Raw genomic sequence first — 55,061 nt, 5'->3', positions numbered from 1 at the left:
AGAGCAAGCACGATCAATTGCCAAAGCATGCTGAAGAGCGGATTTCATACCAGCCAAGTGCCCTAAAGTTGCTACCCAAGGCTTACAGATTGTAGCCATTTGAATACCGTCAACAATCGCCAGTACTCCTGGCATCTTGCTCGCTTGTTCAGCGTGAATTTTTCCGATCTTTATGTGAGCCACTGGAGAGCGCCAAAAAAAAACGACATGCCCCATGCGCGGCAGTTGAATATCGTCGATGTAAGTTCCCTGACCCTCTAGCAGACGACGAGCACCATGTCTTGGTTCACTATGGCCGATGTAACGCTGATCGTTAGTTACAGAGTCTAAGACTCTCCCATTCCAATCACTTAGCTTATTCATATTGCGTTTTCCTTAATACCTTCAGCGTGCGTAACGACTGATTTAATTTTTTGACCCTTTGCGCGGGTATCTAGCACATCCACAATGGCATCCACTATTGAGTGATAGTCTGTGCAACGACAGTAATTACCGAAAATCCATTCGCGCACTTCTTCACGCGTTGCCTTTGGTTGCTTTTCAATCAATTCGGCTGCTGCTAATAGCATTCCAGAAGAGCAAAATCCACACTGCATCGCGTTGTGACGCATGACTGACTCTTACAGAGCAGTGAAAACGCCATTTTTTTAAGACCCTCAACTGTCTCAACTACGCTACCATCAGCCTGTACAGTCAAGAAGAGGCATCCACAAATGATTTGGCCATCGACCTCCTTTACACAGGCACCACATGCGCCCTGCTCACAACCCAAATGAGCCCCCTTCAAATGCAAGTCCTCACGCAAGTAGTCCACTAGGTGTCTACGTGGCTCAATCTCTGCATTTACTAGCTGACCATTCACAGTCATCGAAATTTTTTTCTTCAAAGTCATTCTGATCTCCAAGCTTTCTGCTGATATTTTTTGATTCAGCTTCAGGCAATCATGTGTTTAAGAGATGTTGTTTTGCCTCAGCACTCTTGGTGATATCAGTGATAGCTTCAATTTCATTCCGCGCAGCAGAAACAGCTTGCGCAATAAGCTCATCGTTTAATTTTTTTACCAGCCGCAATTATTTGGGCCTCTGTTGTCATCACTGGTGTCGCACCCACCGAGAAAAAAGTAAATGCGCAGTTGGTGAGAAGATCGCCCTGTTTTCTTGCAACCGCTGCAAGCCCTGCAACAGCGTAATCTCCATGACGTCTGGCAAGCTCATGAAAATAGAGGGCCTCATCCTTGCTTGCAAGTGGGATCTCTGTGGCGACTAAAATTTCATCTGGCTCCAAGGAAGTGGTGTACAGGTCGATGAAAAAATCATTTGCAGAAATACGGCGCTCGCGCCAGCTGGCCCCTGAATAATCATGGTCGCACGCAATGTCAAACTACAGGCAGGCCATTCAGCGGTTGGATCTCCATAAGCCAACGAACCACCCCAAGTACCAAGATTACAAATCGCGCGATGCGCAATGTGAGGGGCGGCGGCCTTAAGCAATGGAGCATGTTTAATGTTACTAGTAAAGTTTGACCACCTGCGATTAAACGAGCATCCTCGCCAGCTATCTTGAAGTAAAGAGAGCGCCTCTTCCACCACTAATTTATTAAGCTTCTTCAGCTTTTATTTTTTACTTTTATAAAATTTTTCTTCTCTAACTGTGCAGTTTATAGCCTGATTTTTATTTATCACCAGCGTCCGATTCCAACGCTACCGTCTCCCCGCCTAATTCCTTGGCGAACCTTTGAAAAAGGTCATCAGCGATCTTCTGGAATGATGTCGCTCAGCAGCAATTTCCCAGCAAAGCGTGCCCTTACCGGCCCAATTTTGAACATAACCTTGGCATGAACCTCCTCTGTCCACATTTGGATAAACCCTGAGAACCCATGCGTTTTACTGAAGAAAACGTTTCTAGTCCAATTAAAGCTGAAATTTCAGCGGGAGAAATTACGCCCACTAGAAAACGAATGGGCACTGCAGAACGAAAACGACAAATTTTAGACAGCGCTATTCAATTTTTTGCCAGAAATGGCATTGATGGTCAATTAAGAAATTTATCAAAAGAACTGAGCATCACCCATACCCTGCTTTATCACTACTTCCCAACAAAAGATGCCTTGATTCAAGAGGTCTATAAAGAAGTATTTGAATCTCGCTGGAAACCCGAATGGGAAGAGTTGCTTGATGATGAATCCCTGACGCCCGAAGACAAACTAAATGCATTCTATTTAGATTACTCAAACACAGTCCTAACTTATAACTTTGTACGCATCTTAATTTTCTCCGGCTTGAGCGATCACTCTATCAGCGATCGCTTCTTTGAACTTTTGCGTACGCGCTTATTGCCAAAACTCATTCGCGAAACACGTAAGTATTGCGGCAGAGCAAACACATCCAAACCCACTCAGCGCGAGCTTGAATTTTTAATGGGCTTACATGGCGGCGTTTTCTATATTGGTAGGCGACGCTGGATCTATGGTCAGGCTATTTATGCTGCTGAAAGTCCTAATACAGAACAAGAAATCATTCGCGATCGTGTACAGTCATACCTTCAATCCGCCAAATCTCTCTTTGCATAATTCATAAGGTCATCATGTCTAACCTCAGCCTGAATCACTTTTCTATTCGCAGTCTCGAAATTGAAAAAACCACTGAGTGTTATAGCAAGCTCCTTGGCTTAACAATCAGACCAAGACAAAAGTTTCCTTTCTCTGGAGTCTGGCTTTATAACGGCGATGATGGGAGCTGGGCCAATGCTGTATGACACCTCATTGCTATAGATAAGAATGATCCAAACGGGCTAAAAAATATTTAGGGGAGCGTGACCCAAGTGCACTTCATGGTTCAGGCGCTGTTGATCACATTGCTTTTTTTGTAACGGGTTTAGAAGAAAAAATTGCTTTATTCAAAACGTTCAAAGTTTCTTATCGCGAGCGCACTGTGCCGGTAATAGGACTTCATCAAATATTTTTAGATGATCCTAATGGCATCGTCATTGAACCGAACTATCCAGTATCAGAAAAAGCCGCCCTGGATGCCAAGGCAGCATAGGATTCTTGAATGGCAAAAATCCTCGTCATCGGCGGATCTCTCGGCGGCTTATTTATAGCTAACATTTTGCTGCGCCAGGAACATGACATAACCCTGCTAGAAAAAGCTACCGGCTCACTTGATGGCCGCGGAGCCGGCATAGTGACGCACGATTCCTTGGCACAAGCCTTGCGAGCCGCCGGTGTAACTGCTGATGAAACACTGGGTGTAGCCGTTACAAAAAGAGTGACTTTGGGGGCGGATGGTCAAAGTCTTGGAGAAATCGAATTGCCTCAGGCGCCGACCTCATGGAGTCGCCTCTCTCACATGCTCAAAGAGAGTTTTCCAAGTCAACGCTACGTACAAGACAAGACAAGACAGTTAAAACTGTTAGTCAAAATAAGGTCGCAGTTCAAGTCTTATGTGAAGATGGCAGCCATTATGAAGCTGAACTGCTAATCGCATCTGATGGAATTCGCTCAGCAGTAAGGTCACCAGTTACCCCGCAGATTCAGCCCGAATATACTGGCTACATCGCTTGGCGTGGCATATGTGATGAAGCTTGTTTGTCTAATCACACTCTTGAAACCCTTTTTAACCGCTTTGGCTTTTGCCTGCCCAATAGGGAACAAATGTTAGGTTAACCTGTAGCAGCCTCTGACAACGACACACGCCCAGGCAAACGGCGCTATAACTTTGTTTGGTATCGCCCCTCATTCTGAGAATGAAGAGTTAGCAAGTCTTTTGACAGATGACTCGTTATGGTCTGATTATTAAGGCTGGCGCGGCCGATCAAGAGGTTGTCACAGTATTGGGCGTCGATATCACCAAGGTATGGTTTTTAGTTTTTGGCTTGGGTTGTGCTATTGCAGGTCTATCTGGAATTCTTGCCTCATCTACACGATCGGTCAATCCCGAGATGGGCATTCCAATTTTGGCGGAATCTTTTGTAGTTACTGTGGTTGGTGGAATGGGCTCTCCAGTAGGCGCAGCTATTGCCGGCTTACTAGTCGGAGTAATTTATAGCATGACCTCCCTCTTCTTCCCCGATCTAGCAGAGCTCTCCTTTTTTTGATGGCGGTGGTGTTGCTAATTCGTCCACAAGGTTTATTTGGTAAAGCGGGAGCGATGCGCTAAGGCTCCACATAAATATGAATTCTTTTTGCCAACTTATTGCACGTCATCGTGTACTAGCCAGTACGCCGTTCTTGGCAATCTTTCCATTCATCATACCGTATGAGGCATTAGCGATCAATATCTTGATTTTTGGTTTATTCGCTATGGGCTTTAACTTGCTATTTGGCTACATGGGTCTCCTCTCTTTTGGACACGCTGCATTTTTGGGCATCGGCAGCTATCTCACCGGTATTGGAATCGTTTACTACGGTATGCCCTGGGGAAGGGCTATTTTGGCAGATATTATTGGCGCTACTATTGGAGGCCTCATCATGGGCGACCTGGCAATCCGTACTCGCGGAATTTATTTCTCAATGGTGACCCTCGCACTCGATCAAATTGTGTATTGCATCTTTTATAAGGCCGAAAGCCTCACTGGTGGAGCAAATGGTTTGCGTGGTGTCCGAGTTGAGAATTTCAAGATTCTAGGTAGACCAGTAGATTTTTTAAATCCCCTGACAAAGTATTACGTCATTCTCTTTTTTGTGGTGATCGCCATTTGGTTAATTTCACGTATTCTTCACTCACCTTTAGGTGCAGTAATGGAAGCCATGCGTGAGAATGAAAAACGTGCTGCAGCCTGCGGATTTGATGTAGCACGCACTAAGCTGTTGGTATTTGTACTATCAGCTGCAATCTGTGGGTTGGCTGGATCCCTTCGTGCCTGGCACCTTCTTTGGCCCTTTTATTGGCGCCGCAGTCATGCTCTATTTGGGAAGACGTAGTCACTACCTTTACCACGCACTGGATGGCTGTTGTCGGCTTAGTCTTTATGTTCTTTGTATTGTTCTTCCCCAAGGGAATCTGGGTAACCATTCTGAGTAAGCTACAAATTAATCAGGATAGAAAATGATGAATAGCACATCGACCACTCCTATTCTCGAAGCACGCAATGTCAGCAAGACCTTTGGCAAGTTCAAAACCATCAATGATGTGTCAACCAGTTTCACGCCAGAAACACTGACTGCAATTATTGGCCCTAATGGTGCTGGCAAAAGCACCTTCTTCAATGTCTTGAGTGGGGCTCCCCCCATCAAGCGGTCAAATACTCTTTAATGGCAAAGACATTACGGGGATGCAACAACATGAATTTGCGCGTATTGGAATCTCCAAAAGCTTTCAGATTACTAATATCTTTAAACAACTTAGTGTCTACGAAAATGTTCGTGTCGCGGCGCAAATGGAAACTGTGCGTTACAACTTCCTTCGCAATGCGCAAAATTACCCGAAGCCGATCGAAATCGCCGCTCAATTATTAGAGCGGGTTAATCTAGGGCACTTGCGTAACAAAAAAACGGGCGATCTAGCCCATGGACAGCAACGTGCACTTAAAATTGCCATGGCCTTAGCTTGCTCTTGTTAGATGAACCTACTGCAGGTATGTCCCCAGAAGCAACTTTAGTGATGATGGAGCTTATACGAACGCTCGCTCGTGAACGTACAGTAATTTTGGTAGAACATAAGATGAAATTAATAATAGGCTTATACAAGCACATTATTGTTTTACACCATGGCGAGTTTCTAGCTGAAGGCACACCAGAAGAAATCCAAAATAATGCCGAGGTCCACCGTGTGCACCTTGAGCAAAGTTAAAAGACAGTAAATATATTGCGTGTAGAAAATTTAAACGCTTGGTATGACCGCAGTCACGTCCTGCAAGGACTTTCCCTAGAAGTGAATAAGAGCGAGATTGTTACCTTAATGGGTCGTAACAGAGCAGGCAAGACCACTACCTTACGCTCTTTGATGGATTTTCTATCTAAGCGTCAAGGTAAAGCTGATAGCGATGGCACTTCATTTTTAGACCTGCCTGCGCATGAACGTTTTCATCTGGAGTTAGCCTATGTTACCGAGGATAGAAGGATTGTCCCTAGATTAACTGTCAAGGAAAATCTTGAGCTTGGGGGGTAATCTCCAAGAAAAATAGAGGCGACATGGCTGCTCTAGTTGATGCAATTGCCGAAACTTTCCCACGACTTAAAGAGCGCTTACATCAGGATGGTAACTCGATGTCTGGGGGTGAGCAGCAAATGCTAACGATTGCCAAGGCGATGATCGGTAAGAAGCCTAAGGTGATTTTGCTTGATGAGCCCTCTGAAGGCATCATGCCAGTCTTGGTTGATGAAATGTTTGAGTTGTTTGCAAAGTTAAAACCACAAGGCTTAACCATATTATTGGTAGAGCAAAACGTTCAACAGACTCTAAAGATTTCTGATCGAGCATACAATATTGGATCAAGGCGAGATTGTGTTTCACGATACCGCTCAGAATCTTTTAAATAATGACGAAATCCAACAAAAGTATTGTGCGGTTTAAATTAAATGCAACCAGTGGCCTAATTGATCCCAAAAGCTCTCAGGTACTAGCATCAATAGCCAGGTAATCATGATGAAGCGGATGAGCTTGCCAATAAATATGTAAATCAGGCAAAGCTTCCACGGAAGCTGCAACCAACCTGCCGCCAGACATAAAGGGTCTCCAACTCCAGGCAACCAAGAAAGCAGCAGGATCTTGGGGCCCCAACTTTCAAGCCAACGCTTTAGACGACTATTCCGAGGCTCGTCCATCGACTTAAAGCTATTGCGCGCAACTAAACCAAGCCACCAATCGACCATTCCACCCATAGTATTACCTACTGTAGCCACCATCACGGCCACCCAGAATAAGTGAGGATTCAAGGTGATGTAGCCAAATAGGATGGGCTCAGATCCGGCTGGTATTAGGGTTGCGGAAATAAAAGCGCTAATAAAGACTGCTGGCAGACCAACCGAAGGCATTTCGAACCAGGCAAATAAATGCTCGAAGATACTTTCCATTAGAACCCTAGTTTCAAACTAGATGCAACAGGGCAAATAACCCACTGCCAATAGCGCAGATTTATAGCAAAAAGCTCCTGATAGTGAGGTCTCATGTGGCCTATTTTGCCTTGTTTTCAAGATGATCCAAGATTGTCAAATCTTGCTTAAACTATCTGTTTGAGTAATCCACAACTATATTTAAAAGAAAATTTGAGACTTACATGAGCCACCGCATGCCCAAGCCGGACCAATATCAAGAAATGCGTGAAGCTTTACGTGATTTATGCGGCTCCTTTGATTCAGCTTATTGGCAAAAAATAGATCATGAGCGCGCCTATCCAGAGGCATTTGTAGATGCAATGACCAAAGCTGGCTGGTTAGCCGCTCTCATTCCGGAAGAATATGGTGGCTCTGGTTTAGGCTTAGCTGAAGCCTCTGTGATGATGGAGGCAATTAATTTTTCAGGTGGTAATTCTCTGGTTCATGCCATGGACAAATGTATAACATGGGCACCCTATTACGCCATGGTGCAGAAGCTCTGAAAAAGATGTATCTTCCGAAAATTGCTACTGGCGAACTCAGACTGCAAAGTATGGCAGTTACAGAGCCCACTACTAGAACGGACACTACCAAACTCAAGACTATGGCTGTAAAAAAGGGTGACAAGTATGTGGTCAATGGTCAAAAAGTATGGATCTCGCGCATCTAGCACTCAGACCTGATGATTTTGCTAGCACGTACCACTCCGATTAATGAAGTACAACGTAAATCAGAGGGTATGTCGATTTTTATCGTGAATCTTGCTGATGCGATTGGCAAGGGAATGGCAGTCAGACCTATTGCAAACATGGTGAATCACGAAACGAACGAGGTGTTTTTTGATAATCTTGAGATTCCTGCTGAAAACTTAATTGGTACTGAAGGGCACGGTTTTAAATATATTCTGGATGGCCTTAATGCAGAGCGTGTGCTAATTGCCGCCGAATGTATTGGTGATGCATATTGGTTTATTGATCGCGCTCGACGCTATGCCAATAATCGTGTTGTGTTTGATCGTCTGATTGGTAAGAAGCAAGGTATTCAATTTCCGATTGCGGATAGTTATATCGAAACTGAGGCAGCCAATCTCATGCGCTTTAAAGCCTGGTGGCGAACTATTTGATAATCACCAGCCCTGTGGGCCACAGAAGCCAATATGGCTAAATCTTTGGCAGCCCAAGCATTTTAGGAGTCAGCCAATGTCTGTTCTTAAAGAAAGCGGGATGGCAGATACCGAAATAGTTAATATGCGTGCGAGTGGAGCTATCTAAAGTAGCGGAGATGTCAGATGAGCCGCATTCTCGAGATAGCGCCGCCAAACCGGTCTCTTTGCCCATACTTTAGGATCAACGTAATCGGACTGCGCTAAGTAAGACTCAATTAACTTATTGAGCTTCGCACAGAAATCGACGTTGTAAACAATGAGGCTGATTTCAAAATTGAGGCGCAAGCTACGCTGATCAAAATTTACGGATCCGAAAATGGCAATCCGTTTATCAATCAAGAGACTCTTCGTATGTAGCAGTCCTCCATGAAACTCAGCAATTTTGACCCTTGAGTTCATCAAATCTTCATAGAAACTTTTGCTACTCCAAGCGACTAAGGTTGAATCATTGAGTTTGGGCACGATCAGCGTTACCCGCACCCCTCTTGCAGCTGCTGCCATCAGAGCCTGAATCAAACCATCATCGGGGCCAAAATATGGCGTAGTAATCGTAAGCTCTTCTCGGGCGTCCATAATGGCAGAGAGCAAAACCTGATAAAGGATATCGTCTCGATAAACCGGCCCCGAGGCAAACTCTTGGGCCAATACACCCCCCTCACGAGAAGAAATAGGAGGTTCGTGATCTTTAAAACTGGTGATACTGGGGTCATCAACACTCCAGTCAAAGGAAAATGTCAATTCAAATTGAGCCGCCACTGGCCCTTCAATACGAACCATTGCATCGACCCACTCACCGACCCCTGAATCTTGCTTAAATGTACGTGGATCGACCAAGTTCATGCTGCCTGTCCAAACTATGGCTCCATCAATCACAAAAATTTTTCGATGGAGCCTCAAATCGGCACGTCTAAATTGAAATCGTCTAATTTGAATCGGTAGCGCTTCAGCAACCTTGATGCCTGCACTACGAAAACGTGCCGGCCATTGAGATTTAAGCCAATCCTTACTGCCTAAGGAATCCAACAAAACTCGGCATTTAACGCCACGCTTTGCAGCAGCGATTAAAGCCTCGCCAACTCGGTCAGCGTCTCCGCCCAAAGCCCAAATATAAAACTCTAGATGCAGACTGTTTTTGGCCTGATTAATTTCGTCTATAAAATTTTGGAGAATTTTGAGGGAATCCGTATAAAGCTCAATTTTATTGCCAGCCACTACTGGGGAACCATTTTTGGATTCGGCTAACAAACTTAAAGCCCTTCCATCAACCGGCAACTTCTGTCTATCAGGCGCAAATTGCTGACGCATCGTTTCTGTAATTTTCTCGTATTCACGATTCATGCGAATGATTTTGCACGTCAACTTACGTCCAACGGACCGCTCGCCGATCAAAATATATAGAGCAACTCCGCCAATCGGAATCAGAATCACAATCAAAAACCAAGAAAATGCAACCGCTACCTGCCTTCTCACTGAGATCAAGTGAATACCAAATAAGAGCACGATGACGATATGGATAATCGGTACCCATATTAACGAGAACCCAAAAAGGGATCCGAAAATAAACGCCATCAAATTCATAAGATTTCCAGTTCAGCGGTAATACCAAGATGGTCAGACAACTTTAACCATTCATGCAAAATTGTTGCAGAATGAATTTTAAGTCCACGCACATAAATCCTATCCATTGGCAGAATAGGCTTAACGCTAGGGAAGGTTTTGGCCGGAGAACCAGTAAGCACTTCGAAGACCTCATCAAAACCAGCAGATTTCATTGGCGCACTCACGCGGTTACGCCAATCATTAAAGTCCCCCGCCACAATTGTGGGTCCACCTTGAGTTAAATCTTGAATGCGGCCAATGATTGCCTCTAACTGTTGCTCTCGCCCACGTTCAAAAAGCGCCAGATGGACGCAAAAACAATGAATAGACTTATCCATACCTCCCAATTTTGTAATGCTGTGCAATAACCCTCGATTCTCAAATCGATAGGCAGAGATATCGTAGTTATTTCCTTTTTGCTGAGGATGCGTTGACAAAATGGCATTGCCGTGATGTCCATCACGATATTCAGCGTTTTTTCCATAATGCCAATCACGCCAAAAATCTTCAGAAAGAAAGTGGGTAAGCTCAGCAAGAGGCCATTGCCCAAAACGCTGAACTCTGCCACGATGCTCCTGCTGCAATTCTTGTAAAAAAAGTAGGTCAGGATAATGACTGCGCATTTTTTGGCGCAGCTGATAAATCGTTGAGTGTCGAAGTAGGGGTGATAAACCCTTATGCACATTCATACTCAATACCGTAAAACGAGCGGAAGTACCTAGGTTTGTCAAGATTCCCCCGCTGCACGCTGATGCCTTACCCATGCCAAATAAATTTCACCTTCCACCAAATCTTGGCATTGCATACATTTATTGCATATCGAAGCTTGCTCATGCAACCCCTCAATCGAATTGAGTGGGTGAAAATCCAAATATTCACGCAGATCTACATCGAAAACCTCATTACAGAGGCAAACTACTTCAGCCATAGATCAAAAATAGGTAAATTAGTCTCATTACAGCCATTCTGCCATTGCCTTGATAGAATCGAGCACATGTTAAAAGCTTTTCAAGACGCCCTATCCCTACTATCCCATTTAGATGCAGCAGTTCTCGGGATCGTCCTGGTTTCATTCCAGGTCAGCCTTATCGCTCTTCTCATTGGAGCTATTCTGGGGCTTTCTATTGGCGCTTTACTGGCTACCGAGCAATTTGCCGGCAAAAAGACTGTTATTGTCACCCTCAATACCCTTATGGGGTCCCCACCGTGATCATTGGAGTCTTGGTATGCCTGTGTGATATTATCGCGTACCGGCCCATTAGGCGCCTGGGGATGACCCTTTACGGTGAAAGGGATGATCGTATAGCTCAAGTACCCTACTGATAACCGCCCTCAGCCGACAAATACTCGAGGATTCTTGGAAGATTCATCGTGATTCTTTCATGAGCTTGAGGCTACCACCCTTATCCAGATTTAAGTGGCTAATATGGGCCTGTCGCTTTTCGCTGACCATTGCTGTGCTAGCTGGTTTAACCCGGGCGATATCAGAGGTTGGTGCAGTTATGATTGTCGGCGGCAATATTAACCGCTCAACGAGAACTATGGCTACTGCCATTGCGCTAGAAACTAGTAAGGGAGATCTTCCCTTGGCGCTTGCCCTAGGAATTGTTTTGCTGGCAATTGTTTTACTTGCAAACTTATTTACATTCGTAGTGCGTCAAATTGCAGAGCGTCGCTATGGTTAACGCACTACACCAATTCGAGAGATACATCGAACTCAAAGACATCATTGTTAAGAGCAATGGCAGAACTATCCTCAATATCCCGCATGCTATTGTTCCAGCAGACAGAATTACTGCCTGCATTGGACCCAATGTGGAGCCGGGAAAACCACCTTTTTAAAACTATTAGATGGCCTGATCAGGCCTGATAGCGGGACGGTTAATTACTCTTTCAATACCAAGACAGCTTTGGTTTGACATCACACGCCGATGATCAAAGCCTCTACGACTACTAATCGCTATCTACATCAAGAGTTGCTAGCCGACTGATTACTGAGCCGCAGGCGCTGCAGCGGGAGCTGCAGTCGACCACTGCGGTTTTGGGCTTGGCAAAGTTGGTACGCGCCCATTCTATCGCCGTAGGCAACTTTTGCTTTGGTTAATGCAGCAGCTTCTGCCTGCTTAGGAGTTAATGGAGGTAATGCCGCCATCACCACTGAACCAGCACCGGCAAATGCGCAGAATATAAAAGCAATGATCTTTTTCATGGCCATGTCCTTATTTATTCAGTTTGTCGTACCAGAGCTCATGGTGCTCTTTAGCCCAAGTCGCATCAACATAACCAGTCTTCATGCCATCGATTGAGCCTTGCATACCAATCGTACCGATATAGATATGTCCCATCGCCAGTGCAGTCATCCAGATCGCAGCACTACTGTGAAGAATGTTGGCGATCTGCATAGTGTCACGGGTGTATTCGATAGTCATAAATGGCACGATCATGTCGAGAACAAAGCCTGAACCAGATATCACCAGACCCAAAAATGTCATACCAAACCAGAACCAGAAGTTCTCACCGAAGTTAAAGAAGCCAACTGGTACATGCTTACCATTCAAAATACCGCCAAAGTTCAATATCCAGTTCAGATCGCCTTTACCAGGGATGTTCTTACTTACAAATCACAAGAAAAAACTACTATACAAATCGTAAACAGAGGGCCCACAAAGTTATGGATATTTTTGCAAACGTCCAAGAACGAGCCATAAGCTGGACCACCCATAATTGGCATAGCAAAGTACTTGCCATACAGGATTAATAAGCCAGTAAAGGCTACGGCCAAAAAGCTAAATGCCATCAACCAGTGAACAAGACGATCACAAACACTCAAGCACTTGATTTTGACTCCCGACATTGGCTCATGCAACTTGAGTGAGCCTTTAATGGTATACATCGCAAGTACGCTGAAAAAAGCAAGTGCGAGTAACTAACCGCCATAAACAGTGATTGCACCGTTACGAATCAAACGCCATTGTTGACCAGAGCGCTGGATCAATACGCTAGCCTCTTTGTCGGGGATGCTGACGTAGTGATACGGATCACTGTTGGCAGAGGTAAAAATAGATGAATTTGCTGGCTGTGCTTGTGCCTGAGTCCCATTTGCCAAACTATTGGGATTAGCTGGCACAGAAAGAGGTGGCATATCTACTCCGCTAGGAGATGACACAGGCGCCATCGGTGCGCGCTCCGCAAAACCCATTCCACTTACCAAAAGGTCAGTGACAAACCTGCAGTCACCACCAAAGTGCGTAGAACTTTAGAAAATGATTGTTTCATACACATGTCCTTAAACGTATTCATTTTATTTATTGTTATTTAGTGGATCACTTAACGCGACTGCATTCCTTTTGACTATGAGTGCGCTTATCAACCGACTCTGTCCAGCTAGCCTGATTGCCTGGCGTCCAATTCTTAGTCATAAATCCGTTATTAGCACCCACACAAGGAGCATCACTACAGTGCATACATGCGACTGAGATTGATTTTTCTTGACCCAATAATGCCGTCATTTACCGTAACCACACGGCGACGGTTCACACCCAAAGGGACTTCGTTATCGTTCTTACAAGCGGTGACACAACCGTTGCATTCAATGCATTGCTCTGTGTCGCAAATAAATTTCATTCTTGCTATTGTGTTCTCCTGACTTTATTTTTTGACTTAGGCAAATTTCTCGATTTGACATATAGTGGTTTTGGTCTCTTGCATTATCGTTACCTGATCGTAACCATAGGTAGTCGCAGTGTTGACCGCCTCGCCCAATACAACCGGTGCCGCACCCTCTGGGTAGTAGTATTTACGCAAGTCATTACCTTGCCACTATCCTGCCAAGTGGAAAGGAATGGAGGCGGCTCCTTGCACAACGCGCTCTGTTACCTAAGCACGCACCTTGATCTTGGCTCCAATTGGAGACTTAACCCAAACGTAATCCCAGTTCTTGATGCCACGATCTGCGGCTGCCTTAGGATTGATCTCCACAAAGTTTTCTTTCTGAAGCTCGGCTAACCATGGATTAGAACGAGTGTCGTCACCGCCACCCTCGTATTCAACCAAACGACCAGAAGTCAAGATGATTGGGAACTTTCCATATAACTTCTCATTCAAGTTTTGATCTTGAACAGTCTTATAGAGAGTAGGTAAGCGCCAGAAATTCTTCTTATCTGCGGAAGTTGGATACTTGCGCATCATCGCCTCATTAGTACCATAGAGCGCTTCACGGTGAATCGGAACTGCATCGGGGGCAGTTCCAGACAATAGCGCGTGCTTTTGCATTACCAAATGGATGGCAACCGTTCTTCATCACGACCCTTTTGAATAAGAACCATCACCAGCAAGTAAACTTACACCTTCACGCTCTACTCCAAAGTTCGCACGGAAATTGCCGCCACCTTCCATCACACTCTTACTGGTGTTATAGAGATTCAGTGATCCAGGCTGCTGGATAGCAGCGGTGCCGTAGCAAGGCCAAGGCAAACCATAATAATCACCCGTGGTGTCATAACCAGTAACTAGATCAACCCCACCGCGTGACTTCAAGGTCTTTGGATCAAATGTTGCAACCATTCTCATATGCGCTTTCAGACGCTCAGGAATTTGACCTGTGTAACCAATGGTCCAAACAGAGCGGTTGATTTCACGCAAGATATCTTCAATTTGCGGCTCTCCCCACTGCTTACCAGCAAATTTTGAGCTGAGCATTTTGTAATTCTTAAACAACTCTTGACCAAAACCAAGACGGTCAGCAAATGCTTGCATGATCACATGATCAGGCATAGATTCGAACAATGGCTCAATAACTTTCGCACGCCACTGTAAGAAAGGAATATCTGTACCCGAACGGATGCGGATGTACTGATCTGACTTTGTCGCCGTACAGGTGTAACGAGGATTAACGACGATGACTTTGCAGCCATTCTCTTTAGTGTGCAACAGACTCAACATGGAAACTGGATGGGCTTCTGCCGCATTAGAGCCGATATACAAAGCGGCCTTGGCATTGATCATGTCGCGTTATAGCTATTGGTCATCGCGCCCCATAGCCCCAGGTGTTTGCAACACCTGCAACTGTGGTTGAGTGACAAATACGAGCCTGATGGTCTGTGTTGTTTGTTCCAAAGAAAGAAACTCACTTACGCATTAAACAAGCTTGTTCGTTCTTGTGCTTAGAAGATCCAATGAAGAACATCGCATCTGGAGAATATTTCTCGCGAATACTCTTCATCTGCGCGGTAATTTCATTAAGAGCCTGATCCCATGAAATGCGCTGGTATTTTCCATCGACCAATTTCATTAGATAACGTAGACGGTAGTCACCATGACCATGGTCGCATAATAAAGCGCCCATTTTGATTGGCGAATCAAATACGGAGTCTTGACGAACCCAAACGCCATTCTCAACAGTCGCGTCAGTAGCGCAACCTACTGAGCTATGAGTACAGATTGTGCGCTTGACGTCGATCTTGCCTTTTTTGCTATTTAGCATTGCCTTGCTTGGCTCAGCTACCGCCTTTTGCATTATACTGAGTTGACTAGCTGCAATACTAGCACCTATGCCAACTCCAGAGTACATTTAAGAATGTACGTCGATCCATGGTTGGAACCGCAGACTTCAAGCCACGCGAGCGGCGACCGATGAGATGAAATGCAGAACGACTGCTTTATGGGGTATTTGATTTACGAATCAGACTCATATGTTGTCCCTGAGAAAGTTTTTTATTTATTGAGTAACAAGCGAGGTCGAATAATTAAATCTTGGTAGATTCATAATGCTTGCGCATGTGCGCTGTAATTTGTTATCCATCATGATTTGGTTTAACGGTACTACCGCTTTCCTGCATCACCGCTTTACCAACTGAAATCTGAGAAGCAACAGCAACTGCACCGACTGTTGCACCTGCTCCAATAAAAAATTTACGGCGTGCCGGTTTGTTCTCTGCGCTTAAAGCAACTTTGGATTTAGTGCTCATGACTTGCTCCTATGTGTTGATTCTTGATTTCGGTCAAGTGTAGTATGTAATTGCATTTTTAGCATTGATGTAAGACTCAAATCCATAGCAGGGTTTTCCATAGGATTTAAATCGCTTCAAATCATGTCAAAGCTTTGACCTTCGATCGCTAGGAAGTCTCTGGTTAGCACGGCAATCGGATGGTAGAGGCGCATCTCTGGAATACCCTCAACTGCATCGCATAATTCATCATACCAATGGCGCATGTGTTCATTAAAAAACCCTCTGATTTGTAAGGTTAGAAACCTCGACATCATCACCTGCGATCAAATCACGCATCACACTTCACATAGGGCCGAGATATAGTCCTCCGTTTCTTTCAGTGACATCCTCTGCGGCCTCAAGACCAAAAGTCTCCAAAGCTCTACGAATGTTGACCAACGGCTTTTCATTCAGATGCCCAGCCATATAGCAGGCACCATTTAGAATAATATTGGGCTTGCCAACGCTGATGAAATTCAAATCAAACTCATCCTGCCAATCCTTAGTAGGATTGTTCTTTGCAACCTCCACCACACCCATCCACGCTTTAGCCAAAGGCGCATCATTTGCAGCCTCACCTTGATCGGCTGTTGCCGCAATTTGATCCAAAAGCGCCTGATCTGGCGGCATCTGAAAAAAAACGAGCGATCAGGCCATATACCAGGCTCGGTGCATAAAACAGAAACGTCTAAAGATGAACTGAGATTTTCAGCCCAAGGAATTGCTTGCGATCCAGCGTCAATAATCAGCAACCTACCGTGACTTTCGTAGCTCACTACCGACACAGGCTCTGCTTCAGGCATGTCAGCTAATGCCAATAACGCAGCGATCTTCGGTCCCGATAATTTGGCTTTTTTGGTGCAGGCCACCACTACTGAATCTAAACCGTCTAGGGACTTTAAAAAGGATCCTACTTCTTTGTCGACACAATGAGGTGTGCATTGGCACACCCAGCGCTTTTGCATCCAGCGGCATGGTGCCATTGCAATTACAGACTAATTTTTGACTCATACGCAATCTTCTTAAGTTTTTTCTGTTCTGGATCTGTTGATATTTCATTTGGCATTTCATCCAATGGATTAGATGTATTTTGCTGTGAGGATCTTAAATCACTTTGCATTTGAGTCTGCAATGAAGCACGGCAAAGCTTGATTCAGCATTAGCTAAAACAAGCGATTCGCTATCTACATAACGCTCTATCTCTTTCTCGAGGCGCTACATCACACAACCAGCTAGGGAGTGTCGCAGAAACATTTAGGTAGTAGCCTTCAGCTTCATCCGGAAAAAGATCAAGCTCATAACCAGTCAATAACCATAACTCACCGCCTTCGTCACGACCTAAAAACTGGCCAGTAATGGAGTTACCTGAGTTAGGATTAAATTGCCCATAGTCTGGCAACACCTCTTGAGGCGCCCAGCGGTATGAAACCTATGGGTTATCCAAGTTTTGTTTACGCATTAATACTGCAAAACGCATAAGTCCTCAGGTGTTTTGAACCACAATGTTAGGAAATTTACTGCTCATATCTTTGGATAGAGTAGCAACCCGGATAGCAACCTGTCTAGCAATGCCTTTATAGATTACGCTAATGGCTCCATCAGGATCCGCGACAACGGTTGGACGCCCAGCATCCGCTTGTTCACGAATAGAAAGATTAAGAGGAAGCGCACCTAAAAAATCCACTCCATACTCTGTACACATTTTTTCGCCGCCACCAGTACCAAATACATGTTCCTCATGTCCACATTTCGTGCAAACATAAGTACTCATATTTTCAATAGTGCCAATAATCGGTACGCCCACCTTTTCGAACATTTTCAAACCCTTACGCGCATCTAACAGGGCAATGTCTTGGGGTGTAGTCACGATGACTGAACCAGTGACGGGAACCTTCTGCGCCAAGGTTAGCTGTATATCCCCTGTCCCTGGGGGCATGTCTACGATTAAGTAATCCAAGTCGCGCCACCGAGTCTGACGAAGCAATTGCTCAAGAGCTGAAGTGACCATTGGACCACGCCAAACCATCGGCGCATCATCGTCAATCAGAAAACCAATTGAGCTCGCTTGTAGACCATGTCCCTCCATAGGCTCAATCATATTTTCTTCAATTGAGTCTGGTCTTCCGGTAATACCCAACATCATGGGCTGACTCGGTCCATAAATATCGGCATCCAAAATACCGACTTGAGCACCTTCGGCAGCAAGCGCTAATGCTAAGTTAACAGCCGTTGTTGATTTACCAACACCGCCCTTTCCGCTAGCGACAGCAATAATATTTTTGACGCCTGGTAATAGCTTCACACCTCGTTGTACAGCATGAGCAACGATTTGACTGCTCACATTAACACTGACATTTTTGACACCAGGCAATCCACGTAAGGTTGCAATAACTGATTTTCGCATCCCATCAAACTGACTTTTTGCGGGATATCCCAAAACGATATCCAAAGATATATCACCGTCTTCTACTTTAAGATTTTTAATATTTTTTGCACTAACGTAATCAATCTTAGTATTGGTATCCACTAAGTTTTTTAGAACAGCCTGCACGGACTCTGTTGTAACTGACACTACATTCTCCTGATATAAATAAACTTAGAACACTGATCTAGGTTTTGATATTTTTCTTCAATTAGAGCAAGCTTACGCGTAGCGGGCAAAACTTGCTGAGTGTGGGATTATTTTGATCCAGCTCAGTACCCTATCTTTAGCACCCCCTCGATAGAGCCTTCACACCCTATGCCGCAACTGAGAAACCTGCATCTGTGATGAGCTGACCTGCTTGCTCAGCAGATAAGATAGTTTGCAGATTTACAGTCTGTGTAGCTAAATCCGCTGTGACGATAGCCTTGAGGATCTTCCGCTTGAATTTTGCCCTAGTGACAGCGTTAATACAGCCTCCACAGGTCATACCAGATACTTTTAAACTGAACATATAGTGAATTTGGCTTGCATGGAGTAGATTATCTTCTATATGAGCGCCCAAAACGAGACTAATTCTGAGCTATTGACTCTAGATATAAGTGGCATGACTTGCGCCTCTTGCGTAGGAAGGGTTGAAAAGGCGCTAGATAAGATTCCAGGGGTGGAAGCTGCAAGTGTGAATTTAGCCACCGAACAGGCAAAAATTCGCTTAGCTAGCAACTCTCACGTCAGCATTGATGAAGTCATTGCTCGTGTACAAAAAACAGGCTATTCAGCCAAAATCAGCTCCCCTCATACGGTTCGAGAGCTAGCCCCCTTTAATTTATTTTGGGGCTCAGACGGATTAGGTCGTGTTTTATTAGGATTTGCCCTCTCTGCTCCACTGTTTTTGCCGATGCTACTCATGCCTTTTGGCATTCATTGGGCCCTCTCTGCTAAATGGCAATTACTACTTGCTACCCCGGTCCAATTCTTTTTGGGCTGGCGTTTCTATAAAGCAGGCTTCCAATCCGTGATGTCTGGAGTAGGCAATATGGATCTCTTAGTGGCTCTGGGCACTAGCGCTGCCTACGGCCTCAGCATGTATCAGATGATGATTGCCACTCATGCAACGCATGAGCTTTACTTTGAGGGATCGGCCGTCATTATTTGTATGGTCCTACTTGGCAAGTGGTTAGAAGCGAGAGCAAAACAGCAGACGAGTGAAGCAATTCGTGCATTACAAAAGCTCTGGCCCGAACACGCCAAAGTACTGCCGCGAGAGATCGTCATTAGCGAAAGCGCTCCATTGGATCAATTTCGTGACCTCCCCTTAGATCAGGTCTTTCCAAAAGATCGCGTCTTAGTTCTGCCTGGCGAACGTGTGCCCGTAGATGGTCGAATTTTGCTTGGAAACAGTCATGTGGATGAATCACTTCTCACAGGCGAGAGTAATCCAGTCAAAAAGCATATTGATCAAAATGTTATTGGTGGCTCTCTCAATGGGGAGGGCGTATTAGTAATCGAGGCACAAGCAGTCGGTATTCAGAGTGTGCTGTCGAAAATCATTTCTCTAGTAGAAAAAGCTCAAACCCAAAAAGCACCAATACAAAAATTAGTGGATCAAGTAAGCGCCATTTTTGTTCCGAGCGTGATCGTGATTGCACTCATCACTGGCTTGGCGAATTGGCTTTATTTAGACTCAGCTTCTCTTGCTATTCTCAGAGCAGTCTCAGTTCTTGTAATTGCTTGTCCTTGTGCTCTCGGTCTAGCTACCCCAGCAGCAATCATGGCTGGCACCGGGGTAGCAGCACGATTTGGCATTCTAATTAAAGATCCTCAAGTTCTTGAGTTAGCACATCGATTGCAGATAGTTGCCTTCGATAAAACAGGCACTCTCACTATCGGCAAACCAAGATTGCTGGAGATTATTCCAATCAATCCTTCTTTGTCCACAAACGATATTCTTGCTAGTGCGGCAGGCCTTCAACTTGGAAGCGAGCATCCGCTTGCAAGAGCCTTATTAGATGCCGCTAAGCAAAACGGTCTTAATCCCATCAGCCCAAGAGACAGCAAGGCTTTACCTGGCATAGGGATCAGCGGTAAACCTAGTTCAGGCATTTTGATAGGCCAAAGTCTGAGTCTACAAAGCATTGCCTCCCTAAAAGACAACCATCATCTCTCGGCAATACTGAGTAAGGCGCAAAAATGTTTTGATGCAGGGCAAACTGTTTCAGTTTTAATGAATAACGAAACAACGTCATCGCCAATCGCCATCATTGCATTTGGGGACGAGATAAAAGATTCTGCCAAAGAAGCAGTTAATAATTTGCATATCCGTGCAGTAATGCTCTCAGGAGATAATTTGGCGGCGGCCAATCGCGTTGCCAACTCGATTGGAATTGAAGAAATCTATGCACAAATCATGCCAGGCGATAAGGCAGAAGTTATTCGCTCACTAAAAGTAAACGAGGGTCAACGCCATTATGTTGCCATGGTAGGTGATGGCGTAAATGATGCTCCTGCTTTAGCAACTGCAGATGTTGGGATGGCCATGTCCACTGGTACCAATGTCGCAATGCAAGCAGCTGGTATTACCCTCATGAGAGGCGATCCTACTCTAGTGGCAAATGCAATAGATATCTCCAAACGAACATGGAAAAAAATCCAGCAAAATTTATTCTGGGCTTTTGTCTTTAATGCTACTGGTATCCCACTGGCAGCGCTAGGCTATCTCTCGCCGATGCTAGCTGGCAGCGCTATGGCACTCTCTAGTTTTTGCGTTCTTAGTAACGCACTACTACTAAAGCGCTGGCGCCCTGCACATCATTAAATAAACTTTTGTTTACTGAAGATCTTGATCTTTAAAGCCCGATTAAATCTTTGGTGTCGGGATTGATTTTCATTTTGGGTGCTTGCGAATCAATTCAATATCACCATAAAAAGCACAAGCTTCAGACTTTGTATTGTCTGTATCTGCTAATAAAGCGATCCTAATCACCTCCCCTGGCGCCTCACCATAGGGGGGCGCGCTTATAATCCTCCGCTAAGTCGCGCCACAGTCTCGGCAGAGAACTTTGGCAACTTCTCTTGAGCAAGGTAATTGCTCGGCATTAAAAGGTTGTCCAGCTTCATTCTGAACAGAATCGCCGCTCAGACCAGCGCATCCAACCAAGAATATGGACGCTCTAACTAAGAGGAACTTTAGAACGGACAGTAGAGCTTGCTTATACATACTTTAATTGTCCCAAAGATTGGCCTTTCTGAGTCTAAAATTACAACATGCGTCATCAATCACCCTCAAGCTTGGCCATCATCTGCGCTTTTATTGCGGCAGTTATTCATCTGGCCTTAGGCTTTTCTATCGAGTTTTCAGTAGATGAGGCTCACTATGCGCTGTATGCCCAAAACCTAGCCTGGAGTTACTTTGATCACCCGCCCATGGTTGGTTGGATACAGTGGCCAATAGTTGCCCTCACTTCATCCGAAGGTGTCATCCGTCTTGTCCCAGAATTATTGTGGATCATTTCTACTTACTTGGTTTATCAAGTCACCATTGAATTACATCATTTAATGCAAGGTCGTCATGCAGGTTACCTGACAAGCGCACTACCATCGGCAAATTTATGTGGACTTCTAGCAGTCCTCACCGTTATTGCTGCGCCCATGTTGCACATTTTGGCAATTGGTTTACTACCAGATACCTTACTTACTCCTTTAAGCCTTGGATTGATGTGGATGACTCTTCGTTGGCTAAGTAAAGATCAATTCAGCACAGGCGATTGGATATTCACGGGAATCTTGTTCGGCTTAGCGGGATTAAGTAAATACACTGCTGCATTTACTGCGATTGCATTTGTATTGGTATTGCTGAGTTCACCAAGAAAGGCATGGCTCACAAAAGTAGGCTTTTGGTTAGCACTGGTAATCGCCCTATTACTAATTACCCCCGTCCTTTATTGGAATTGGGTCAACGATTGGATTTCATTTAAATACCAGCTTGCCCATGGAGGCGGAGGAGAATGGCTATGGCGCAGATTGGCAGCTTACACCAGCATTCAAATTTTAGTCTTTGGCCCCCTCTTTATTTTTGGCTGTGTTGTCTTTTTAAAAGACTCTATGCATGCGAGCAAAATTTCTTTGCTTGCTCTTCTTGGTTTCTTTGCCATTCCATTTGCAGTTTTTACTGGCTTGTCTGGTGGAGGGGGACTTCCGCACTGGACTTCACCCGCATGGTTTTGTCTTGCACCTTTTGCGGGTATCGGTTTAGCTAAAGCTTGGGCCACACAACACCGCAAATGGATTCGCTTCTTCCTGATTACCCAAATCGTTCTGTGCTGCATTGGCTTTGGGTATGTGCTATCTGGAGGTATTGGCTCAGCCTCAATTAAATCAAATCCTATTGCTGATTTGTATGGCTGGAAATTAGCAGGTCAAAAATCTGCTGCATTGACGAAAGCCACAAAAGCTGATGGTATTGCCGTACAGAATTGGACATTAGGTAGTCGCGCTGCTTGGTACGCATCCCCCACCCCAGTATTTGTTTTAGACCACAGGCAAGATCAATTTGACCTCTGGTTTGGTGAACTACCAATTGGGGCAACTGTTCTTCTAATTCAATGGTCTGAGATGCCGCACGCTAAGCCAATAGGGGAGAAATCGAGCTTTGAGACATGCGAGGCCATCGATAGTCTCGAAATAAAGCGATTTGGTCGAATTTTGTCAAAATTTGACTTTAGCCTTTGTAGCAACTGGCAAGGACCCAACTGAATAGAGTAATTCCCTCAAATTCAAGACCTTATGGGTTCAAGGCATTATCCTTACGCATATGAGTTCACAAGCCCAACCCACCCCAAAAACCCAATCGGGGTGGACAACCATTCTCAAACGAACTTGGCCCACCATTCGCGTTTTACTTTCGATTGCATTGCTTTGGAAAGCAACCAGCGGAATTGATTGGTACTCGCTTTTCGACACCCATATTCAAATGCAACCGCTTTGGTTTTTAGCAGCACTAGGAAGCATGATATGCGCCTATATTTGCGGAGGATATCGCTGGGGATTATTTATGCAAGCCGTAGGATTTCCCCGTCGCATTCGCTCCTATATTGGACTCTACTTTGCAGGCGGTCTGATTAATCAGGGTCTGCCAAGCACAGTAGGTGGTGATAGCTATCGTGCTATTACAGCAACTCACCTGACAAGCACAGGTAATCCATCCGAAACCAAGGAACTTGATGAGGAATTACACCACTTAGTAGACCTTGAACATGCCACATCTAAATTACGCCTCAGTTTTTCAATGGTTTTGGTTGATCGCCTTTTAGGCTTAGCAGGAAATAATTTACTCGGTGGCATTGGCTTAGTTTTAGGCGGCGCTACTTTAGCCGCATGGGGTCAAGACCTGGGCTATGCGGTGATGTCCGTTATGTTATTGGCAGGAGGAGCAATCTCCCTGCTTTTGGCTTGGAGTCCCAGTCAAAAACTTTTACACAAGCTTTTGGATCGCTTCAATATGAATAACGCTATGCCAGGGATCAAGCTTGCATTTGCTTGGCCCAACAATATTGTTCAAGCATTTTTGGCAATTGGCATTCACTTTTTGACAATTTTGACTTTGCTCTTTTGTCTAAAAGCATATGGTGTCGATGCTCCGATAGAGGGTTTGATGATTGGCCTGCCCGCATTAAGCTTGTTACTCATGCTGCCAATCAGTATATCTGGCTGGGGACTTCGTGAAGCCACGCTTTCTTCTGTCCTGGCGCTATGGGGAGTAAATCCTTCTCTAACGGTGCTTGCTTCTATTAGCTATGGAGCAATTACTGTTTTATCCGTTTTGCCGGGCGCCTATTTTTTATTAAAACGAAAATAATTCAGTAGAGTAAAACTATGACTATTAGCGTCAACACTATGCGCGCAATTGACCATTGGGTTGGTGTTCCACTTTGTGCAGTCGTTAGCCCATTTGTCGCCTTGATAGATGGCATCAAAAATATGGTCAGTCGCGGCCCAGAGACGCCAAAAAAAATGCTCTTCATTGAACTCTCTGAAATGGGTAGTGCAATCTTGGTAGACCCAGCAATGCGTAATGCTCAAGCACGTGGAGCAGAGTTGTTTTTCTTAATCTTTAAGAACAATCGCGCCAGTCTCACTTTGCTCAATACCGTTAAGCCAGAGAATATTTTCACAATTGATGCATCAAGTTTAAGTAGGTTAGTTAAAGATACCTTGCGTTTTTTAGTGTTAGCTCGCACTCACCGTATTGATACAGTAATTGATTTAGAGTTGTTCTCCCGTTTTACAGCACTACTAACAGGTATGTGCGGAGCACGCCGACGCGTGGGTTATCACATTTTTCATGGAGAAGGGCTATGGCGTGGATTTATGCTGACCCGAAAAGTGCACTACAACCCACACATTCATATTACCAAGAATTTCCTCTCGCTGATTCATGCTGCCTTTGCGCAGAAGATTGAGGTTCCTTTCAGCAAAATTGAGATCCCAGACTCAGAAGTTCGCCTAGAGCAAGCCATCCTCAATCCAGACTCCTTAGAAAAGGTTCGTCATCGCATTGAAAAACTCGCTCATGATGCTGGAATTAATTACACCTTAGGAAAAAATCGTTTGATTTTAATTAACCCTAATGCCAGCGATCTCTTGCCGCAACGTCGCTGGGCCCAACAGCGCTTTTCCGAGCTCATTCAAGCGCTTCATCAACAGTTTTCAAGCGACCTTATCTTAATTACAGGATCTCCTAATGAAATTTCTTATGCAGAAAAAGTGCGATCTGTAGCTAATGTAAAAAATGCACTGAATTTTGCTGGACAGGTAAGTTTTACTGAGTTACCACCTCTATATACCCTGTCAGATGTAATGGTGACCAATGACTCTGGCCCAGGCCACTTCTCTGCAGCAACTCCATTACGTACGGTTGTTCTATTTGGGCCTGAAACTCCAGCTCTTTATGGCTCAGTTGGTAATTCAATTGCTATCACCGCTAACTTAGCCTGCTCTCCTTGCGTTAGTGCTGCTAATCATCGCAAGACCCCGTGTCAGGATAACGTGTGTATGCAAGCAATCACAGTTTCACAAGTGCTAGACAAAGTCATCACACAAATACAGGCTTCCGATCAAGCAAAGGCTAGTTAAGCTGAATGAATAAAAATGCAATACCGACATTTGCTTGGTTTGTTCCGCTGGTTCCACTGACTCTCGCAGGTATAATTTACTTTGGTGAATTTCAAAGTAGTAGTTTTTTGTTCATTAACCAACTAACACAGCAGTTACCCGATAACCTGTGGACCTGGCTTACTTTTTTCGGCAATGGTTGGGGTGTATTTGCATTTGCATTCCCCCTGTTACTGATAGCACCCAGAATGTTATCGGCGGGCATTTTTTCTGGAGCTCTTGCAGGCTTGATAAGCACCCCTTTAAAAACTTTTTTTAGCCTTCCCAGACCTGGCGGTGTTCTAACAGAGGGTAGCTTTTATCGGATCGGTGACATTTTGCTTCATAAGGCATTGCCTTCCGGACATACTCTTACCGCATTCGCAGTAGCTACTGGCCTCTATTTTTCTGTCAATAAAGGCAAGCGTAAACCTCTCCTTGTTTTATTTGTTCTTGCTGCCTTGGTAGGACTTTCACGCAATGCTGTTGGGGCACATTGGTTTACAGATGTATTGGCTGGCGCTGGCTTAGGTATATGGTGTGGAATGTTTGGCGCATTACTTGCCAACCTTCTCCCTGAGGCCACTCTCAAGCCAAATAAGATTTGGCCTCGCCTTATTGCTATTAGTGGCCTGGTATCCATATATGCTCATATTACTCAAGTTATGGATCTAGAGTTAAATCAACCTCTGCAATATGCTTCCATTGCAGTTTTGATAACTACGCTGATATTTTTTGGCAAAGCGCAGTTATCTAGGTCGCGAACACTGTGAGTACGCGTCGCTATGTTTAGCTATAGACCTGCATTTCATACAGGTAGTCATGCAGATATTCTCAAGCATCTCACCTTGATACATTTGGTTCAATATCTCCAAGAAAAATCGGGCGCACTTACTATCGTAGATACAGATGCAGGCGCTGGCATTTACAGTCTACAGGATAAATTTTCAACCGTTAGCAAGGAGGCGGATGGCGGCATCTTTCGCCTTAAGCAATATATTAAAACTTGCTTGCAGATACCCCCAGAGAGTATTCAAGCATATTTAAAGCAAATTGATACTGAAAAGGTGGAAGGACGGCTTGATAATTATCCCGGATCGCCATTTATGTTGGCACGCTTATTGCGTCATAACGTCAATCAATTAAAGCAATCAAAACAAATTGACGTCTATGCAGAAGATAGTTTTGCCAGCCTCAAAGGCTTACTACCTTCGCCAAGTCGGCGCGGCTTAATATTGATTGATCCTTCCTACGAAGACAAACAGGACTATCGCTATCTGGAGACTGCGATGCAAGAAGCGCTCACTCGATTTGCCACTGGCTGCTATGCCATTTGGTACCCAGCGATCTCAAGACGAGAATCTGCCGCCCTACCCGATTTTTTAAAAAAAATTGCTGCAAACCATAAACGATCTTGGCTGAATACTGAGTTGCGCGTTGAAAATGCCCCTGGTGAGCGACGCTTACAGTCTAGTGGTATGTTCATTATAAATCCACCATGGACTCTAGAAAAACACTTAGCTCAAGTACTCCCTACACTAACGAAAGTCATTGGAATTAATGGTGGTGGGTAGTTCTTACTAAAGAGCTTTGGAAGCTCAGAATGAATCGCGCAAATTAATCATCACCTCATTTCGAGGCATAAAGGGTAATATCCAAGATAGATTATAGCGTGCAAAATTCGGCGCTCCTGCGCTCTGGAGCTGACGAGTTTTCATCCACTGCTCTAGCTCCAATGTTTTTTCAGCTACTTTTTCTTCGCTATAGAAATTTGACGAAGTCGTACAAGTGGATTGATTGGCTTAGGTATTCATTCCATCGTATATTCGGCAGGCATCACAAATGATACGGTCTATTTGCCAGCATTAGGTTCAATCCCACCGGGAACAGTCATTGCAATTTTTGAACTTTTTAAGCTTTGATCAACAACAATTACTGGTGCGGTCATTGCGATCTTTTCGCTGATTTGAATTAGACGAAAGCCTTGACTAGATGCATCATCTAGATCGCCTTCAACTTGTACTTCTGCGAAAAGCATAGGCGCGTAGGAGCGAATCTCAAAAGGCGGTGCTTTATCGAGAACGGTCTATATAAGTTACCACTGTGACTGGATTTCAAAACCAGTTAGATCAAAAGTCAAACTTGCTTGAGCGCCAACCGGCAAAGTCAGTTTATTGGTTTGATATCCAAACGGTAGTCCAGTCAATATTGGAATCTCCACTGGCAAACGTTGACGAATCGCATCAATAGCACGCTCAAGAGAGTAGCCCTTATCGTTTTCGTATAGGCTGTTGCAGAAAAACCACCTAATAGTATTGCCGCTTGTTTAGCGAGAACACCAGCATCCAGAAGCTGCATCAACATTCTTTCGATACGATAAGGATGCTCATTGACATCCTCCAAGAACAATATTCCACCCTGCGCTTGCTGCGCATTTGGCAAGTGCACTGTTCCAACCAGTGTCCCGCCAGAACAGTTAAATTTCCACCCCACAAGATTCCGCTTACTGCGCCATTATTCTTTTCACCCAAATAAGATTGTGGAGCGGTCACACGGCACTCCAACTTTCGACTATCTACTGCATATTGAAAATGCTGCCACATGAAAACATCGGGGGCTACAGCACAGGAGCACTATCCTCGCCAATTCGTACAAAGTCGTAATTCAGCATTGGGCCAGCAAGAGTAATGGCACCCGTTTTAGCCAATAAGCCTAACTAAAAAACCGTGAAATCACTGTGTCCACAGACTTGTAATCCATCTTGGATTGCTTTTGCAATAGCATTCCATTGAATATAGGGCAGCAAACGATGAAGACCATACCCACCACGCATCACCATCACCACTGTGGAAGTATCTAGGTTAGGCAAATTGTTGAGTTCGGCTAAACGAACTTCATCGCTACCCGCAACACGCTCATCAACACGTTGAATACAGCCAGCATTGTGAACGAGAATACCTTGGCCCTCTAGCCAGTCGATACCGGCTAGAGGGCTTTTACCATCTACACTTGCTCCAGACGGAGCAATCAGTTGAATGGATCTCAACGTCGTCCTTTAAAAAATTCTCGTAGCAATTGGCCACACTCCTCGCTCATAACGCCACCTTCAGCGCTAGTTTGATGATTAATCCGCTTAGAGGCAAATAAATCCATAACGCCGCCAGCTGCACCAGTTTTTGGATCTGGCGCACCATAAACGATTCGACTAATCCTAGCATGAAGCATAGCGCCGGAGCACATTGCGCAGGGCTCTAAAGTGACATATAAAGTGCTGCCGGGGAGGCGGTAATTTTTCTCCATCAGCGCTGCTTCCCGCAGAGCGAGCATTTCAGCATGTGCGCTGGGGTCATGGTTTGAAATAGGCTTATTAAAAGCTTTAGAAATCACTTGCCCATCACGAACAAGTACCGCACCAACTGGCACTTCTCCAGATTGCGCGGCCAATTGAGCTTGCTCAATTGCCATGCGCATATATTGCTGGTCAAGCTCAGCTTGTGTCATTTATGCTGAATGAACATCAGCCCAACAATTAGGCGATTCGTATAGGCGAATCGAGGACAACTCCAGGCGACCGCCAAAAGCTTTACTAAAAACTGGCTGCAATATAGCAAAAGCAGCATTAGCTAGATTTTCTACAGTGGGCGCATGTTCCATAATCACAGCCTTATTGTTAGGGAGGCTAGCCAAGCAAGTCACCAAACCCTCATCCTCTTTAGCTACTAAAAATGCATGATCCCAACGATCACCAACGTACTGGTTGGTTAAGCGCTTAATATCTCCAAAGTCCAATACCATGCCATCATCGGCCTTACCAGAGTGATCAGCCACCTCCCCAGTAAAGCATCACCTCAATAGCATAGCAATGTCCATGCAGATGACGACATTGACCATCATGATTTGGAATATGGTGTCCGGAGTCAAATTCAAGTCGACGTGTAATAGAAATAGCGGGTTGTTTATTGATCATTAGGCGTTTCACTTAATATGCTTAGAGTTCACGAAATTAACGAATAATTTATGGGACTGCAAGCTTAATCTCCATAGCGGCCTCATTTGGCACAAATGAACTGCTAATTCAGTATTTGTTTTGAGATTGAGTCCAGCCCTCAGCTGTAAGAAACGATTTCGGTAATCCATCTTCTCAAAACGAGCCATCAGCTTTTCTAATTCCGAATTCTGAACTTGCGGAATGACTAACTTTAATTCTTCTGCCTGAAGAACAATTAAATCAGAGTCAGCCTTAGGAACTTTAATGGTACCATTTGTTTCTATCGCAACCTCAAAACCTTTTTGATGGAGAGCGTCAATTAATTCATCAATCTGTTGTAGAACGTTCAATCACAATCGATGAACCAATACTTGCAACCCGTTCATTGACCACCTCTAAGATCTTGCCATCAAATACATCCTTCTTCACATATGTCCATTATTGACCAACTTGTGGACCGCGAATGGTTGGCAAAGGAATTGGCTGAGCCACTGGGGTGCCGTGTTCATAAAAAAGACCACCACAAGCAACCGTCGCTAGTGCGACAGAGATAATTTCATAGTTTTTCCCGATAAAGTTGAGGGCATAGCAAAAGGATATTTAATATCTTTATTTACGCCCCTAAAAGATTTAACTTTTCAGCTGTAAAGCCTGCTTGCTTGCGTGCCTCTATATTAAATGGACCTTTTAAAATTGGCGCACGGTATTTAGCAGCTAACTCTCTATAAGCAGCAATAGGAAACACTTGCTTCTTGGCACATAAATAATTAAACCAGCGATTGCCAATGAGTACATGACCGCCTTCATCATTGAGAATAATTTCCAGAATCTCAACAGCTCTAGTCTCTTTGATTTGCTTGAAACGATCCCGCATACAGATAGCTCTGGAAAAATGGTGTTTCTTTGATAGCTTCTACCAATCCCTTTTTTGGCCAGCCTTGGCTGCGACCAACTGCTTACTTGCTTGCCTAATATTTCAATATCACCACTACTGACGGATATTTCACCCGAAAGCAAATTGATGAGAGTCGATTTTCCAGCGCCATTGGTACCAAATAACTGCATGGATCTCTCCGCGTTTCAACTCAATTTCAACCTTCTTTACCGCCACTAAACCACCCCACTGACGAACCAGGTTAGTTGCGCGCAGTAATACCTCTGAAGAATTCGTGCTATTTATCATGATTGAGCTCCATTAGTGGTCTCTTCTTTCACTACAGCAGATCCAAGACCTCCCATTAAACGGATACGCCATTGAGATGGCAAACTAATCAGACCATTGGGAAGTAATGCAACACAAAGGATGATTGCTAATAACCCAAGGCCTAAAAATGCCAATGCTTATAAAAGGCTCCAAAAAGCGCTTCGGAACGGAATATTTCCTCTAAAAGGGCAAATGCAAAGGCACCAATGATAGCGCCACGCAAATAACCAAGACCACCCAGAATGATCATGATTAAAACCGTTCCGGACTGATGCCAACTAAGTAACTCTGGATTTACATAGCCATCTTTAATGGCGTATAAAAATCCAGTTCGGCGCGCAATTCCGCCTGAGATAACAAAGACAGCTACTTGATAAAAGTAAGTTTCGTATCCTGCAGTACTCATTCTATTTTCATTAATTCTTATACCCACTAACGCGTGACCAAATCTGGAGCGCAATAGAATGCCGAGAAAAATTAATACTAATAGTAAACTTGCCACTGTAAAAAAATAGAATACAGTTGCATTTCCTAATCCATAATCAGCAAAGATCGTCGGTTTCGATGAAAGATAAATACCATCGGTTCCGCCACCTCAAGGGGTGTCATGAATGACGTAGTACACCATTTGCGCAAAGGCTAGGGTCACCATAATGAAATAAACCCCTTTAGTTCTTAGAAAGTGCTCCAACAAATAATGCCAAAACAGCCGCTGATGTAACTGAGGCCATTACCAGGAATCCAAGAGATGGATCTGAAAATTGAGCTGTCAATAGGACGGTGACGTAAGCACCAACCCTAAAAAAGGCTGCTTGGCCAAAACAGACCAATCCTGTTGTTCCTACCCGCAACTCAAGACTTAAAGCAAATATAAAAAATAATGGTTGTAACCACTCAATCATTCCTATAGTCATTTCCCACACAAGGCATGACTACAAGTAATGCAAAAAATGGGATATAAAAGTATAAGGATTTATTTTTCATGTTTCAGCCTTAAATAATCCATTTGGTTTCCAAAGCAAAATGATAGTCATTAAGACGTAGACCAATACCCCAGCAGCTTGCGGTAAGACGACCTTTCCGACAGTATCCACAAAACCAATGAGAAGTGACGCTACAAATGCGCCTTGGATTGAACCAATACCGGCAATCACAACAACTAGAAAGCAAATAATCAAAATGCCTGCCCCATGCCTGGATAAACTGAGGAAACAGGCGCCGCCTTCATGCCAGAAAATGCTGCAATAGCAACTCTTGCAGCGAAAACTACCCTGTATAAGAATTTAATATTGATGCCGATCAACTGTGTCATCTCACGATTAACACTTCCAGCCCTGATCATCATCCCCAGCTTTGTTTTGGTGAATACGAGATACATTCCAATGGCGAGAGCAATACACGCCAACCAGATGAATAATCTATAAGTGGGATAAACATTGACATCCGTCAATGGGATGCTTCCCTCAAGCCATGCCGGAGGTTTTACACCATGAACATCATCGCCAACGAGTAAGCTTCGGCATTCTTCGAATACCAAAATCAGTCCATATGTCATCATCACCTGCTGCAGATGATCTCTCGTGTATAGGTAACTAAAAAATGCCCACTCTAATAGATATCCAAGCACTGCAAAGGTAATGACTCCAAACACCAAAATCGCTATGAAGCCGCCACCAAATATATCACCAACGATAGGAGCTAATCCAAAAGCCAGATAGGCGCCGATTGATCATATAAAAGCTAAATTGATAACCCCTATGATTCCAAAAATGAGGCTCAAGCCTGAAGCTACTAGAAATAGAAGCAATCCATCCTGAATAGGATTTGGCGACTGTATCAAAAATGTCGCATAATCTATATAGATTTCCCATGGTACATAGAGCTCTGATTAGAGATTGCAACCGCGCGCAGGATCTGCCAAAGACTTAGATGCAACAGACTTGCATTTATTCTCCTTACCAATACCTTCACGTAGGTATCTTGGATTGGATTATGGGATTTTGAAACTGTAAAAGTACCGTGTGGACTATCAATTTTTGCTTTCAACATTATATCTTCAAATCACCATCTATATTGATCTGAGCGGTTAACTTTCTATGGCCAGGGGCAGTCACAAAGTCATGAACATGTGCTGGACGCTGATCATGACGACCTAACAAATCTAATAAGGCTTGAGTAGATCCATCTAGTGGACAGCCATAACCATTTGGCATGATGCTGTGCATGGCATAACGGCCATCTTCATCCGTGAAGATAGTGCGGCGCAAATTGTAAGGAGACTGAGTCTTATCAAAGAAGGAGTAGCCACCCACACAATGTGTTTGCATGCCACATCTCCACCTTGGCATTTGGCAATGGCTTGCCATCAGCACCGTAAACAGCACCTTGCATAAACAGCGTCTCTGCCTTATCTACTTCTGTGCCATCATCCATACGGGCAAATCCTTTAGACTCTGGAGCGCCAGAGCTTCTGAGAAAGATTCCAAACCTTTCCAAAATTCGGTTCCACCTGCTTGCAATGCTGCAATACCTTTAACGGCATTCAGCTCACTCCACGCTTGATTAACATCTACACGGACACTAACAGAACCCAATGCGCGCTTGATTGCTAGAACATATTCAACATCAGCCTCAACAGAGCGTAAGCCAATCTTTAGCTTACAAATGTTATGTCTGCGGAGTGAGATCATCTTCTCTGCCTCAGCAATATCTTTTTTCGTGTCGCCGCTAGCTAGAGTCCAAGCACCTGGTAACTCATCACGAACACGACCGCCGAGCAACTCACTCACAGGAACACCAAGGCGCTTACCTTGAGTATCAAACAAGGCAGTCTCAATTGCGCACTTCGCAAATCGATTCCCTTGAATTGTGTTGCGCAGTTTGTACATCACCTTGGCAACTTGATCGGCTTTCATCCCAACTACCAACCAACGGGGCCATATAAGTCTCAATATTGGTTTTGATACTTTCTGGACTCTCTTCGCCGTAATTCAAGCCGCCAATCGTAGTGGCCTCTCCCCAGCCCTCAACCCCATCTGCGCATCTAATCCGCACTAAAACGAGGGCCTGAGCGTTCATTGTGACCACAGAAAGCTTGTGGGGACATCTACAATGAAGGTTTCTACTGAGTTAATCATATCTATTTCGTATAGTGTTGCGATAAATGAACTCTAAAGATGTCTTTTTGACACGTCCAAGACTGTTTTGGTATCCTTTTGATACTTAAAAGGTATATATATGGAATTAAGGCATTTACGCTATTTCGTTGCTGTTGCAGAGAAGAAGAATTTCACTAGAGCTTCTGAAAAACTATTCATTGCATAGCCACCCTTAAGCAGGCAGATTCAACGATTCGAAGAGAAGCTAGATGTTGCTCTTTTTGTTAGGAACTCAAAGCCACTGAAATTAACCGAAGCCGGTAACTTTTTTACGAGCCTGCTAAGCAGGTATTGGCTAGAACTGGTGAGATCAAGGCTATGACACAACGCGTTGGGAATATCAACAAAACATTGAATGTTGGTTTTGGACGTGTACGTCATGAAGATGCAAATGTCAGAAGAATAGTTTTGCGTCAAGAAAAATTAATTGCTGCCGTCCCCTATGAACACCCGCTCTCGAAGTCAAATAAGCCGATTAACCTAAAAGGTTAAGCCGATGAAAACTTAATTGTTTTCCCTAAAAATCCTCGTCCGAGCTTTGCAGATCAAGTATTGAATGGCTTTCGAGAAAGAAATGTGCGCCCTAACAAAATTAGTGAAGTTAGAGAGCTGTAAATTTCTATCGGACTAGTTGCCGCAGGGGAAGGTGTAACTATTGTTCCTACCAGCTTACACGGCATGAAGAGAGATGATGTCGTCTATCTAGAATTAATGAGCACCATGCCTACTCCCCGATTACTATGAGCGCTAGAGCAATGGATAAATCAGTAGGCATTAAAGAGATGCTCGATTTAATTTATAGCCCTCTATGATCAAGAGGGGATGTCTTCTTCTCGAGAAGAGCTATAAAACTAGCTATAGCTTCTTATTCCCACTCGATCGTTGCTGGAGGTTTTCCACTGATGTCGTAAACAACTCGATTGATGCCACGCACTTCGTTGATGATACGATTGGAAACCTTCCCGAGTAATTCGTGTGGCAGATGCGCCCAATGCGCTGTCATAAAGTCTTGTGTTTGCACTGCTCTCAGTGCTACTACATACTCATAGGTTCTACCATCTCCCATCACCCCAACGGATTTGACAGGAAGAAAGATGGCAAATGCTTGACTGGTGAGGTCATACCAAGATTTTTGAGATGCCTCATCTATGATATTGCGCAATTCTTCAATAAAGATGGCATCTGCATGTTGCAGTAAGCTAGCAAACTCTGCTTTCACTTCTCCTAAGATACGAACACCAAGGCCAGGACCAGGAAATGGATGACGATAGACCATTTCACGTGGCAAGCCTAAGGCAACGCCAAGTTCGCGGACTTCATCTTTAAAGAGTTCACGCAACGGCTCAAGTAATTTGAGATGCATATCTTCAGGTAAGCCGCCAACGTTGTGGTGACTCTTAATCGTATGTGCACCACCCCGCTTACCCTTACCTGCAGACTCAATGACGTCTGGATAGATGGTGCCTTGCGCAAGCCATTTGGCATTTTTAATTTTTCCAGATTCAGCCTGGAAAATCTTGATAAATTCTTTGCCAATAATTTTGCGTTTTGCTTCGGGATCGGAAACGCCTGCTAGTTCGCCCATGAAGGTATCTTTAGCGTCCACGCGAATAACCTTTACGCCCAAGTTGCGCGCAAACATTTCCATCACCATATCACCTTCATTTAAGCGCAGGAGGCCGTGGTCTACAAATACGCAAGTTAACTGGTCACCAATTGCACGGTGAATTAAGACTGCCGCAACACTTGAGTCTACTCCACCAGATAAACCGAGAATGACTTCATCATTGCCAACTTGTTTACGAATATTCTCCACTGCTTCAGCAATGTAATCGCCCATTACCCAATCAGGCTTGCATTGACAAATCTGATGCACAAAGCGCTCAATGATTGCAGCGCCTTGAAGAGCCTGAGTCACCTCAGGATGAAACTGAAACGCATAGAAACGTCGTTCTTCATCGGCCATTCCTGCAATGGGGCAAGCCTCGGTTGAGGCTATTAACTTAAATGAAGGTGGAAGCGTTGTTACAGAGTCGCCATGACTCATCCACACCTTCAAAATATCGTGCCCCTCACTTGTAGAAAAGTCCTGAATACCCTTTAGCAAATGGGTATAACCATGCGCACGCACTTCGGAATACCCAAACTCCCGCGCCTTTCCTAAAGCTTCTGCAGAAGCTACTGCCCCACCCAGTTGGGTAGCCATAGTTTGCATACCGTAACAAATACCTAAGACAGGTACTCCGATCTCAAAAACAATTTGAGGCGCTCTTGGACTACCCTCCTCTGTTACTGAACTAGGTCCACCAGACAGAATAATTCCTTTGCCACCCTGCTCCTGAATGAACTTACGGATAAATGCGGGATCGCAGTCATAAGGATGAATTTCTGAGTACACGCGTCCATCGCGTACGCGCCTGGCAATCAGTTGAGTTACTTGTGAACCAAAGTCGAGAATCAGTATTTTGTCGTGCACGAAAAAGTCAGTCTTTAATTCAGCTGTAATTTCAGCTTGGGTTTATTTGTTAATCAATATGGTAGTTGGGCGCTTCCTTAGTAATCTTCACATCATGCACATGCGATTCACGTACGCCCGCAGAAGTGATTTCGACAAAGTTGGCTTTCTCATGCAGTTCCGCAATCGTTTTGCAGCCGAGGTAACCCATGGAAGAACGAATACCACCAGTCAACTGGTGCAAGATGGCTAATACGCTGCCCTTATAAGGAACCTGGCCCTCAACTCCTTCTGGCACCAACTTTTCAGCATTCGCAACGATATCGCTTTGGAAGTAACGTTCAGCAGAACCGTCTGCCATTGCACCCAAAGATCCCATACCACGATAACTCTTGTATGAACGTCCCTGATATAGGAACACTTCACCAGGCGCCTCCTCTGTACCAGCAAACATACCGCCCATCATTACTGAGCTAGCACCTGTGGCTAATGCTTTAGCAACGTCACCAGAGTAGCGTACGCCACCGTCTGCAATTAATGGAATTCCTGTACCTTTGAGTGCGGCGGCCACATTCACAATTGCGGTGATTTGCGGCACGCCAACACCAGCAACTATACGCGTTGTGCAAATAGAGCCTGGACCAACACCTACTTTAACACCATCGGCCCCGTGATCTGCCAATGCTTTAGCAGCATCACCAGTGGCAATATTGCCGCCAATCACTTGTACATGCGGGAAATTTGTTTTTACCCACTTCACACGATCTAATACACCTTGACTATGACCATGGGCTGTATCAACCACAATGACATCTACCCCAGCGCGTACCAATAATTCAATACGCGCATCGTTATCGGGACCAACACCTACCGCAGCGCCAACACGAAGCTTACCCTCGCCGTCTTTACACGCATTAGGATGCTCAGTCGCTTTCAAAATGTCTTTAACAGTAATCAGGCCGCGCAATTCGAACTGATCATTGACCACCAGAACGCGCTCAAGGCGATGCTGACTCATCAAACGCTTCGCCTCTTCCAGTGAGCAACCTTCTTTTACTGTGACCAAACGATCACGCGGAGTCATCTTTGATTTAACAGGCGCATCTAGATCTTCTTCGAAACGCAAATCGCGATTAGTAATAATGCCGACAACTTCTTTACCAACCAATACTGGAAATCCTGAGAATCCATGCTCACGAGAGAGTTGGTTCACTTGACACAAAGTCACATCTGGACTGATTGTGATCGGATCACGCAAGACACCAGATTCGTAGCGCTTTACTTTAGCCACTTCACGCGCTTGCTCAGCAGGCTTTAAGTTTTTATGAATGATGCCAATACCACCTTCGGTCGCCATTGCAATTGCTAGTCGGCCTTCGGTCACGGTATCCATCGCTGCCGATACCAATGGTGTATTGAGTGAAATTTCTCGAGTTAATTTACTTGCCAAGCTGGCTTCTCGAGGAAGTACCGATGAATAGGCCGGTACGAGGAGCACATCGTCAAAAGTGAGTGCTTTTTGAATGAGTCGCATGCAAAACCCCTAGTCGCAAAAACAGATTATAGCCTCCTAGCCTTTCTTTTAGCTGCGGCAGCCTGGAATTTGGCGTCCTGGTTCTGATTAGCCTTCTTGCGCCGAACCGTCTTGGGATCTATTAATAAAGGGGAGTAGAGCTCTAAACGGTCACCAGCATAAATTGGGCTATCCCACTCCTTGCGCTTACCAAAGACCCCAAAACAGCCTTGTCTGGCTAACACAGGATCATCCGGACCAAATGCAACACCTGATCTCATCAAAGCAAACCCAACGGTAGCCTGCTCATTTGCTTGCAAAACAAGTTTGAAGGGTATAACTGTGGGCTCTCCATCTCGAGCATCACACAACAGGAGATCAAGCGAGCGCTCAGCCATAAAGCTCTTCTGCCCGCTTCACAAAGCAATCTACAAAGGTTCCAGCAATATGCCCAAAGACGGGGCCAATGATCTTATCTAGGATTACGCTCTTAAATTCCCAATGGAGCTTGAATTCAACCTTACACGCATCTTCTCGCAAAGGAATAAAGTTCCATTGCCCAGAGAAATGCTTAAATGGGCCATCTACGAAGACCATATCGATAGTCTCTGGGCGGTGATTGACATTGCGCGTATGAAAGTACTGCGTAATGCCCTTGAAATGAATATTGATTTTGGCATTAAGCACAATCTCAGTCTGCTCAAAAATTTCCACTCCAGCACACCAAGGTAGGAACTCAGGATAACGGGCGACATCTGTCACCAAGGCATACATACGGTCGGCTGATTGACCAATTAAAACGGTCTTATAGAGGTCTGCCATAATCGTTCTTGAGAGCTAAATAAATATGAGTATCGTCGATAACAAAAAAGCCTTCTTTGATTATTTTATCGAGGAGCGCTTTGAGGCAGGGCTAGTCTTGGAGGGCTGGGAAGTTAAGGCCATCCGCGCAGGCCGTATGCACATTAAAGAAGCGTATGTAGTCATCCGCAAGGCGGAGCTATTTCTGATCGGCTGCCATATCACCCCCCTATTTTCAGCCTCAACCCATATCGTTCCAGACAGCACTAGGACTCGAAAACTTCTGCTTAATGCCATTGAAATTCGCAACTTGAGTGGCAAGGTAGAGCAAAAGGGCTACACCATCGTGCCTCTGAACCTGCATTTCTCGAGAGGTAACGTCAAATGCGAAATTGGCCTTGCCAGGGGTAAGAAACAGCATGACAAACGTGCAGCAACCAAAGAGCGTGAATGGGAAGTACAAAAAGGACGTATTGCCAGAGGCGATTTAAACGCCTAATAAGCTTAAAAAGCCTGATAAAACAGTTTAAAAGCCAATATCTGACCATTTTGTACGTTTATAGTGCAACATGGCACCAAGCCGCTGCAACTCAACGAACTCAGAGTCAGTGAAGGCATGAGTTTTGTAACTATGAAATTGCCTTTTGATGAAATGCTTGACGCCGCAGGGAAAGCGCGCCCCCACTACGAAATCTTTCACAGCTGGCTGAAACAGCAAAGCGACACCCTCATGGGCCTCAAGCGGGCTGAGGCAGATCTCATCTTGCGACGCGTAGATATTCACCTTCGCCGTTTATAGAGATGACTTTGGCTCAGAAAGAACGATTCCATTTGATCAAGTTCTCCGTATCTTCACAGCCAAAGAGTGGGCGCAGCTTGAGGCTGGCCTTCGCCAGCGTGTTAAAGCGCTAAATCGCTTTATCTATGATGTGCATCACGATGAAGAAATCATCAAAGCAGGAATTGTTCCAGCCGAACAAATTTATAACAATGCGCAATACCGTCGTCCCGAAATGCGCAATGTCAGCGCGCCACACGACATATACGCCCAAATTGCAGGTATTGATATCATACGCGCTGGTGAAGGCGAGTTCTATGTATTAGACGATAACTTGCGCGTTCCCTCTAGTGTGTCTTATATGGTCGAAGATCGCAAGATGATGATGCGACTCTTTCCAGATCTTTTACAGAAATATCGCATTGCACCCGTTGAGCACTACCCAGATCTTTTGCTCGAGTGCCTCAAGTCTGCTAAACCAGACGATGTTAAAAAACCGAATGTGGTTGTGCTTACACCAGACATGTACAACTCAGTTTACTTTGAGCACAGCTATCTCGCGCAGCAGATGGGCGTTGAGTTAGTGGAAGGCAAGGATTTATTTGTTAAGAACGAACAGGTCTTTATGCGTACCACCCAAGAACCTGAGCGTGTTGATGGGATCTATCGTCGTGTTGATGATGACTTCCTGTGGATCCATTAGCATTCCGCTCGGACTCCACCCTGGGCGTAGCTGGGCTATTATCAGCACATCGCGCAGGCAATGTGACATTGGCTAATGCAATTGGCATGGGCATTGCAGATGACAAATCCATTTATCCCTATGTTCCTGAGATGATTGAGTTTTATCTAGGCGAAAAACCCATTCTCAATAATGTTCCCACCTTCCAATGTCGCAAGCCAGATGACCTGGCTTATACACTAGCCAATTTAGAGAAGTTGGTAGTCAAATATTTAGAGCGCATCTGATTGCTAACTCAGATAAATATATCGCTCAACCTACTTTAGCTCTATCGACCGGCCCTACTTTTGTAGAGTCTGGTGTTGCCCCAAGGCATATCGATTTAAGACCTTTTGTTCTCTCAGGAAAAACAATCAAGATGATTCCCGGTGGATTGACCAGGGTTGCCCTGAAAGAGGGCTCTTTGGTTGTAAATTCATCCAAAGGTAGCGGAACTAAAGATACCTGGGTGCTGGAAGAATAAGAGAAGTGCATGAGAAATAAGAAAAATTATGCTTAGTCGTACCGCTGATTATCTTTACTGGATGGCCCGCTATACCGAGCGCGCAGAAAAGACTGCTCGCATGCTCGACGTCAATCATCAGACCTCCTTACTTCCACAGCCTGAGAAGTTTTTAGAACAAAGCTGGAAAAAATTACTCACTCTTTCCAAGTTATAGGATGCATTCTTAAGTAAATATGATGTTATTAATCGTGAGAATGTTTTGGATTTCATAATTTATGAAACAAGTAATCCCTCGAGTATCGTCTCCTGTCTATATGCTGCGCGAGAAAATGCTCGCGTCATTCGTGGAAAAAGTACTTCTGCAGTTTGGAAAACACAAAACACCACTTGGCTTGAGTTACACCGCATCCTTGAAGCAAGACATCAAGCTGATCCCAGCCCGCCTCTTGGAATGCGTTAAGCACCGTTGCTACGTATTTAGAGGAGTACTGCATGGCACTATGCTTAAGAATCAGGCCTTCTACTTTATTAGCGTAGGGACATTGCTTGAGCGGGCCGAGCGCGTATATCAGGCGTCGATTAAGGTCATCAATAAAGACGCAGTTGGTAACAAAGGCACGGATGGTAACTTCTTTGACTTCTATCACTGGGCTGCTTTACTTCGGTCTGTGTCAGCTTTTGAGATTTATCGCCAAATTTATTTTGATCAGGTTACGCCAAAACAGGTTACACAACTCCTCATCTTTAACAAACAAATGCCGCGATCTTTAATTTGCTGTGTCAGTGAATTAATTCCACTGATTTCTGAGATGAAAAATCAACAATCTAAAGAAATTGAGCGTTTACTTGGAAAATTGAAAGCTAGCTTAGATTACTCTGATATTGATGAAGTATTTGAGCAAGGTTTAGAAGAGTTTATTGAAAGCTTTTTGGAACACATCAACCATGTAGCTGATGAGTTTAGTAGCGCCTATCTCATTCCTTTGGCTGTCGCCTAAGAAATGATCAAAATATGCATCTCAAAATACGCCACCGCACGGTATACCGCTATGAAGCACCGGTATACGCTATTCCATTCAGGAATTGCGTCTTACTCCACCCACTGTCGAGGGCCAACAAATAGACAAGCGGAAGATCGGCACCCCAATTAAAGCATCCAACTCAATTGATTCCTTTGGTAACGTAGATTGAGGCTGAAGGTGAAGTACACACTCAGGATGTATATGAATTTGTTGATGAAGCTAAAGCTGTTTCAGCTTACTACCGATTGCAACAAACCAATCTTACTGAGCCCACTGAAGAGATGCTCACGTACTTCTCAACTGGTCTGCCAAAAAAAGAATTCAATAGATGAGGTTCTCAAATTAGCCGCTGCTGTTCAAGACACTATCATCTACGTACCCGGTCAAACCCACTTTGCAACTACAGCAGTCCAATCATTCGCTATGAGATCTGGTGTTTGTCAAAATCATGCACACATTATGTTGAGCTTATGCCGAGCCTCTAATATCCCCGCTCGTTATGTTAGTGGGTATTTCGTTGCAGAAAAGAGTCTCCCAACCTAGCCAGTCACGCCTAGATAGATTTTTGCAGTGATATTGAGAAAAGGCATTTGGATTAGCGTAGATATTACTCACGCTTGTCTAATTGATTCACGCCACATCAGGCTTGCCATTGGACGGGACTACTACTATGCACACCCCGTTAAAGGTGTTCGCACTGGCGGTGACGGCGAAGAGCTTAGTACCAATATCTCCATCCAGCAGCTGGCTTAGGTCCAAGTCGTTTTGAAGAGATAATCTCCACAAATAATGATGAGGGTTTGAGAATGACGTACTGTGCTGGGCTTTGCCTTAAAGATGGTTTTGGGTTGTCATCAGACACTCGTACCAATGCTGGCGTAGATCAAATCGGCACCTTTAGAAAAATGACTTTGTTTCAAGATAATAATCGATTTTTTACTTTGATGAGCGCTGGCAATTTAGCGATTACCCAAGCAGTTAAAGAAATATTACTCCAAGGTCAATTGCTCAATGGTAAAAATCTCTGGACAGCCGAAAATTCACATGATGCTGCCGTCGTCCTTGGTGATGCCATTAAGCAAGTGTATGACCGCGACCATAAGGCGCTTGAGAAGTCTGGAATTGACGTTAATTGCAACCTTATCTTTGGCGGTCAAGTTAACAGTGAGAGACCTCGCCTCTTTAACATCTACTCAGCCGGAAACTTTATTGAAGCTACCCCGGAGACTTGCTGCTTTCAGGTTAGTGAGTCCAAGTACGGCAAATCCATATTGGATCGAGTGTGGAATTTCAATACGCCCCTCAATCTAGCTACCAAGTGTGTTTTGATGTCGATGGATTCAACACTCAACAGTAATATTTCTGTCGGGCCGCCACTTGATCTGCTGGTATACGAGAAGAATTCATTGAAAGCAGACAAGCTTGTAACCATGGATGCAGTAAACCCGTACTTCCAGATGATCCATCAGCTCTGGGGTGAAAAACTGCGCGCTGCATTTAATTCAATTTCCGAGCCCAGCTGAAGTGGCGCCAATAAGTCTAGCGCTATTTCTGCGCCTGCGAAAAAAATGGGCGCAGTTCCAATGAATCGCCAACCCCCCAAAGGAAAAGCGAAGACCACTACTCCCACCCACAAAAATTCAGTCAAAAGAAATAGCACTAAAGTCAAAGCAAAATAGTTTTTTATATTCACAATAGCAAAAGGCCCAGATTTCTCTGGGCCTTTTGCTATTGTGACGTCTGGTATTTATGCTTTTAAACTCTGACCCAACACCTCCCAGGTAGCTACTACGCTATCAGGATTCAGTGAGATAGAAGTAACTCCCTTCTCCACTAACCAGCGCGCAAAGTCTGGGTGGTCTGAAGGACCTTGACCACAAATGCCAACGTATTTATTTTGCTTACGACAAGCATCAATTAAGCGCGCAATCATGAACTCAACTGCTGGATCGCGCTCATCAAAATCGATTGCCAGTAGCTCCATACCAGAATCACGATCTAGACCCAGTGTTAACCGAGTCATGTCGTTAGAGCCGATTGAGAAGCCATCAAAGTATTCCAGGAACTGGTCAGCCAAAATCGCATTGGATGGAATTTCGCACATCATAATCAGACGTAAGCCATTGACGCCACGCTTAAGACCAAACTTTTCCATCATATCAATGACTCGCTCAGCTTGCTTAATCGTACGTACAAACGGAACCATGATCTCAACGTTATCTAAGCCCATATCCTCTCGGACACGGTTCATCGCAACGCACTCAAGTGCAAAAGCTTCAGAAACGTAACGTGAAGCACCGCGGAAGCCCAACATTGAATTTTCCGCATCTGGCTCATAACGTGATCCGCCGATGAGTTTCTTGTACTCATTGGATTTGAAGTCAGATAAACGCACAATGACTGGCTTTGGATAGAAAGCAGCCGCAATTATTGCAACGCCTTCAACTAACTTATCTTCATAGAATTGACGAGGGCTAGCGTAGCCACGCGCAACACTCTCTACTGCACGCTTGAGATCAGGATCAATATTTGGATATTCCAGTACAGCACGCGGATGAACGCCAATATAGTTATTGATAATGAACTCGAGACGCGCTAAACCAACACCTGCATTTGGGATCTGACAGAAATCAAATGCCCACTGAGGATTACCAATATTCATGGTGATCTTGACTGGAATTTCAGGCAATGCTCCACGAGATACTTCAGTTACCTCCGATTCGATCAAACCATCATAGATATGGCCTTCATCGCCTTCAGCACAAGAAACGGTGACCACCATACCGTCCTGCAAGCGCTCCGTTGCATCTCCGCAACCTACAATAGCAGGAACACCTAATTCACGGGCAATGATGGCTGCGTGACAAGTACGACCACCACGGTTAGTCACAATTGCAGAAGCCCGCTTCATGATTGGCTCCCAGTTTGGATCAGTCATATCGGCTACCAACACATCTCCTGGCTGCACACGATCCATTTCACTCGGATCACGAATGATACGTACCAGACCTGCACCAATCTTTTGACCAATCGCACGACCCTTTGCCAATACTTTCGAGCTACCTTTTAATTTATAACGCATCTCGACTTGGCCAGCAGCTTGGCTCTTCACTGTTTCAGGACGCGCTTGAAGTATATAAATACGACCATCTTGACCATCTTTACCCCACTCGATATCCATTGGACGGCCATAGTGCTTTTCAATGATCGCTGCATACTTAGCTAACTCAGTAATATCCGCATCTTCCAAGGAAAAACGATTACGCTTTTCTGGAGACACGTCTACTGTTTGCACTTTTTCGGCTGATTCCTTAGGTGCAAATTGCATCTGAATTAATTTAGAGCCCAAAGAACGGCGAATGATTGCTTTTTTATCTTTAGCTAACGTGGTTTTAAAAACGTAAAACTCATCTGGGTTGACTGCTCCCTGAACCACAGTTTCGCCTAAGCCATAGCTTGAGGTAATGAAAACTACATCCTCAAAGCCAGACTCGATATCTAATGTACACATGACCCCGGCAGTACCCAGATCAGAGCGCACCATCCGTTGAATACCCGCAGACAATGCTACTTCAGCATGAGCAAAGCCCTTATGAACACGGTAAGAAATTGCGCGGTCGTTATAGAGTGAGGCAAATACCTCGCGAATTTTCTTGAGAACATTCTCAATACCCTCGACGTTCAGGAAAGTTTCTTGCTGACCGGCAAAAGATGCGTCAGACAGGTCTTCAGCAGTGGCTGATGAGCGCACTGCGAAAGAGCCTTTGCCTGAGTCATCTAGCACCGCAAATGCTTTACAAATTTCTTCTTCAAGCTTAGGCTGAAATGGTGCTGCTTCAATCCAAGGACGAATCTCGGCGCCCGCCTCTGCTAAAGCGCGTACATCATCAATATTTAAACCTGCTAAACGCTTTTGTATGCGCTCCGTCAGATTGTTGTATTTTAGAAAATCACGAAATGCCAATGCTGTAGTGGCAAAACCTGTTGGAACGCGAACCCCAGTAGAAGCCAATTGAGAAATCATCTCTCCCAATGAGGCATTTTTACCGCCGACAGATTCGACATCGGTCATACGAAGTTGCTCAAAAGGCAATACATAGGCTTCTGTAATGTTGCTATTTTGTTGCTGTTGGTTGGACATACAATACTCTCTAAAGATAAGGAAACTGGTATGGCGGCCACCGCATATGAGGTATGCTTTAATATGATTCTATTGTAGTGCTGACCCCGACTGTTGAGCTAAATTCATGCCTAACGAGGCCCGTATTGTTTTTATTGTTTCTGACGGTACCGGTATTACTGCCGAGAACTTCAGCCAATCGATTTTGGCTCAATTTGAGGCCACTTTTAAGCATATTCGCGTGCCTTTTGTAGATAACGTCGACAAGGCCCATAATGTTGTAAGTAGCATCAACCAAGCGGCTGCTAAATATGGGGTACAACCCATTGTTTTCACTGCTTTAGTGAACTCCGCACTCAATACGATTGTTGACAAAGCAAATGGTTTGATCTTAGAGATGCTCCAAACCTTTGTAGCCCCTTTAGAGGAGGCATTGGGTATGAAATCTACCCATGCCATGAACCGACTTCACCACAATGCGGATACAGAAGCCTATAAGAACCGCATTAAAGCAATCAACTATTCTTTGGCGCATGATGATGGTCAGTCCAATCAAAACTTAGCTGAAGCCGATGTCATCCTGATTGGCATCTCTCGAGTCGGAAAAACTCCAACGAGCCTGTACCTCGCAATGCAATATGGCTTGAAGGCTGCAAACTATCCACTTATCCCAGAAGACTTTGAAAGAGGTCAACTTCCTAAAGACTTGGCTCCTTTTCGCCAAAAAATCTTCGGCCTGATGATCGACGCAGAGCGGCTGTCAGAGATTCGAAATGAATGCAGACCCAGTAGCAACTACGCCAAGTTAGAAAACTGCCGATATGAAATAAACGAAGCTACCGCAATGATGAAAAAGCAGTCCATTCCATGGGTACTAACCACCAGCAAATCAATTGAAGAGATCGCTGCTACGGTACTACAGGCGATCAAGTCAAATAAAACAATCCTCGGATAAAGGACTTTTCTTCAATTTAAGATCGCCGCCTCACTCTTAATGTTTCAAACAAACAGATTGCTGCTGCGGTAGAGACATTGAGCGATTCATACCTTGGATCAATCGGAATAGTCACTCCTTTGGCTTGCATAAGCAGATCTTCGGTAACGCCTTAACCTTCACTACCCATCACCCAAACTACGGGATGCAGCCACTCTCTTTTGAGCGAGTCAAGATCTTACTCTGCATCTGACGTAGTGCCTAGTAAAGGCGCAGTTACTGCGCTCAACAATTGTTGGTTGGACCATCCTTCATATAAATCAAGCAAGCGATGTGCGCCCATACCGGCACGCAATACTTTGCTGGCCCATACATAGGCGCATCCAGTAAGAGCAATCACTTGTGTAAAGCCAGCCGCAGCCGCAGTACGCAATATTGAACCAACCTTTCCTGCATCCTGTACTCGATCCAAAATCACAACATCGCCCTCTAAGGTTGAGATAGACTGCGGAGGAGCAAGGGTAGATTTTGGAAGATCTAAGAGACCGGCGATATGAGGTGCATTTACTAAATCAGAAAGTAAGTCCCAGAGCACGCTATCCAACTGAAATACTTTGGTTTCAGGACAAATCTCGAGATGCTCGAAGATAGCTTGGGAGATTTCTATATTTTTGAGACCAACTTCTGAAGTAAGCAGAATCTTTATAGCAGGATCGCCCACCCAGGTCTGCACCAAATGAATACCCTCTCATAAAGCTTGGCCACTCGCAAGCCTAGCCTTCTGACCTTTAGAGTCGGTAGCTTGCAGATTGCGAACCTCCTTAAATAAAAGATTTTCTTTGGAGGTAATGCGATCAAAGTTCATTGCTTACTTGTCAATCGCATCCAGGACTTTTCGTACCGGAGAAAAACTACGTCTATGTTGGTCACAAGCGCCAAATTGTTTGAGCGCTGCAAAATGAGCCTCTGTTGGATAGCCCATATGCTGAGCAAAACCATATTCGGGATAACGTTTATGTAATAACATCATCTGGCGATTACGAGTGACCTTCGCCACAATCGATGCTGCGGATATTGCTGGCTCCTTAGCATCTCCTTTTACAATTACTTCCGTTGCTATGGGTAACTCTGGACAGCGATTACCATCAATCAGAGCTTTTTCAGGCCATCCACCCAAACGGATAACCAGATCTTCAATCGCCCTTCGCATTGCGAGCATCGTGGCTTGCAAAATATTGATCTCATCAATCTCGGCTGGACTGGATTCACCCACGCCCCAAGCTTTAGCTTTTTTCATAATCTGTTCATACAGAAATTCGCGACGAGTGGCCGTTAATTTCTTAGAATCTTTAAGACCTTCAATTGGATTATCGGGATCTAGGACTACAGCACCAGCCACTACTGCGCCCACAAGAGGTCCACGCCCTGCTTCATCGACTCCGCAAACCCAAATTAAACTCATACACTGCTTCGCTTATTACGATTGTTAGCGATAGTCTGAGCCACAGCCTGTGCAACCAATAAACCTGTGGGACGATGCAAAGTTTCATGCATCTGCGCAAAACGCTCTTTCAATTCGGCAACTTGCAGGGGATGCTCTAACCAATTTTGCACAGCATGCGCTAATTTTTCTGGTGTCGCATCGTCTTGCAAGAGCTCAGGCACAACAAACTCACCGCATAAGATATTGGGTAAGCCAACATAAGGTAAATAACCTTGTCGCCTCATGATCTGCGCAGTCAACCAAGGTACCTTATAAGAAATCACCATTGGCTTCTTCCATAGAGCTGCTTGCAATGTGGCTGTGCCACTCGCAATCAATACAACATCAGATGCTTCAAGCACTTCATCGGCCATACCATCCAAAAGTTCAATCTGAATATCGGGATTCATCTTCTTGGCGCTCATTAAAAGCTGCTCAAGGGGCCCATGCAGTCGAGGTGTAGCTACCGGAATCAAAAAATGGAGTTTCTGATCTTTGAGTCTATTAACCAATAATTGCAGGGTTTCAAAAAAAACCGGGGCAATCAACTCAATTTCAGAACCACGACTACCTGGTAGAACAGCAATCGTAAGCCCATCTAAGGCGTCGCTTCTAACATTCAAAGCATTGATTATTTTTTCTTTTGCGGCAAGAGGATTGGGCTCAAGCGGAATCTCGCTAGCAAGATAATGCCCCACATAAGTAGAGGCTACTCCAGCTTTGTTATAGATTTCGGTTTCAAAAGGAAAAATACAAAGCATCCGCTCTACAGCTTGAGCAATTTTTTTAATACGTCCTGCGCGCCAAGCCCAGATAGAAGGAGAAACTAAATGCAAAGTCGGAACGCCGGCTTGACGTAACTGCAACTCAACACCTAAATTAAAATCCGGGGCGTCAATACCTAAATAAACGTCTGGGCGATCCTCATTAAGCAGTTTTTGTAAGAGCTCCTTACGGAGTTTTAAGATAGCAGGAAGCTGTTTAATTGCTTCGACATAACCTCGAACACTGAGAGTTTCCATTGGCCAGTCAGAGCGCATACCCTCTGCCTGCATACGTGGGCCGCCGATGCCATAAACATCTAGACCTGCCATATCTGGAATTTGCTTTAGCGCACTTAGTGCTGGCGCCGCCAGAAGATCGCCAGAAGGTTCACCAGCTACACAAGCTAACTTTGGCAAAGTGAAATCCGTTACCGAATAATGCCGCGCGTAGATACGGCAATAAAGTCATGGAATTGAGCAAGCTTTTCGGCAGTAGCAGCATCAGCCGCTGCTGCAGAAACCATCTTCTGAATTTCAACTTTAGCCTCCTCAAAACTGAGGCTATCTTTATAGAGCACCTTATAGGCTTGACGTAAAGCGGCAATCGTCTCAACTGAAAAGCCACGACGCCTCAAGCCCTCAACATTAATACCGTGAGGCGATGCCTTACCTCCGGCAGCTATTACAAATGGCGGAATATCTTGCCCCAAAGCAGATGCCCCACCCAACATGGCATGCTGACCGATACGAACAAATTGATGAACGCCAGACATACCACCCATAATCGCCCAGTCCTCAACTTGAACATGTCCAGCAATTTGAGCATTGCTTGAGAAAATTGTATTGTTTCCGACCTGACAATCATGGGCAATATGCACATAGGCCATGATCCAGTTGTCATTACCGATGCGAGTGATACCCACATCCTGCGAGGTGCCAGTATGTATTGTGGTGAATTCACGAATCGTATTGCGATCACCAATCATCAGTTGCGTAGGCTCACCCCGATATTTCATATCTTGTGGTGGACCGCCAATTGCTGCAAAGTGAGCTAGATTATTTTCTTTACCAATGGTGGTGTAACCCTCAATCACAGCATGAGAACCCACTTTTGTTCCAGAACCAATCTTGACGTGAGGACCAATAACGGAAAAGGGGCCTACTTCAACATCACCAGCAAGTTCTGCCTTGCTATCGACTACAGCAGATGCATGAATCCGTATCATTACGCGTCTTGCATACGTACTGCACAAGTAATATTGGCTTCAGCAGCAATCTCACCATCAACGGTAGCCTGAACTGCAAACTTATAAATACCAGCACGACCACGCTCTAACTTAGCGGTCATGATTAATTGATCGCCAGGGAGAACTGGCTTCTTGAAGCGCGCACCATCAATACCAGCAAAGTAATAAATTGCATCTTCAGGACGCTCTTCCGAGAAGGTCAGTATAGCAGCGATCTGAGCTAAGGCTTCAATTATCAATACTCCCGGCATTACTGGGAAATCTGGGAAATGCCCCTGAAAAAATGGTTCGTTCATAGTGACATTTTTTAACGCCGTAATGGTCTCCCGCGGAGTAATCTCTAAAACACGATCGACCAAAAGAAATGGGTAACGATGCGGAAGTAGTTTAAGAATCTTATGAATATCGATAGCAATTGGTGTGCTCATAAATGACCCGCAGAAAAATAAATACTCATTTTATGTATAAAAAGTCTCAAGACTCTGTAGTTTTGTTTTTATCCAATAAGCGCAAGCGCTGCCTTATTTTATCCAGCCCTCGCAAAATTGCGGCGTTTTTTTCCCAAGCAGCGTGAGGCATGGATGGATAGACACCCGTAAAGCGTTGCCCAGGCTCAGTAACAGATCGACCAATAGAGGTAGTTCCTGAAACAGTTGTTCTATCAGCAATATTAAGATGTCCCGCAAAGTTGGCAGCGCCACCAATGATGCAGAAATTACCAATCTTTGTACTACCCGATATCGCCGCACAGCCTGCAATTACGCAGCAATTGCCCACCACTACATTATGCGCAATCTGGACTTGATTATCAATTTTGGTTCCAGAACCTATTACGGTATCACTCATTGCGCCACGATCGATCGTGGTCGAGGCCCCTATCTCTACATCATTACCAATGACGACACGGCCTGTTTGAGGAATCTTGACCCACTCATCACCAGTAGCAGAAAAATCAGGAGCGAAACCGAAACCATCAGCACCAATGACAGCGCCACTATGAATGATGCATCGTTCTCCAATTTGAGTATGGTGATAGATGGTAACGGATGGATAAATTAAGGTATCGCTAGCAATCACACTACCTTGAGCAATACTTGTATTTCCCAAAATAGATACTCTTTCACCCAGCTTAACGTCTGCCCCAACTTGCACAAAAGGGCCAATATGGCATGAAGATGGAATATAAGCAGTGGAATCGATTACCGCACTTGGATGAATTTTGGGGGGGTAGATTGGATTAGTCGCTGTAGCGAAGTGTTGCGCTATTCTGGCAAAAGTAGCGTATGGATTTTTAGAAACAAAATACACTCTTTTTGCAGAATTTAAACTGGGATTCGCTTGCAAAAATTCCAAGTCTGCCTGGCTGACAATCAAAGCCCCAGCACTACTATCTCTGGCCTGTTGACGGTAGAGTGGATTTGACAAAAAGGAAATTTGATTTGACTGCGCCCGCTCCAGTGGAGCTAGACCAGTAAATCCGTGTGAGGCCTCCCCCACCAAGCTTGTTTGAAACTGTTCGGCCAGCTCGATGGCGGTCGGCATAAAGCTCACTTCAGGCTATTTAAAGCCTTGATCACATCGTCGGTTACATCAGCTTTAGGGCTGACATAAGCAGCTTCTTGAACGATGATGTCAATTTTTCGCTGCTCAGCAATCTGCTTTAAGACTGCATTCGCTTTTTCAGCAATCTTTGCTCGCTCCTCGAAAGTACGCTGATTCAGATCTTCTGTGAACTCGCGTTGCTTACGTTGCAATTCGCGATCTTGATCAGCCAACTCACGCTGACGACGAATACGCTCTGCTTCACTCATCACCGCTGCATCACGATCTAACTTTTCCGCAGCAGACTTGATCTTTTGAGCGCTATCACGCACATCATTTTGACGCTTCGTAAACTCATTCTGCAAGCGTGTTTGCATTGCTTTCGCCAAGTTAGACTCATTAAATACTTTTTCTGAATTCACAACTGCTACCCGTGTGCCGGCGTCTTGAGAAAACGCTTGGGGTGACAATATTGCCGCACTTGCAGCACATAAAACAATTCGAATCCATTTTATAGATTTGCGAAGATTCATAAAACTTTCCTTAAACAATTAAAACGCTGTACCCACCTGGAACTGTAAACGCTGAATATGATCCGTTGGCTGTGACTTGTACGGAATAGCATAGCTGAATTTCAGTGGTCCTAGCGGTGATATCCATGATAAACCCAAACCATATGAGTATTTCAAAACCAGATTGATGTTGTCCCCAAAGGCATTACCGCTATCTACGAAGGTAAATAAGCGCAAGGTTTTATCGACACCAGAGCCTGAAACAGGGAAGGTATATTCCAAGTTACTCACAATCTTAGATTGACCGCCAGTTGGCTGGTATTGCCCAATAACCATATTGAAGTACTTTGGCCCCAGTGATCCAGGCGCATAACCACGAACCGAACCTATACCACCCACAAAATAGCCCTTGGTGATAGGAAAGGGATTATTACCATATGCCTCACCATAACCAACCTCACCATTAAAGGACAAAATATGTCCTTTTGAGAACGAGTGGTATTTTTGGTACTGTCCAAAAAGACGATAAAAAGTCATGTTACCAACCGGCGTACCAACTTCAGCGGTCAATTGCTCCAAGGAACCGCTAGATGGAATTAGCACGCTATCCCGGCCATCGCGTGACCAACCTATCGTGATTGGAACGTTATAAGTAGTTAATATTCCTGGGTAACCGGGAGGAGCAATGCCATAACTTTGAGCGTAATTTAAATAGAGAATCGGCGTATTAGAGGTTGTTTGAATTTGGTAAGACTCAACCCCAGCGCCGAAAAAGACTCTGTCTTCCTCTGTGTAAGGAACTCCGAATTTTAGGTTTGAGCCAACCGACTTAATTTGATAGTTTTGATCGCCAACATAGTAAAGCGGTTTCGATGATCGATAAAAGAAGTCTGTGTATCGGCTAATACCATCCTCAGTAAAGTAAGGATCGTAGTTAGAAAGCGCCAAATTTTGATTGACCTTACCTATAGAGAAATTTAAGCCGACTGAGGTACCTGTACCAAAAGTGTTATCTTGATTGATACCGGCAGATAAGATTAATTTTTCAGTTGAAGAGAAGCCGGCTCCAAGTGTCATGGAGCCTGTTGGCTTTTCGGTAACCTTCACATTGACATCAACCTGATCAGGGGATCCAGGTACATCCTCGGTAGTAATATCAGTCTCAGTAAAGTACCCCAATCGACCTAAACGCTTCTTAGACAAGTCAATCTTCTCGCTGTCAAACCAGGAGCTTTCAAACCGTCTTATTTCTCGACGAATCACAATATCGCGAGTTTTCGCATTTCCAGTAATGGCAACCTGTCTAACATAAATTCGCCGACCGGGGTCAATAACAAGCGTGAGGTCAACCTCCGAAAGGTCGCGGCGAATATCTGGCTGAGGATTAATAGTTGCAAATGCATATCCATACGAGCCCAAAAGTTCAGCGATAGATTTGGTACTCTCCGTTAACAGTCCAGTAGAGAAAGTGTCTCCAGGCTTCAAGACAATCAACTGCATTAGCTCAACTTCTTTCCCAAGAGTATCGCCTGCTAAGCGGACATCCTTAACGGTAAATTTATTACCTTCACGAACACTGATTGTTAAATAGATACCTTTTTTATCGGGTGTGATGGAAACCTGGGTGGATTCAATCGCAAACTCGAGGTAACCACGATTGAGGTAATAGGATCGGATGGATTCCAAGTCGGCAGTCAGCTTTTGTTTGGAATAAAGATCATCCCTGCTGTACCAAGACAACCAGCCGCCAGTCTTCAGCTGCATCTCACCTTTAAGAGTACTCTCGCTGAATACTTCATTACCGATAAAGTTGATTTCTTGAAGTTTGGCAACAGGGCCCTCGTCAATATTGAAGTAAATCGCCACTTGATTTCGCTCAACTGGAGTTACAGTAGCAACCACCTCAGCAGCATACAAACCCTTGCCGGCATATTGACGCTTCAACTCTTGCTCGGCCTTATCAATCAAAGCCTTGTCATAGAAACGTGCTTCTGCTACTTCTACTGTCTTTAGCGATTTGCGCACTACATCCGGCGGAAATTCTTTCATGCCAGTAAATTCAAGTCTAGAAATAGTTGGACGCTCCTCAACAATCACAATCAATAGATTGCCTTGCGCTTGAATTTGAACGTCTCTAAAAAAGCCAGTGCTGTAGAGAGCTTTAATCGCTTCTGCACTCTTTTCGTCTGTAAATGTTTCACCAACCTGCACAGGTAGGTAACTAAATACGGTGCCCGGCTCTACTCGCTGCAAACCTTCAACGCGAATATCTTTCACTACAAAAGAGTCAGCCGCAGTGGCATGCAAACTCAATCCAAACACACAAAACATCAAGAATTGGGAGATGAGACGGGCAAAAATACGGAAAGCATGTGTCAAAGAATTCAAGGCGAAATATAGCGTTGCAAATCGTTAAACAAGGCCAGTAACCACATAGAAATCAGCAAAATAAAGCCCACTTTTTGGAACTGTTCTTGCATTGATGTCGAAATCCGCTTACCAGCGACCAACTCCCATGCATCATACAGTAGCCGACCCCCATCAAACATCGGAAAAGGCAGCAAATTGAGCAAACCAATACTAATACTCATAAGTGCCACAAAGGCCAAAAATGGCTGCCAGCCAACTTGGGCCGACTTACCTGCCATGTCCGCGATGCTCAGTGGCCCCCCCAGCTGCTTGAGTGAGGTGCTGCCATTTAGCAATCCAGCCATTAACCTCGCTGCAACCTTAGTGATTAGCCATACCCTTTGAGAGGCATAAATAATCGCATCAACAGGCCCTAATTTGAGCTCCTGCCACCCCTCCATAGGGGTGCGGGCAGGAAGCAAACCCAGTTGCAACATTGGGTCACTTTCAGGGTTAATTTTGGGCAAATCTTTGGCATCAAAGGCTTTTATATAGCGCCCACCAACAGGTGTCTGAAGTTCCAGGGCAAATCCATCCTCAGCCGTCAGCGCATCCATCAAATTCCAGCGTAAGGCATTCCAGTTGAAAA

The 55,061-nt window shown here is 44.7% G+C and carries 69 protein-coding genes and 12 pseudogenes (2 of these 81 running past the window's edge); 28 read left to right on the top strand and 53 right to left on the bottom strand.

Annotated elements, in window-relative coordinates; genetic code table 11:
- From DXE31_RS11430 to DXE31_RS12910, 5 genes are all read right to left on the bottom strand, one after another.
- Positions 1-363: the 5' portion of a hypothetical protein gene (locus DXE31_RS11430; RefSeq protein ID WP_231969438.1), read on the bottom strand. It extends 18 nt beyond the left edge of the window; the window shows 363 of its 381 coding nt (coding positions 1-363); its start codon is at positions 361-363; its stop codon lies off the left edge, out of view.
- A complete protein-coding gene (locus tag DXE31_RS11425; RefSeq protein ID WP_231969437.1) occupies positions 360-569 on the bottom strand; it encodes a 2Fe-2S iron-sulfur cluster-binding protein in 210 nt (69 codons plus the stop codon). The genes DXE31_RS11430 and DXE31_RS11425 overlap by 4 nt, the downstream gene beginning before the upstream one ends.
- Entirely contained in the window at positions 560-892 is a 333-nt protein-coding gene (locus DXE31_RS11420) for a (2Fe-2S)-binding protein (protein ID WP_231969436.1), read from the bottom strand. Before DXE31_RS11420 ends, DXE31_RS11425 begins: the two co-directional genes overlap by 10 nt.
- Before the next feature lie 149 nt (positions 893-1,041).
- Positions 1,042-1,284, bottom strand: a complete 243-nt coding sequence (locus DXE31_RS12915; RefSeq protein WP_162785561.1) for an FAD binding domain-containing protein — start codon at positions 1,282-1,284, stop codon at positions 1,042-1,044.
- Complete coding sequence (locus DXE31_RS12910) at positions 1,263-1,586, bottom strand: FAD binding domain-containing protein (protein ID WP_415077859.1); 324 nt, start codon at positions 1,584-1,586, stop codon at positions 1,263-1,265. The genes DXE31_RS12915 and DXE31_RS12910 overlap by 22 nt, the downstream gene beginning before the upstream one ends.
- A gap of 290 nt (positions 1,587-1,876) precedes the next feature.
- On the opposite strand from DXE31_RS12910, the gene DXE31_RS06825 reads away from it, so the two are divergent.
- The 9 genes from DXE31_RS06825 (at position 1,877) to DXE31_RS12100 (ending at position 6,478) form a co-directional block, all read left to right on the top strand.
- A complete protein-coding gene (locus DXE31_RS06825; protein ID WP_114698282.1) occupies positions 1,877-2,569 on the top strand; it encodes a TetR/AcrR family transcriptional regulator in 693 nt (230 codons plus the stop codon).
- A gap of 481 nt (positions 2,570-3,050) precedes the next feature.
- Positions 3,051-3,479 carry a Rossmann-fold NAD(P)-binding domain-containing protein gene (locus tag DXE31_RS06820; protein ID WP_114698281.1) on the top strand — a complete coding sequence of 143 codons (429 nt, stop codon included), beginning with the start codon at positions 3,051-3,053 and terminating at the stop codon, positions 3,477-3,479.
- 292 nt (positions 3,480-3,771) lie between these two features.
- Positions 3,772-4,095, top strand: coding sequence for an ABC transporter permease subunit (locus DXE31_RS06815; protein ID WP_197712176.1), 324 nt, complete (start codon positions 3,772-3,774; stop codon positions 4,093-4,095).
- 76 nt (positions 4,096-4,171) lie between these two features.
- Entirely contained in the window at positions 4,172-4,921 is a 750-nt protein-coding gene (locus DXE31_RS06810) for a branched-chain amino acid ABC transporter permease (RefSeq protein ID WP_231969435.1), read from the top strand.
- A gap of 124 nt (positions 4,922-5,045) precedes the next feature.
- Positions 5,046-5,252: an ATP-binding cassette domain-containing protein gene (locus tag DXE31_RS12115; RefSeq protein ID WP_269460594.1), complete on the top strand. Its 207-nt coding sequence runs from the start codon at positions 5,046-5,048 to the stop codon at positions 5,250-5,252.
- A gap of 19 nt (positions 5,253-5,271) precedes the next feature.
- Entirely contained in the window at positions 5,272-5,559 is a 288-nt protein-coding gene (locus DXE31_RS12110; protein WP_269460593.1) for an ATP-binding cassette domain-containing protein, read from the top strand.
- On the top strand, positions 5,553-5,789 hold the full coding sequence (locus DXE31_RS11415) for an ATP-binding cassette domain-containing protein (protein ID WP_231969434.1): 237 nt from the start codon (positions 5,553-5,555) through the stop codon (positions 5,787-5,789). Before DXE31_RS12110 ends, DXE31_RS11415 begins: the two co-directional genes overlap by 7 nt.
- Before the next feature lie 15 nt (positions 5,790-5,804).
- Complete coding sequence (locus DXE31_RS12105) at positions 5,805-6,107, top strand: ATP-binding cassette domain-containing protein (RefSeq protein WP_269460592.1); 303 nt, start codon at positions 5,805-5,807, stop codon at positions 6,105-6,107.
- Positions 6,108-6,130: 23 nt separating this feature from the next.
- On the top strand, positions 6,131-6,478 hold the full coding sequence (locus DXE31_RS12100) for an ATP-binding cassette domain-containing protein (RefSeq protein ID WP_269460591.1): 348 nt from the start codon (positions 6,131-6,133) through the stop codon (positions 6,476-6,478).
- Between the two features lie 30 nt (positions 6,479-6,508).
- Here DXE31_RS12100 and DXE31_RS06795 read toward each other — a convergent pair whose 3' ends face one another.
- Positions 6,509-7,012 carry a YqaA family protein gene (locus tag DXE31_RS06795; protein ID WP_114698280.1) on the bottom strand — a complete coding sequence of 168 codons (504 nt, stop codon included), beginning with the start codon at positions 7,010-7,012 and terminating at the stop codon, positions 6,509-6,511.
- 203 nt (positions 7,013-7,215) lie between these two features.
- On the opposite strand from DXE31_RS06795, the pseudogene DXE31_RS06790 reads away from it, so the two are divergent.
- A pseudogene (locus DXE31_RS06790) lies at positions 7,216-8,216 on the top strand (acyl-CoA dehydrogenase family protein); the annotation flags it as partial.
- An 84-nt stretch (positions 8,217-8,300) separates the two neighbouring features.
- Here the strand turns inward: DXE31_RS06790 and cls are convergent.
- The gene (gene cls, locus DXE31_RS06785) at positions 8,301-9,767 is read right to left on the bottom strand and encodes a cardiolipin synthase (RefSeq protein ID WP_415078095.1); all 1,467 of its coding nucleotides are present in this window, start codon (positions 9,765-9,767) and stop codon (positions 8,301-8,303) included.
- Between the two features lie 5 nt (positions 9,768-9,772).
- On the bottom strand, positions 9,773-10,528 hold the full coding sequence (locus tag DXE31_RS06780) for an endonuclease/exonuclease/phosphatase family protein (protein WP_231969433.1): 756 nt from the start codon (positions 10,526-10,528) through the stop codon (positions 9,773-9,775).
- A 263-nt stretch (positions 10,529-10,791) separates the two neighbouring features.
- Between DXE31_RS06780 and DXE31_RS11410 the strand changes: the two genes are divergently transcribed.
- The 3 genes from DXE31_RS11410 to DXE31_RS06770 all read left to right on the top strand — a co-directional run bounded on the left by DXE31_RS11410 (position 10,792) and on the right by DXE31_RS06770 (position 11,639).
- On the top strand, positions 10,792-11,007 hold the full coding sequence (locus DXE31_RS11410) for a hypothetical protein (RefSeq protein ID WP_231969432.1): 216 nt from the start codon (positions 10,792-10,794) through the stop codon (positions 11,005-11,007).
- A gap of 109 nt (positions 11,008-11,116) precedes the next feature.
- Positions 11,117-11,482: an ABC transporter permease gene (locus DXE31_RS11405; protein WP_331852037.1), complete on the top strand. Its 366-nt coding sequence runs from the start codon at positions 11,117-11,119 to the stop codon at positions 11,480-11,482.
- Positions 11,475-11,639, top strand: a complete 165-nt coding sequence (locus DXE31_RS06770; RefSeq protein WP_197712175.1) for a hypothetical protein — start codon at positions 11,475-11,477, stop codon at positions 11,637-11,639. Before DXE31_RS11405 ends, DXE31_RS06770 begins: the two co-directional genes overlap by 8 nt.
- A 127-nt stretch (positions 11,640-11,766) precedes the next feature.
- Here the strand turns inward: DXE31_RS06770 and DXE31_RS06765 are convergent, their stop codons facing one another.
- From DXE31_RS06765 to DXE31_RS06725, 12 genes and pseudogenes are all read right to left on the bottom strand, one after another.
- Positions 11,767-12,006, bottom strand: a complete 240-nt coding sequence (locus tag DXE31_RS06765; RefSeq protein ID WP_162785476.1) for a hypothetical protein — start codon at positions 12,004-12,006, stop codon at positions 11,767-11,769.
- Positions 12,007-12,016: 10 nt separating this feature from the next.
- Entirely contained in the window at positions 12,017-12,373 is a 357-nt protein-coding gene (locus DXE31_RS10405; RefSeq protein ID WP_197712174.1) for a formate dehydrogenase subunit gamma, read from the bottom strand.
- Positions 12,374-12,411: 38 nt separating this feature from the next.
- The gene (locus DXE31_RS10400) at positions 12,412-12,690 is read right to left on the bottom strand and encodes a cytochrome b/b6 domain-containing protein (RefSeq protein ID WP_197712173.1); all 279 of its coding nucleotides are present in this window, start codon (positions 12,688-12,690) and stop codon (positions 12,412-12,414) included.
- A 33-nt stretch (positions 12,691-12,723) separates the two neighbouring features.
- Entirely contained in the window at positions 12,724-12,996 is a 273-nt protein-coding gene (locus tag DXE31_RS10395) for a hypothetical protein (RefSeq protein ID WP_197712172.1), read from the bottom strand.
- A 238-nt stretch (positions 12,997-13,234) separates the two neighbouring features.
- Positions 13,235-13,430: pseudogene (locus tag DXE31_RS09835) on the bottom strand (formate dehydrogenase); the annotation flags it as partial.
- A gap of 27 nt (positions 13,431-13,457) precedes the next feature.
- Positions 13,458-15,388: pseudogene (locus DXE31_RS06750) on the bottom strand (formate dehydrogenase subunit alpha).
- A 201-nt stretch (positions 15,389-15,589) separates the two neighbouring features.
- Positions 15,590-15,763 carry a hypothetical protein gene (locus tag DXE31_RS09760; RefSeq protein WP_162785558.1) on the bottom strand — a complete coding sequence of 58 codons (174 nt, stop codon included), beginning with the start codon at positions 15,761-15,763 and terminating at the stop codon, positions 15,590-15,592.
- A 116-nt stretch (positions 15,764-15,879) separates the two neighbouring features.
- A complete protein-coding gene (locus DXE31_RS12095) occupies positions 15,880-16,008 on the bottom strand; it encodes a hypothetical protein (RefSeq protein ID WP_269460590.1) in 129 nt (42 codons plus the stop codon).
- A 79-nt stretch (positions 16,009-16,087) separates the two neighbouring features.
- On the bottom strand, positions 16,088-16,414 hold the full coding sequence (locus DXE31_RS10390; protein WP_197712171.1) for a molecular chaperone TorD family protein: 327 nt from the start codon (positions 16,412-16,414) through the stop codon (positions 16,088-16,090).
- Between the two features lie 550 nt (positions 16,415-16,964).
- The gene (locus DXE31_RS10385) at positions 16,965-17,186 is read right to left on the bottom strand and encodes a DUF3305 domain-containing protein (RefSeq protein WP_197712170.1); all 222 of its coding nucleotides are present in this window, start codon (positions 17,184-17,186) and stop codon (positions 16,965-16,967) included.
- Between the two features lie 81 nt (positions 17,187-17,267).
- On the bottom strand, positions 17,268-18,356 hold the full coding sequence (gene apbC, locus DXE31_RS06730) for an iron-sulfur cluster carrier protein ApbC (protein WP_114698276.1): 1,089 nt from the start codon (positions 18,354-18,356) through the stop codon (positions 17,268-17,270).
- A 166-nt stretch (positions 18,357-18,522) separates the two neighbouring features.
- Positions 18,523-18,696 (bottom strand): copper chaperone, encoded by a 174-nt coding sequence (locus DXE31_RS06725; protein WP_197712250.1) that lies wholly within the window; start codon positions 18,694-18,696, stop codon positions 18,523-18,525.
- 63 nt (positions 18,697-18,759) lie between these two features.
- Between DXE31_RS06725 and DXE31_RS06720 the strand changes: the two genes are divergently transcribed.
- Positions 18,760-21,021, top strand: a complete 2,262-nt coding sequence (locus DXE31_RS06720) for a heavy metal translocating P-type ATPase (protein WP_114698274.1) — start codon at positions 18,760-18,762, stop codon at positions 21,019-21,021.
- A gap of 69 nt (positions 21,022-21,090) precedes the next feature.
- Here DXE31_RS06720 and DXE31_RS11400 read toward each other — a convergent pair whose 3' ends face one another.
- Entirely contained in the window at positions 21,091-21,189 is a 99-nt protein-coding gene (locus tag DXE31_RS11400; protein ID WP_231969431.1) for a DUF3047 domain-containing protein, read from the bottom strand.
- Positions 21,190-21,470: 281 nt separating this feature from the next.
- On the opposite strand from DXE31_RS11400, the gene DXE31_RS06710 reads away from it, so the two are divergent.
- Genes DXE31_RS06710 through DXE31_RS06690 form a run of 5 tightly spaced genes read left to right on the top strand, consistent with a single transcriptional unit; the run spans position 21,471 to position 26,929 of the window.
- Positions 21,471-22,958, top strand: a complete 1,488-nt coding sequence (locus DXE31_RS06710) for a glycosyltransferase family 39 protein (protein WP_114698273.1) — start codon at positions 21,471-21,473, stop codon at positions 22,956-22,958.
- Between the two features lie 58 nt (positions 22,959-23,016).
- Positions 23,017-24,060: a lysylphosphatidylglycerol synthase transmembrane domain-containing protein gene (locus DXE31_RS06705; RefSeq protein WP_114698272.1), complete on the top strand. Its 1,044-nt coding sequence runs from the start codon at positions 23,017-23,019 to the stop codon at positions 24,058-24,060.
- Between the two features lie 17 nt (positions 24,061-24,077).
- A complete protein-coding gene (locus DXE31_RS06700; RefSeq protein ID WP_114698271.1) occupies positions 24,078-25,337 on the top strand; it encodes a glycosyltransferase family 9 protein in 1,260 nt (419 codons plus the stop codon).
- Positions 25,338-25,342: 5 nt separating this feature from the next.
- Positions 25,343-26,128 carry a phosphatase PAP2 family protein gene (locus tag DXE31_RS06695; RefSeq protein WP_114698270.1) on the top strand — a complete coding sequence of 262 codons (786 nt, stop codon included), beginning with the start codon at positions 25,343-25,345 and terminating at the stop codon, positions 26,126-26,128.
- 12 nt (positions 26,129-26,140) lie between these two features.
- Positions 26,141-26,929 carry a 23S rRNA (adenine(2030)-N(6))-methyltransferase RlmJ gene (locus DXE31_RS06690; protein ID WP_114698269.1) on the top strand — a complete coding sequence of 263 codons (789 nt, stop codon included), beginning with the start codon at positions 26,141-26,143 and terminating at the stop codon, positions 26,927-26,929.
- 24 nt (positions 26,930-26,953) lie between these two features.
- Here DXE31_RS06690 and DXE31_RS12905 read toward each other — a convergent pair whose 3' ends face one another.
- The 18 genes and pseudogenes from DXE31_RS12905 to DXE31_RS06635 form a co-directional block, all read right to left on the bottom strand.
- Positions 26,954-27,073 carry a hypothetical protein gene (locus tag DXE31_RS12905; RefSeq protein WP_415077845.1) on the bottom strand — a complete coding sequence of 40 codons (120 nt, stop codon included), beginning with the start codon at positions 27,071-27,073 and terminating at the stop codon, positions 26,954-26,956.
- Between the two features lie 134 nt (positions 27,074-27,207).
- On the bottom strand, positions 27,208-27,393 hold the full coding sequence (locus DXE31_RS12090) for an SOUL family heme-binding protein (protein ID WP_197712168.1): 186 nt from the start codon (positions 27,391-27,393) through the stop codon (positions 27,208-27,210).
- A 57-nt stretch (positions 27,394-27,450) separates the two neighbouring features.
- Positions 27,451-27,576 (bottom strand): hypothetical protein, encoded by a 126-nt coding sequence (locus DXE31_RS12085; protein ID WP_269460630.1) that lies wholly within the window; start codon positions 27,574-27,576, stop codon positions 27,451-27,453.
- Positions 27,558-27,848 carry a hypothetical protein gene (locus DXE31_RS11390; protein ID WP_231969430.1) on the bottom strand — a complete coding sequence of 97 codons (291 nt, stop codon included), beginning with the start codon at positions 27,846-27,848 and terminating at the stop codon, positions 27,558-27,560. The genes DXE31_RS12085 and DXE31_RS11390 overlap by 19 nt, the downstream gene beginning before the upstream one ends.
- Before the next feature lie 223 nt (positions 27,849-28,071).
- Positions 28,072-28,401 carry an LD-carboxypeptidase gene (locus tag DXE31_RS11385; protein WP_231969429.1) on the bottom strand — a complete coding sequence of 110 codons (330 nt, stop codon included), beginning with the start codon at positions 28,399-28,401 and terminating at the stop codon, positions 28,072-28,074.
- Positions 28,398-28,856 (bottom strand): tRNA adenosine(34) deaminase TadA, encoded by a 459-nt coding sequence (gene tadA, locus DXE31_RS06675; protein WP_114698268.1) that lies wholly within the window; start codon positions 28,854-28,856, stop codon positions 28,398-28,400. The genes DXE31_RS11385 and tadA overlap by 4 nt, the downstream gene beginning before the upstream one ends.
- Positions 28,857-29,322 (bottom strand): annotated as a pseudogene (locus DXE31_RS06670) (6-pyruvoyl trahydropterin synthase family protein). It lies immediately after the preceding gene.
- 8 nt (positions 29,323-29,330) lie between these two features.
- Positions 29,331-29,693 carry an Organic radical activating enzyme gene (locus tag DXE31_RS06665; RefSeq protein ID WP_197712167.1) on the bottom strand — a complete coding sequence of 121 codons (363 nt, stop codon included), beginning with the start codon at positions 29,691-29,693 and terminating at the stop codon, positions 29,331-29,333.
- 263 nt (positions 29,694-29,956) lie between these two features.
- The gene (locus tag DXE31_RS11380; protein ID WP_114698267.1) at positions 29,957-30,217 is read right to left on the bottom strand and encodes a DUF455 family protein; all 261 of its coding nucleotides are present in this window, start codon (positions 30,215-30,217) and stop codon (positions 29,957-29,959) included.
- Between the two features lie 44 nt (positions 30,218-30,261).
- Positions 30,262-30,408 (bottom strand): annotated as a pseudogene (locus DXE31_RS12900) (ATP-binding cassette domain-containing protein); the annotation flags it as partial.
- A complete protein-coding gene (locus tag DXE31_RS12895) occupies positions 30,347-30,526 on the bottom strand; it encodes a hypothetical protein (protein WP_415078116.1) in 180 nt (59 codons plus the stop codon). The pseudogene DXE31_RS12900 and the gene DXE31_RS12895, both read right to left, overlap by 62 nt.
- Positions 30,523-30,681 carry a hypothetical protein gene (locus DXE31_RS12455; protein WP_331852002.1) on the bottom strand — a complete coding sequence of 53 codons (159 nt, stop codon included), beginning with the start codon at positions 30,679-30,681 and terminating at the stop codon, positions 30,523-30,525. Before DXE31_RS12455 ends, DXE31_RS12895 begins: the two co-directional genes overlap by 4 nt.
- Entirely contained in the window at positions 30,669-31,049 is a 381-nt protein-coding gene (locus tag DXE31_RS12450; protein WP_331852001.1) for a branched-chain amino acid ABC transporter permease, read from the bottom strand. The genes DXE31_RS12455 and DXE31_RS12450 overlap by 13 nt, the downstream gene beginning before the upstream one ends.
- A gap of 166 nt (positions 31,050-31,215) precedes the next feature.
- Positions 31,216-31,449: an ABC transporter permease subunit gene (locus DXE31_RS12445; RefSeq protein ID WP_331852000.1), complete on the bottom strand. Its 234-nt coding sequence runs from the start codon at positions 31,447-31,449 to the stop codon at positions 31,216-31,218.
- Between the two features lie 78 nt (positions 31,450-31,527).
- Positions 31,528-32,405, bottom strand: a pseudogene (locus DXE31_RS06645) (branched-chain amino acid ABC transporter permease).
- A 30-nt stretch (positions 32,406-32,435) separates the two neighbouring features.
- Positions 32,436-32,590 (bottom strand): annotated as a pseudogene (locus DXE31_RS11375) (ABC transporter permease); the annotation flags it as partial.
- Between the two features lie 17 nt (positions 32,591-32,607).
- Positions 32,608-33,013, bottom strand: a pseudogene (locus DXE31_RS06640) (dioxygenase family protein); the annotation flags it as partial.
- Positions 33,014-33,051: 38 nt separating this feature from the next.
- Positions 33,052-33,649 (bottom strand): annotated as a pseudogene (locus tag DXE31_RS06635) (enolase C-terminal domain-like protein); the annotation flags it as partial.
- Between the two features lie 135 nt (positions 33,650-33,784).
- Here DXE31_RS06635 and DXE31_RS06630 point away from each other — a divergent pair.
- A pseudogene (locus tag DXE31_RS06630) lies at positions 33,785-34,554 on the top strand (LysR family transcriptional regulator).
- A 16-nt stretch (positions 34,555-34,570) separates the two neighbouring features.
- Here DXE31_RS06630 and guaA read toward each other — a convergent pair.
- The 4 genes from guaA to DXE31_RS06610 are packed head-to-tail and all read right to left on the bottom strand — an operon-like array spanning position 34,571 to position 38,495.
- Complete coding sequence (guaA, locus tag DXE31_RS06625; protein WP_114698266.1) at positions 34,571-36,181, bottom strand: glutamine-hydrolyzing GMP synthase; 1,611 nt, start codon at positions 36,179-36,181, stop codon at positions 34,571-34,573.
- 49 nt (positions 36,182-36,230) lie between these two features.
- Entirely contained in the window at positions 36,231-37,694 is a 1,464-nt protein-coding gene (guaB, locus tag DXE31_RS06620; RefSeq protein WP_114698265.1) for an IMP dehydrogenase, read from the bottom strand.
- 26 nt (positions 37,695-37,720) lie between these two features.
- Positions 37,721-38,071: an RnfH family protein gene (locus tag DXE31_RS06615; RefSeq protein ID WP_114698264.1), complete on the bottom strand. Its 351-nt coding sequence runs from the start codon at positions 38,069-38,071 to the stop codon at positions 37,721-37,723.
- Complete coding sequence (locus DXE31_RS06610; RefSeq protein ID WP_114698263.1) at positions 38,064-38,495, bottom strand: type II toxin-antitoxin system RatA family toxin; 432 nt, start codon at positions 38,493-38,495, stop codon at positions 38,064-38,066. The genes DXE31_RS06615 and DXE31_RS06610 overlap by 8 nt, the downstream gene beginning before the upstream one ends.
- A 25-nt stretch (positions 38,496-38,520) precedes the next feature.
- On the opposite strand from DXE31_RS06610, the gene smpB reads away from it, so the two are divergent.
- The 7 genes and pseudogenes from smpB to DXE31_RS06585 all read left to right on the top strand — a co-directional run bounded on the left by smpB (position 38,521) and on the right by DXE31_RS06585 (position 42,984).
- On the top strand, positions 38,521-38,973 hold the full coding sequence (gene smpB / locus DXE31_RS06605; RefSeq protein WP_114698262.1) for an SsrA-binding protein SmpB: 453 nt from the start codon (positions 38,521-38,523) through the stop codon (positions 38,971-38,973).
- A gap of 132 nt (positions 38,974-39,105) precedes the next feature.
- Positions 39,106-40,457: pseudogene (locus DXE31_RS06600) on the top strand (circularly permuted type 2 ATP-grasp protein).
- A 28-nt stretch (positions 40,458-40,485) separates the two neighbouring features.
- Positions 40,486-40,899, top strand: a pseudogene (locus DXE31_RS11370) (alpha-E domain-containing protein).
- A complete protein-coding gene (locus DXE31_RS06595; RefSeq protein ID WP_231969428.1) occupies positions 40,784-41,437 on the top strand; it encodes an alpha-E domain-containing protein in 654 nt (217 codons plus the stop codon). The pseudogene DXE31_RS11370 and the gene DXE31_RS06595 overlap by 116 nt, the downstream one beginning before the upstream one ends.
- Before the next feature lie 219 nt (positions 41,438-41,656).
- On the top strand, positions 41,657-42,004 hold the full coding sequence (locus DXE31_RS12890) for a transglutaminase-like domain-containing protein (protein ID WP_415078093.1): 348 nt from the start codon (positions 41,657-41,659) through the stop codon (positions 42,002-42,004).
- A 27-nt stretch (positions 42,005-42,031) separates the two neighbouring features.
- Positions 42,032-42,214 (top strand): hypothetical protein, encoded by a 183-nt coding sequence (locus DXE31_RS10360; protein WP_197712164.1) that lies wholly within the window; start codon positions 42,032-42,034, stop codon positions 42,212-42,214.
- Positions 42,215-42,309: 95 nt separating this feature from the next.
- A complete protein-coding gene (locus DXE31_RS06585) occupies positions 42,310-42,984 on the top strand; it encodes a peptidase (RefSeq protein ID WP_231969427.1) in 675 nt (224 codons plus the stop codon).
- Between the two features lie 224 nt (positions 42,985-43,208).
- Here the strand turns inward: DXE31_RS06585 and ppsA are convergent, their stop codons facing one another.
- The gene (gene ppsA / locus DXE31_RS06580) at positions 43,209-45,602 is read right to left on the bottom strand and encodes a phosphoenolpyruvate synthase (RefSeq protein ID WP_114698261.1); all 2,394 of its coding nucleotides are present in this window, start codon (positions 45,600-45,602) and stop codon (positions 43,209-43,211) included.
- A 106-nt stretch (positions 45,603-45,708) separates the two neighbouring features.
- Here ppsA and ppsR point away from each other — a divergent pair, with 106 nt between their 5' ends.
- Positions 45,709-46,536: a posphoenolpyruvate synthetase regulatory kinase/phosphorylase PpsR gene (gene ppsR, locus DXE31_RS06575; RefSeq protein ID WP_114698260.1), complete on the top strand. Its 828-nt coding sequence runs from the start codon at positions 45,709-45,711 to the stop codon at positions 46,534-46,536.
- A 217-nt stretch (positions 46,537-46,753) separates the two neighbouring features.
- Here ppsR and DXE31_RS11365 read toward each other — a convergent pair whose 3' ends face one another.
- From DXE31_RS11365 to DXE31_RS06530, 9 genes are all read right to left on the bottom strand, one after another.
- Positions 46,754-47,236 (bottom strand): TrmH family RNA methyltransferase, encoded by a 483-nt coding sequence (locus DXE31_RS11365; RefSeq protein WP_231969426.1) that lies wholly within the window; start codon positions 47,234-47,236, stop codon positions 46,754-46,756.
- Positions 47,237-47,383: 147 nt separating this feature from the next.
- Entirely contained in the window at positions 47,384-47,977 is a 594-nt protein-coding gene (gene rnhB, locus DXE31_RS06565) for a ribonuclease HII (protein WP_114698259.1), read from the bottom strand.
- The gene (gene lpxB, locus DXE31_RS06560) at positions 47,974-49,179 is read right to left on the bottom strand and encodes a lipid-A-disaccharide synthase (RefSeq protein ID WP_114698258.1); all 1,206 of its coding nucleotides are present in this window, start codon (positions 49,177-49,179) and stop codon (positions 47,974-47,976) included. The genes rnhB and lpxB overlap by 4 nt, the downstream gene beginning before the upstream one ends.
- A gap of 11 nt (positions 49,180-49,190) precedes the next feature.
- Positions 49,191-49,988 (bottom strand): acyl-ACP--UDP-N-acetylglucosamine O-acyltransferase, encoded by a 798-nt coding sequence (gene lpxA / locus DXE31_RS06555; RefSeq protein WP_114698257.1) that lies wholly within the window; start codon positions 49,986-49,988, stop codon positions 49,191-49,193.
- Positions 49,988-50,437 carry a 3-hydroxyacyl-ACP dehydratase FabZ gene (gene fabZ, locus DXE31_RS06550; RefSeq protein ID WP_114698256.1) on the bottom strand — a complete coding sequence of 150 codons (450 nt, stop codon included), beginning with the start codon at positions 50,435-50,437 and terminating at the stop codon, positions 49,988-49,990. Before fabZ ends, lpxA begins: the two co-directional genes overlap by 1 nt.
- A gap of 46 nt (positions 50,438-50,483) precedes the next feature.
- Complete coding sequence (lpxD, locus tag DXE31_RS06545) at positions 50,484-51,551, bottom strand: UDP-3-O-(3-hydroxymyristoyl)glucosamine N-acyltransferase (RefSeq protein ID WP_114698679.1); 1,068 nt, start codon at positions 51,549-51,551, stop codon at positions 50,484-50,486.
- 5 nt (positions 51,552-51,556) lie between these two features.
- The gene (locus DXE31_RS06540; RefSeq protein ID WP_114698255.1) at positions 51,557-52,084 is read right to left on the bottom strand and encodes an OmpH/Skp family outer membrane protein; all 528 of its coding nucleotides are present in this window, start codon (positions 52,082-52,084) and stop codon (positions 51,557-51,559) included.
- An 18-nt stretch (positions 52,085-52,102) separates the two neighbouring features.
- A complete protein-coding gene (gene bamA, locus DXE31_RS06535) occupies positions 52,103-54,394 on the bottom strand; it encodes an outer membrane protein assembly factor BamA (RefSeq protein WP_114698678.1) in 2,292 nt (763 codons plus the stop codon).
- Between the two features lie 53 nt (positions 54,395-54,447).
- On the bottom strand, positions 54,448-55,061 hold the 3' portion of the coding sequence (locus DXE31_RS06530; protein ID WP_114698254.1) for a M50 family metallopeptidase. Its footprint extends 520 nt past the window's final position; only the last 614 of its 1,134 coding nucleotides appear in the window; its start codon lies beyond the right edge, outside the window; it ends in the stop codon at positions 54,448-54,450.

This window comes from Polynucleobacter necessarius (genome assembly GCF_900095185.1).
Taxonomy (GTDB): domain Bacteria; phylum Pseudomonadota; class Gammaproteobacteria; order Burkholderiales; family Burkholderiaceae; genus Polynucleobacter.
This window is presented reverse-complemented; position numbering and strand designations above follow the sequence as displayed.

Coding starts and splice junctions, on each gene's coding strand:
- DXE31_RS12895 (WP_415078116.1), bottom strand. CDS start 30,526: ATGATAAATAGCACGAATTCTTCAGAGGTATTACTGCGCGCAACTAAC.
- DXE31_RS06815 (WP_197712176.1), top strand. CDS start 3,772: ATGACTCGTTATGGTCTGATTATTAAGGCTGGCGCGGCCGATCAAGAG.
- smpB (WP_114698262.1), top strand. CDS start 38,521: ATGAGTATCGTCGATAACAAAAAAGCCTTCTTTGATTATTTTATCGAG.
- ppsA (WP_114698261.1), bottom strand. CDS start 45,602: ATGTCCAACCAACAGCAACAAAATAGCAACATTACAGAAGCCTATGTA.
- DXE31_RS06770 (WP_197712175.1), top strand. CDS start 11,475: ATGGTTAACGCACTACACCAATTCGAGAGATACATCGAACTCAAAGAC.
- DXE31_RS10390 (WP_197712171.1), bottom strand. CDS start 16,414: ATGCCGCCAGATCAGGCGCTTTTGGATCAAATTGCGGCAACAGCCGAT.
- lpxD (WP_114698679.1), bottom strand. CDS start 51,551: ATGCCGACCGCCATCGAGCTGGCCGAACAGTTTCAAACAAGCTTGGTG.
- DXE31_RS06710 (WP_114698273.1), top strand. CDS start 21,471: ATGCGTCATCAATCACCCTCAAGCTTGGCCATCATCTGCGCTTTTATT.
- DXE31_RS06820 (WP_114698281.1), top strand. CDS start 3,051: ATGGCAAAAATCCTCGTCATCGGCGGATCTCTCGGCGGCTTATTTATA.
- DXE31_RS06810 (WP_231969435.1), top strand. CDS start 4,172: ATGAATTCTTTTTGCCAACTTATTGCACGTCATCGTGTACTAGCCAGT.
- DXE31_RS10395 (WP_197712172.1), bottom strand. CDS start 12,996: ATGGGTTTTGCGGAGCGCGCACCGATGGCGCCTGTGTCATCTCCTAGC.
- lpxA (WP_114698257.1), bottom strand. CDS start 49,988: ATGATACGGATTCATGCATCTGCTGTAGTCGATAGCAAGGCAGAACTT.
- DXE31_RS11425 (WP_231969437.1), bottom strand. CDS start 569: ATGCTATTAGCAGCAGCCGAATTGATTGAAAAGCAACCAAAGGCAACG.
- DXE31_RS06615 (WP_114698264.1), bottom strand. CDS start 38,071: ATGGCTGAGCGCTCGCTTGATCTCCTGTTGTGTGATGCTCGAGATGGA.
- ppsR (WP_114698260.1), top strand. CDS start 45,709: ATGCCTAACGAGGCCCGTATTGTTTTTATTGTTTCTGACGGTACCGGT.
- DXE31_RS06720 (WP_114698274.1), top strand. CDS start 18,760: ATGAGCGCCCAAAACGAGACTAATTCTGAGCTATTGACTCTAGATATA.
- cls (WP_415078095.1), bottom strand. CDS start 9,767: ATGGCGTTTATTTTCGGATCCCTTTTTGGGTTCTCGTTAATATGGGTA.
- DXE31_RS06690 (WP_114698269.1), top strand. CDS start 26,141: ATGTTTAGCTATAGACCTGCATTTCATACAGGTAGTCATGCAGATATT.
- DXE31_RS06695 (WP_114698270.1), top strand. CDS start 25,343: ATGAATAAAAATGCAATACCGACATTTGCTTGGTTTGTTCCGCTGGTT.
- DXE31_RS12115 (WP_269460594.1), top strand. CDS start 5,046: ATGATGAATAGCACATCGACCACTCCTATTCTCGAAGCACGCAATGTC.
- rnhB (WP_114698259.1), bottom strand. CDS start 47,977: ATGAGTTTAATTTGGGTTTGCGGAGTCGATGAAGCAGGGCGTGGACCT.
- DXE31_RS09760 (WP_162785558.1), bottom strand. CDS start 15,763: ATGAGCACTAAATCCAAAGTTGCTTTAAGCGCAGAGAACAAACCGGCA.
- DXE31_RS12110 (WP_269460593.1), top strand. CDS start 5,272: ATGCAACAACATGAATTTGCGCGTATTGGAATCTCCAAAAGCTTTCAG.
- DXE31_RS12445 (WP_331852000.1), bottom strand. CDS start 31,449: ATGATTGAGTGGTTACAACCATTATTTTTTATATTTGCTTTAAGTCTT.
- DXE31_RS06705 (WP_114698272.1), top strand. CDS start 23,017: ATGAGTTCACAAGCCCAACCCACCCCAAAAACCCAATCGGGGTGGACA.
- fabZ (WP_114698256.1), bottom strand. CDS start 50,437: ATGAGCACACCAATTGCTATCGATATTCATAAGATTCTTAAACTACTT.
- DXE31_RS06540 (WP_114698255.1), bottom strand. CDS start 52,084: ATGAATCTTCGCAAATCTATAAAATGGATTCGAATTGTTTTATGTGCT.
- DXE31_RS06765 (WP_162785476.1), bottom strand. CDS start 12,006: ATGAAAAAGATCATTGCTTTTATATTCTGCGCATTTGCCGGTGCTGGT.
- DXE31_RS12090 (WP_197712168.1), bottom strand. CDS start 27,393: ATGCTTTTCGCAGAAGTACAAGTTGAAGGCGATCTAGATGATGCATCT.
- DXE31_RS06700 (WP_114698271.1), top strand. CDS start 24,078: ATGACTATTAGCGTCAACACTATGCGCGCAATTGACCATTGGGTTGGT.
- DXE31_RS12095 (WP_269460590.1), bottom strand. CDS start 16,008: ATGCGCCATTGGTATGATGAATTATGCGATGCAGTTGAGGGTATTCCA.
- guaB (WP_114698265.1), bottom strand. CDS start 37,694: ATGCGACTCATTCAAAAAGCACTCACTTTTGACGATGTGCTCCTCGTA.
- bamA (WP_114698678.1), bottom strand. CDS start 54,394: ATGTTTTGTGTGTTTGGATTGAGTTTGCATGCCACTGCGGCTGACTCT.
- DXE31_RS06725 (WP_197712250.1), bottom strand. CDS start 18,696: ATGACCTGTGGAGGCTGTATTAACGCTGTCACTAGGGCAAAATTCAAG.
- DXE31_RS12905 (WP_415077845.1), bottom strand. CDS start 27,073: ATGAAAACTCGTCAGCTCCAGAGCGCAGGAGCGCCGAATTTTGCACGC.
- DXE31_RS10400 (WP_197712173.1), bottom strand. CDS start 12,690: ATGTATACCATTAAAGGCTCACTCAAGTTGCATGAGCCAATGTCGGGA.
- DXE31_RS11410 (WP_231969432.1), top strand. CDS start 10,792: ATGTTAAAAGCTTTTCAAGACGCCCTATCCCTACTATCCCATTTAGAT.
- DXE31_RS11380 (WP_114698267.1), bottom strand. CDS start 30,217: ATGCGGGATCGTTTCAAGCAAATCAAAGAGACTAGAGCTGTTGAGATT.
- tadA (WP_114698268.1), bottom strand. CDS start 28,856: ATGACACAAGCTGAGCTTGACCAGCAATATATGCGCATGGCAATTGAG.
- DXE31_RS12100 (WP_269460591.1), top strand. CDS start 6,131: ATGGCTGCTCTAGTTGATGCAATTGCCGAAACTTTCCCACGACTTAAA.
- DXE31_RS11420 (WP_231969436.1), bottom strand. CDS start 892: ATGACTTTGAAGAAAAAAATTTCGATGACTGTGAATGGTCAGCTAGTA.
- DXE31_RS06795 (WP_114698280.1), bottom strand. CDS start 7,012: ATGGAAAGTATCTTCGAGCATTTATTTGCCTGGTTCGAAATGCCTTCG.
- DXE31_RS06825 (WP_114698282.1), top strand. CDS start 1,877: ATGCGTTTTACTGAAGAAAACGTTTCTAGTCCAATTAAAGCTGAAATT.
- DXE31_RS06610 (WP_114698263.1), bottom strand. CDS start 38,495: ATGGCAGACCTCTATAAGACCGTTTTAATTGGTCAATCAGCCGACCGT.
- DXE31_RS12890 (WP_415078093.1), top strand. CDS start 41,657: ATGTATATGAATTTGTTGATGAAGCTAAAGCTGTTTCAGCTTACTACC.